Here is a 57,671-nt window from a genome sequence, read left to right as displayed (position 1 = left end):
CCATGCCCTTGTTGACCTGGTAGTCGTTTCTGGAACGACCAGAAAGCCAATCGGTAGACCGTGGCTAACTGTAGCAATCGATGTCTATACCCGCTGCATTCTAGGCTACTACCTTAGTTTCGATACTCCGAATCAGACGTCGGTAGCGCATGCATTGGAGCATGCGTCCTTCCCGAAGCAGGCCTGGTTGAAGCGACTCGGACTTGACGTTGCTTACCCAATGTTTGGCAAGATGGAATGCATTCATTGGGACAACGCAAAGACCTTTCAGGCGAAGGAAGTCAAAGCGCAGTGCGAGCGGTATGGAATTCGAATCCAAGAACGGCCTGTTAGGAGTCCTCATTACGGTGCATATGTTGAACGCGTGATAGGAACCATGATGGGGGCCGTCCATCTTCTTCCGGGAACTACTTTCTCTAATGTAAAGGCGAGGGGGAACTATCAATCTGAGAAACATGCGACGATGTCTTTACACGATCTGGACCGCTGGCTCGCCGAAGAAATTGCCGGGAAGTATCATAATAGGCCGCACGCGGGTCTTGGAGGAACCACTCCAGCTGCTGCATGGGATGCTGCCTGGCGAGACGCCAGCGGCCGTCCGATCATTCCTGCAATCATTGCTGATGCGCGCTCCTTCGTTGCGGGATTCTTGCCTTCTGTTTCTCGGAAAATTCGTCGGACAGGAATCACGATTCACGGCCTAAACTATTGGGACCCGTGCCTCACTCCCCTGATCAACGATCAAAAGGATCATCAAATTCACTTCAGTCAAAGAGACCTTACAAAGGTGTATCTGCGACAAGCAGATCGTTTCATTGATGTGCCATTGCTTGACAGATCACAGGGCGAATTCTCCTTATGGGAGCTGCGGGAGGCTAGGGCTGAACTGAGAGCGAAAGGGAAGCTGGCGTCCGAAGAGAGTGAGATGTTTGAGGCCATTCGGAGGCAAAGAAGCATTCAGCTCGAAGCGGAATCGTCATCTAAATTGGCTAGGCGAAAGGTTGCGAGGACACCGAATTCGAAGCCGGAGCCTTCAAGTCCAGCAGTTGACTATACCCAAGAGGTTACCGCATTCAACTGGACTGACGGGGTGGTCGGATGATCGCCCGGAGCGAAAATGAGAGTGGCCCTCCTTCCGAGAGGGCATACACGGGAAAGCAGAGAAGTCTTGAGCATTCGTTCCGCTTCATACCTCATCCAGCAGCCGTCAAGTATCTAAAATTATTAAGCCACCTAAGAACGGTAGAGGCTGGGCGCGATCGTCCGAAATGCGTTCATCTCGCCGCGGGGCCAGGCTGCGGGAAGACGCGTTTGCAGATGCACTATCTGGATCAGGTTGCGCCACCATCGAACGAGCCTGCGGCTAGGCGAAAAGAAGTCATTTACGTGGAAGCGCCGTTTGATGGATACCATAGCAAGCTAGCACGTTCAATAGTGGATGCGTGTCTTCCTGGTGCACAGATGGCTGGAAAGCCCTCGGCAATGTGTGAAAAAGCGCTAGATCTACTGTCTTCTTCTGGAGTTAGGCAGCTGCTAATAGATGAAGCAGGGAATTTTCTGAATGCAGGAAGATCAACGCAACAGCAAACTTTAGCATTCATCAAAGCGATTTCAAATCGAGGGGTGACGATCTCTATCGCTTCCACCATGAATCTGGTGAACGTTTTATCGGCCGATGAGCAACTTCAGTCAAGATTTACGCGAATTGAAATTCCGATGTGGGAGGAGTCGCAAGAATTCAGGTCTTTTCTGGTTAGCGTTGACAAAGAGTTAGGCCTTCCGCAGTCGTCTGGATTGGATGATAAAGCTACCGTTAGATGGCTTATAGCGCACGGTTGCTGCTCAACGGCTAAAATTCTTGAGGTCATTTCCGGGGCCAATAGGATTGCCATCGCCAGGGGGCTTACTCGCATTGACATTGAGTTGCTCGAGATCGCATTGAGTTATGGCCATGTTGGCGAAGGAGGGCGCAATGGAAATTCTTGAAATTCCCGTATTTTCGTCCGTCCATCCTGGCGAAAGCGTGCGCTCATGGCTTGACGCTACTCGAATACTTCTGGGTATCAGTGAGGCTGATTGGTGGGCTTGGTGCGTTTGTGACCCTGCTGAGCCTGAGCGACCCTTGTACAAAAGAGAGTGGACCGATTTGCCCTCAGGGTTGGGGCGTGCGCTTGATGTGCCAGTCGATTTTAGGATCGCCCCAGAATGGCGGGACATATGCTGTCCGCTTTGCGTGGAAAAAACGAAATCTGGTGTACTAAGGCATCCGGTACTCGCTGCTTGGCTTGACGTAAGAACTATCTGCTGCGAAGAACACGATCTTCTTCTCTACCATCGAGCGCTTTCGATAAAAGTGGATATTTCTGAAGATCCAGAACTTTTGCGATGGTGTGGATGGCTAAAGGAGTGGCGAACTGATGAAAAACTAGATCTCTTGGACCTCCGCCTTCGGCGAGACTTGGCGTTAGCGGCCGCACGAAATTGGGGATGTATCTCGGGTCCAATCGCTAGTGTTGGCTCTAGCTGGGTTCTCGCGGAGAAAGGTTGGGTTCGAACCGGCCGGGGCCGTCTTTACCCACCTGGTCGCCCTAGTCGGATTGGAATGCTGGCCCCGATAGATCGCTTATCGGCCCTGTACGCCGCGTGGCGGGCCTGGCTTGCCTTGCGGACGGAGACGGGAGTCAAAATTCCAGATTGGCCCATTGAAGCATGGGTTTGGCTAGAAAGACGTTGGCGGTCGCGCAGATGCGAAAATCTTTCCGCGAAAATGACTAATATCGCTTGCGTATCTTCACGCAAGCACTTTGAAGTGCGCGCCGCGCCGTTACAACCATTCGATTGAAAAATCGAATGAGGCTTATGAAATCCAGATGCAATTGGCGAAGCGTTAGTAGCTTCGATTTCACGGCAGAGTGGACTAAGCGGCTTGGTCCACTCTGCCCGACACTGCTAATATTCTGCGGGGATGGTTGCCGAAACGGCAATGGCGCGGGCTTCCTTGCTCTATTCGTCAGCGGATTGCCGATCTGAATCCCAAGCGGAAGTGTTTAAACTCTGTAGGCTTAGTACTTCGCGCCAGTAGGCCCTGCCGAGCGGGGCGATATGCTTCAAGAATACCTGAGAGAGCAGAGATTGCCGAGCGGTCGGCGAAGGTGGGAAGCAATATTGTGCTGGCCCGACTGTATGTTGATGGAATTGATGTGCCAGCCACCGGCTACGTCTGCGCAGTTCCCCCAGAAGTGTCAGAGCAGTCATCTGGTCATCTCCGTCCGTGCGTAGAAAAGCGGCTGCAGCTCCACGCACGGCATACCAGCCTAGATAGCGACGTCTGCATAGGCTGTGGTCTTGCCAGTGGGGATGTACATGCGTGATGAGCGCGCGTAGCGCGCCCAGTTGATGGCGCGCCAACAAGTCGGCCATGTGGGCCTCGGACTCAGCATCGATGAGTTGCCGCCACAACCATAGGCGAGCCGCGTTAGCGGCGGGCTGCGTTGCAATACTATTGATGATGACAAGTAAGTGGGCAGACAAGTCCGATGTGTCGCCAACCCTGTCCGCGTAGTGCCAGCCCCAGGGATCGAGCACGCTTGGCGCAGAAGCAGTGGGCTTTAGGACTCCGGCGCGCGCCAGTTCCTCTAGCAGCAAGCGAGAGAGTGTGGGTGTAGGACTTATCGGCGCCGATTCCTGCGCGGCGCGCACGAATGCATACCAAGCAGTCGCACGTACCAATTGCAGGGCAGGCATGCCCATGCCATGCAGCACGTCGACATATTCGCTGCCCGTCTGACTCATCTGACCTCCTGGTGAGGCTTAGCCAAAGGCTAGCAATCATCTCCAGATCAGTCTACATGATTTTCATGTATTCGGTGAGTGCCTCATAGATTTCAGGCCGCGTTTCTCTCCCCGCGGCTATGAGTTCAAAGACCATCTATCGTGCGGACTACCGAGCACTCGTACTCGGCTTGCGGCAGCAGCGTGAGGCTTTAGGCCTGTCGCAGACCGATGTGGCGCGGGCATTAGGTTGGCCACAACAACGCCTGTCTGCTGTGGAGGCCGGGGCACGACGACTGGACGTCGTGGAGTTTGTTGATTTGGTCGGAGCGCTGGGCATGACGCCAACCGCCGCGCTGCGATTGCTGACTGTCAAAGTATCCGCGCAATAGTGGCTTTAGTTGAGCTGACCTGAAGTAGCGACATGGCTAAGCCTGTATAAAACAACCGGTAATGCGCTGAGCCGAGTCCGTATTGGTCCGACTAGGATCCCATCACTAGATTGGGGATCAATCGAATCGCAGTTCTGGCAACCAAGTCTAAAATCGCTATTGCTCTGTATCTTTAATTCAAGAATTTGAGTCACTCTTTTCCTTCAATTTCGTGATTCTTTTGAGGGATTGCCGCCGCTTATGAGCATAGCAGGTTTAAGCATGGGGCACATTAGTATACCTTTGGTGCATTCTATGATCTTGGATAAATTGTCATTGCCTCCAGATGTGGAAAGTGCTCGCTAGGATGCCCATTAACAGGGCGAAGCACATAATGGCTAATGCACTAGAGCGTTGGCTTGATGGCTTCGTTTGGGTTAGGCTGATTAGCATCTGTTCGACTCAACATCATCAGCTAAGCAGTGATAACGAAAATTTGTTGCAACCAATGTTTAAGGCGGTTAGGCTTGGCATGGAAAAATCTCTATCTTCTTGATCAAGAATGAATAAGTTATCTCTTACAGCCATCTCTAGCGCAAAATCTAAGATCCAAGATGAAATCCGGAAGCTTGAAGAGCAGGAAGTTGCTCTCCGCCAAGAACAGGCCGCATCGGCTTTAACAGAAATCATCGGCTTGCTGTCACAGTACAATAAGCACTTCACCCCGAAACAGAGGGCCGAGTTAGCTGTTGCCATTGGAGCCAGCAACCCGGGCCGTCCCCGCAACGCTGCTCCCGCCCAGGCAAAAAAGGAAGTTGCGCCTAAGTATTGGCTGCCCCATACCCAGGAGACCTGGTCGGGCCGCGGACGCACTCCCTTGGCGTTCAAGGCGTGGGAAGGCACCGCGGCCTACAAGCAGTGGAAGGCAAGCCACCCGGACGAGAAGTTCCCCAAGTATCCGGGCTGAGCGGCAACGGAGATGGATGTGGGTTGTCCGAGTAAGTTGGGAGCCTCGGACTTGTCCTGAGCTACCCAGCGACGGGCCAAGGAGCGCCGAGTAGGTCGAAGGACGACCGTTTGCCGCTTGGTCGTCAGGTGGGAATCTCGCAGGCTAAGAAATCCAACGTCTGTCTCAGAATTTGCAACAAGGACCGGTAAGATGGCGCCGCCAAGAAGCTGCTCGTTGCGGCTGCGGGCCCCACAACTCAATCTATGCTCAAGGACGAAGCTATGCCGAACCCCCACGTGCGTGCCGCCCGCCGTTTCGGCGGTGCGTGCCTGTTGCTGCTTACCGGCGCGCTGGCGGCCTTCCCCAGTGTGGCGGTCACCCCGAAGCGACAATATGGGCCGCCGTATGTCGGGGATTCCAGCAATGGTTCGCAATCGTTTGCGACCGTGAACGAGGCGGTGCAGTTCGTCATCGATGGCGCCATGCGGGTGTGTCAATCCAATGGCTGCGAAAAAACGCCCGTCTTTACTGTGACCTACAGCGATGGCTTTGCGGCTGCGACCGTGTATCAAAACGGGCAGTGGTGGGGCTATGTCTACGCCAACGACAAGATCGTGGGCGAAGGCCAGCCGGTCAAGAACACGGGTAGTTGCAACACCGGGTGCACCGGAGGGCTGGGCCAGGCTGGCGACAACACCGGCCCCCATGGCAGCAGCGGCAACGCCGCGCTGAAGCAAGGCGGGGTGCATCGGGGAACTGCCTTCGAAGGCGACCCGATCAACACGTCCACGGGCAACATGTTCCGCCAGGACACCGACTACGATTCGCCGACCTGGCTGACCCTGCGCCGGTTCTACAACAGCAAGACCTTCGTGACCGCGGTGACGCTGGGCAAGCAGTGGCGCCACTCCTTCGAGCGCCGACTGGATCTGATGCTGTCGGGCGTCGCCAATGGTGGCAGCTTTATCGATGTCCAGCGGCCTGACGGTGTGGTTGAACGGTTTCGTCCCAGCAACGGCGCGTGGGTGCCGGACCCGGACATCGCCGATGCCTTGACCGAGCGCCGCGACAGCGCCGGCGTGTTGCTAGGCTACTCCCTGGCGGTGGCGGCGACCCAGCAGACCGAGCTCTACGACACCGCCGGCCTGCTGCGCTCGGTGTTCGATCGCATGGGCCAGACGGTGTTGACCTTGCAATACAGCGACCTGCCGCCGGTCGCCGGCACCAAGCCCCCGCCGAACCTGCTGCAGCGGGTCACCGATGTGGGCGGCCGCTCGCTGAGCTTCGCCTACGACAGCAACAACCGCCTGAGCACCGTCACCTTGCCTGACGGCGGCACGCTGACCTACGGCTACGACAGCATCGGCAACCTGACCTCCGTGCAGTATCCGGACGGCAAGACGCGCCAATACGTCTACAACGAGGCCTCGCTCACCTCCAACAAGAGTCAGCCGACGGCGCTGACTGGCGTCATCGACGAGAAGGGCGTGCGCTTTGAAACCACGCGCTATGCCAGCAGTGGCGATGCGATTGCGTCGAGCTTCGCCGGCAACGTCGATGCCATCTCGGTCGAGTATTCGGCCTCCACCTCCAACTGGGCCACCCCGGCCGCGGTGACCTCTCCGCTGGGATTCAGGACCTTTCTGACCTACACGGACACCGGCTACGGCTCGCTCAAGCCGACCGGTGCCAGCGTGCCGTGCGGTGAACAATGCAATCAGCCCTGGAAGGCGCTGACCTACGACGACAACGGGTATCCGGCGTCGAGGACCGACTTCAAGGGCACGGTCACCAAGACGACCTATGCCGCCGGTGGCCTGTTGACCCAGCAGATCGATGCGTCGGGGACTGCGCAGCAGCGCACGACGAACATCACCTGGAACACCAGCCTGCGCGTGCCACTGACCCGCACGGTGCTGGATGCGGCCGGCGCCACGACCGCCAAGACGATGTGGGCCTACAACGCCCGCGGTCAGCAGACGGCACGTTGTGACCTCGATCCGAGCGTGTCCGCTGCTGCCAGCTACACCTGCGGTAGCACGCTCAACGCCCCGACTGGTGTGCGTCAGTGGCTGACCAGCTACTGCGATAGCGTGGACGGCACACAGTGCCCACAGATCGGTTTGGTGCTGAGCCAGGACGGCCCGCGCACCGATGTGGCGGACACCACGACCTACCGCTACTACCTGACCGCCGATGAATCCGGCTGCGCCACTGTCGGTGGCGCCTGCCACCGCGCGGGGGATCTGTATCAGGTCATCGACGCGCTGGGCCGGGCCACCACCTATGTGGCCTACGACCGTAACGGGCGCCCGACGCGCACCCAGGACGCCAATGGCCTGATCCGGGACCTCACCTACACGCCACGCGGCTGGACGGACTCAAGCACGCTGCGCGCGAACGCGGATGGCACACCGTCCGACCAGGATCAGACGACGGTCGTGGCCTACGATGAGGTAGGGAATGTCAAAAAGGTGACCGATCCCGACGGCACGTTCGTCACCTATGGTTACGACGCCGCGCATCGCTTGACCGACGTGACCGATGGCGCCGGCAACACCATCCATTACACGCTGGATCCGTCGGGCAACCGGGCCAAGGAAGACACCAAGGACGCGTCGGGCACCCTCACGCACACGCTGTCGCGGATCTACAACCGAATTGGCCAGTTGGCGACGCAGGCCACGGCCGAAGCCGATCCGACCGACTTCAGCTACGACGACAACGGCAACGTGCAACTGGTCACCGACGCGCTCAAGCACAAGACCCAGGCCGACTACGATCCGCTCAACCGGGTCAAGCAGACCACGCAGGACGTGGGTGGCATCGCGGCCAAGACCCAGTTCGATTACGACGCGCTGGACCGCATCGCGAAAGTCACCGATCCCAAGGGCCTGGCCACGGTCTACCAATACAACGGCCTGGGCGACCTGCTGAAGCTGACCAGCCCCGACACGGGCGTGACCAGCTACACCTACAACAGTGCCGGCAACATGGTCACGCAGACCGACGCGCGTGGGACCAAGACCAGCTACCTCTACGATGCGCTGGGGCGATTGGCCAAGGCCACTTACGCCGACAAGGCGCTGATCGCAACCTACACCTACGATGCCAGCCAGAACGTGTGCGCGGCCGGGGAAACCTTCGCGCTGGGCCGCTTGAGCAGGCTGCAGGACGGCAGCGGCACGACCCAATATTGCTATGACCGGTTCGGGCGCGTGGTGCGCAAGGTGCAGACCACCAATGGCAAGGCGTTCGCGCTGCGCTACGCCTACACCAAGGGCGACCGCCTCAGCCGGGTGACCTATCCGGACGGCGCGGTGGTGGATTACGTGCGCAATGCGCTGGGACAGACAACGGAAGTGGGCGTCACGCCCGCCGGCGGCGCGCGCCAAAAACTGCTGAGCGGCGCGACTTACTACCCGTTCGGCCCCAGCGCTGGCTGGGCCTATGGCAACGGCCGGCCGTTGCAGCGCGTGCTGGACAAGAACTACCGCCCACTGGCGATCCAGGACGGCCGCAAGGATGGCCTCAACATCGGGTTCGGCTTCGACCCGGCGGGCAACCTCAATGCGCTGACCGCGCCCGGCAACACCGCACCCGTGGTGAAATTGGGCTATGACAACCTGAATCGGCTGACCGCCTTCAAGGACGGCGCGACCGGCACGGTGATCGACGGCTACAGCTACGACGCCACCGGCAATCGCCTCAGCGCCCAGGTCAACGGCGCCAGCCAGACCTACACCTATCCAACCGACAGCCACCGCCTGGCAAGCGTGGCCGGCGCAGCGCGCAGCTACGATGCCGCAGGCAACACCACGGCCATCGATGGCACGGCCCGCACCTTCGCCTACGATGCGACGGGACGCCTGAGCCAAGCCACGCGCAGCGGCACGTTGGCGATGGAGTATCGCTACAACGACCGGGGCGAGCAGGTGCGCCGGTTCCTCGGCACCACCAACACCTACACCGTCTACGACGAAGCCGGCCACTGGATGGGCGACTACGACACCAACGGCAAGGCCCTCCAGCAGGCGATCTGGCTCGATGACCTGCCGGTGGGCGTGCTGGCAGGGACCGCGCTGAACTATGTGCAGCCAGACCATCTGGGAGCGCCACGGGCGGTAATCGACTCGGTGCGCGACGTTGCCATCTGGGCCTGGGACATCAAGGGCGAGGCCTTCGGCACTACGCCGCCGAACCAAAACCCAGACAACGACGGCACCGCATTCGTGTTCAACCTGCGGTTCCCTGGACAGCGCTACGACAGCGCCACGGGGCTCAACCAGAACTATTTCCGGGACTACGATGCTGGCACCGGGCGGTATGCACAAAGTGATTTGATTGGGTTGGAAGGAGGGAGCGCTACATATGCGTATGTTGATGGTGGCCCTTTAGCTTATATTGATCCACTTGGTCTGAGGAAAGTGGTGCTGGTTGGTCCGCAGAACAAGGAGGATGCCATTGTCTATAAAGGAGCCTTGGCCGACGTAGATATGGTCGGCTACTGCGTTGTCTACGCTCATGGCGCTTGGACACACGTGTCTGATACTCGAGCTGGAACAGCAAACAAGGTTAGATATTATGGTAATAATGCTCGCTCAATGGCTAAGTTTAACGACATCTTGAAGCAGCAGGGATGCAAAGACTATGAGCCTGTCATTCTGAAGGCGTGTAACACTGGTGCTGACCCTGAAGAGCCCGGCATGGTCAATGTGATGACTGGGCTGTCCAGAGTTAGGGGAACCGAGGTCGATGCGCCAACGCGATCCGTTTGGTATACCCCTAGAGGTCCGATGGCGATTCCCTACGGGCACAAAGGTGATATTCACGGCCCTATGGATTTGAGTAACCCCGGCGAGTATAGGAGTGTGAGGCCATGATGCTTAGGGTCTGGTTTTTGGGATGTCTGGTGCTTTTGGTTTCTTGTGGGGAAAACGATCGTGAAGTTGATGCAACTCCCGTTTCAGGTGACGGAAGTTGCAGGACTTTTGATGTTGCGTCCAATCGTGCGAAGGCCGAGAGTGGAGAACTCTCGGCAATCAGAGGGATGCGCGACTATTACTTGGATTGCGTTTTGCACCACAATGGCCCAGATGCTCTACACTGGGGACAGCTGGCTGCTGAGAAGGGCGATAGTCGAGATAGGGAAACTTACGAAAACCTCAAGATGACATTCATACCCAAAAAGTAGTTCGGTTAGGCTCTCCTTGAGTCGAGGTGCATTTGTCCTGATGCGGGATTTTCTGACATAAGAATTGGGATTCGTCTGATTACTGTGGAATGCTACCAGAGCTAGACTCTCGTCATCGTCCAGGCCAATTCACCCACCATTGCTGGGGACGGAGGCTAGAACCTCCACCTAAGCGCCGACGATCAAAGGCCCCGCATGCGGGGCCTTTGCTTTTCGCCCGGCTGGATTGGGGGCCTGAGATCGATCAGGTGGGGAGGGCGGCGTGACGGCGTATGATCCCCAGATAATTGTTAACAGGGAGCCGATCATGTCTAACACTGTCAAACTTGCTACTGCCCGTGAATTGGCCGCTGCCGGCAGCGTTCGCGATACTGTCTTGGTAGGTCAGGAGGGTGGCTATGTAGTGCTGTTCAAGGTAGGCATGCAGGAACGTACGTTGACCACCAAGGACGGCGCCCCTCGTTTGTTCTCCGGCCTCGATGCGGCGGTTCGCGTTCTCCGAGGACAACTTGGCATTGCCCATTACCAGGTCGATGCCAGTGGCTTTGCCATCGGCGAAGCCACCCGGCGCCGAAGGCCCGATCGCGTGGCGGCGCTTAAGCGAACGTATGCCGATGCGGCCTACCTGAGTCACCTGCAGGAGCGAGCCGACGCTGGCCGACGTGATTCAGTTCGTTTCACCAATGATCAGGCACGCGAGAAGGTGAGATCGCTGCGGGAAGGACTCGGCAGCTAATGGCGGTCAACTGGACAGGGCGAGCAGCAGAAGTCCGGTCGGCTTGAACGCATGACATGGAGGTTCATGCGGGTTATAGAAGGCAGCTTCCGAACAAAAGTGGAGTCCGATTTTTCTGGTGCAGTCTCGTGGATCCTGCTATCCGTCAGCTTGTTAAATGAACTCGGGATACCTACCCTCGACTCAAGTCAAGGTGCTGCCATGCGGTCTGCTGTGGATGGTTGTATAACCTGAGCTAGGGCACCAACGATGAAGAACGTTGCAACTTCCATGAATATTGTAAATAAAGAATTGCATTCTAAGTGCGAGAACTTATATAGAAATCTCGATCAGGTCGCCAAGGTTGCAATTGGAAGCGCATACGTACAGCACCTCATACCGCTTGTCGACTTCAGCGGCTACCTTAGGCTAAGCGACGATTTTCCTGACGGCTATACGACGATGATAAGCGCTGATGATCTCAACACGTATCTCAGAGGCGGCGAATACGGCGATATGGTTCGAAGGCAATGTTTGGTAAGCATATGCGCCAGTATGGAGGCCTTCGTGAGCACATTGTTCCCGCTCATTGAATTACAGGAATCTGATGGTGAAAAGTATGGTGAGTTCGCAAAGGATTTCGATCTCGGAATGCAAAACGGAAATAAGGTGCTGAGGAAGATATATTACATATATAGACACCTCAAGTTGGCGCTAAAGTTTAAAACATCTAACTGGGAAAACGCGCAGTGCCCGCAAATGCTGGATGAGATGTTTACGATTCGTCATGTTATAGTTCATTTTGGTGGAATGGTGGAAAAGCAAGTTCATCGTGAACGCATCGGCAGATCCTTTAAAGCGGAAAATGGTGAGATAACGCTTCCGTCGAACTCAATTGATGATTTTGTTCATCGCGTGACGATTAATCTGCATAGCCTTATAAAGTACATTGATTTATACATGGATTATTCTGGGAAAAATGTATGATTGCGTGATAATCTGGTATAAGTATGTCGTGCAATTCGGCTAGTTGTCGCGCACTTCACATGGGTTGCGACGGCTCCCTATATGTTATAAACGGACCATCGGTTCCTACTGGCACTCACTCTGGAATTATCTATGAATCTTCCTACTGTCTACCAACTCGATAGAAACGTAGTGATTGAAATTGAGAAATCGATGGACTTAGGGTGCACGCCATTCATTAATCAAATTAGAGCAATAGATCAGCCTGGAAATATTGTTAGTGCGCTTCTGTCCATGACTGAGGGTCATGTAAAAGAACGTCGTGATGAGCACAGCTTTGCACTTTCATTCGAGCGAGAAACCAAAGCGTTTGATGCGTTCTTTAAGTATGCAAAAACCGACACTTTATCGCTGAAAGAAGTTTTCAACCTTGCCTCTTATTTTATTAACGAGGTTACTTCAAGCCAGGATGTTGATCTAGAATTTATAAAGAAAATACAGAAGGAATTTGCACTCGAGACCTCTCGCGATCTCGCTAAATCGGAATATGAGAAGGCGAGGTCTATAATAATCAAAAACAATCGAAAAATAACCGATAAAATTTCGCTAATGTGTATAGCGGCTGCACTAGGATCGAAGCAAGCAAGAGGTGTTCTCAAGCCAAAGAATAATCCTACTGATTCAGAGGCGTTTAATGCGCTTGCAGATATAGAGAAAATATCACTAGTGAGCTATATGCGCGTCCTATCAATCACCATGGGAACGACAAACAGGATCGAGATTTTCAGTTTCGACCAAGACTTGATCGACTACTACGCACTTGTGAAACCCGAATCTGCGATTATCAATAGCCTTGACTCTCCTCTTGAGGTGAGCTACAGCGTTCCGATCAAGGCACTTCTCGACTCGATGCTTCATCTAAATGGTAAGGCCAAATTACGGGACAAGATAAAAACGGATCTGGAGCAGGCGTGAGCACGAGCAGTTCATTCAAGCAGGCTTCTTCACGACTATGTCTCGACGCACCCTGATGATCCAGAATTACGGGAACACTTCCGTAGATTCATTGTCGAGCCCAGTGGTAACCTGGGCACTGTCTTGCTTTTTGCGCAAACGATGGTATGGCTTGCTGATCATCGGCTGGGCCAAGAACGTACCATTGAGCACTGCATGACACGGTCCTCGGTGCGGACGACCCGGCCGCGCTGCTAGAGGCAATATCGGCGCAGTCGACCACCTGGTCGAGATGTTGGAGCCTGACAACGCTGGTCAATGTAGAAAGCAAGGCTTTTCTGGATGTGATGCTCGCCAGGAAGGCCCGACAAACTCAGCGACATGTACATGCTCCGGTTGAGCGCCAGCCGGCGGGCGACGGGCGACGGGCGGCAAGGTGCAGCGAAACCGCGACTTGGTTGAGCAATTCTTAAGCTCGCCGACACGGCTCGGCTGGCGTGGGGCGCATATGTAGACCTACTTCAGCGCTCCCGGCATCTGGTGGATGCTTTGATAGGTGTCTCGCCTGCGTTCGCGATCAATGTGCCGGTCGATGCACCCACTCTGCGGTGGGAAACCTACACCCTTTCCGCAGCGTGCGCGACCTTGACATGTTCCCGTTCGCGGACGATCTACTGGAGCCTCTCAAGCGCCTGCAGAAAATGGTTGCCGGCAATCCGGTCGGACGCGCCCGTATGCAATCGCTTAAGCTACGAATACGGTTGATGGAGGGTCGTTCGCAGCGCGAGGTTTCGGCCAGAATAATCAGCTGGTATGGCGCGGGAGCTTGTAACGCCGTATGGCACAGGCTTTGCTGCGCCTGTCCGGCCTCACTGCCGTGTGTGCGGCCAAATTGCCGATCAGTTGCTCGCATCGGTTTTGACCGTTCGGCCAACTCGGTAACGGCAGCCTGACCTCCGACCTGTCTTTACTTGCCACTCTAAGATCGACTCAAGAAGAGCTCGACTTGCGCAGACCGGGCTTTGGGAGCACTATGGACTCGAGGGCTTCGTCGGCCTGAGCTTCGAGCGGCTCCAACCTGACGGCATCAACTGTAAGTGCGTTACTCACTTTAGCCATCACCCGATATCCCTGGGCGTCGGCCAAGTAATCGCTCGATTGGTCCGGCACATCACCATGGAGAAATCGCGTGAACATTGGCCTTTCCGACATCACCCACTCCTTTCGCTCGCTCAGCGGGTCTTCCGGCCTATCCATCAAACATGGACATGCGCAGCAGCTTTTGGCCGCAGCGCTCGGCTACAAGACGCTTGCCTCCTACCAGGCTGCCAGGGCTTGTGGAGGAGAACCTGAATACTTCGAACAGATTCGTCACTTTGTGCTTGATCGAGCCTGCGCAACTCAACGCGCCACTGAGCTGGGTATCGAATACGGCACCGATCAGTTGTCGCACCTGCTGACCAAGGCATTCACAGACCGGCTGGCTGGAGTAGTACTCCATAGCTCCTACAGCGATCTCGATGCCTACATCCGGAAGCAGATCGAGCATTTGGTAGAGAACAACGGCCGTGTCATTGGCCAGATGGACGAGCTCAATCACGACGGCATTGCAGAAGTCTACTTCGATCCGGAAGTTGACTTTGAACAGATCCAGATTGGCACGTCGCTCTCCGCCGACATCCCCGGCCATATGAACCTCAATCAGGATCCTGAGCGTCCCTACACCGGCACGAAGATCGACTTCCGTTTATTCCTCTCCGTTGAGAGACTGGGAATGCGCTGTTACAGCAGTGTTGAGTATGAGGTGACGGACGTATTCTTGAGGGTGCCCTGGCTCGACGACCATGATGACGATGGTGAGCCTCCAGTTCGCACCAGGGCCGAAGTTTTCGCCGAGCTTCTCGGCTGGGACGCTGACGAAGTCGACGATCTTCAGGACGTGGATGAGCTGCCGCTTGATGGCAATAGTGGTGAAATGATCTACGGCTATTTGATCGATTTCACAGACTACGCCAGCCCTGCCGTTGCAGCCCGGATCGTGCGGGAACACGGAACTCTGCAGTTCCGGGTTGGTCCGGACTTCTTCGACGGTGTGCGCTACGACGGATGGCCGCACTAACTGAGTAGCTATCGTTAGCCGGGCAGTAAACCAAAGAAAGATGATCTATGCGGACGATCCAGATCCCAAACTGTGCCTCGCGCGCAGTTTGGGGCATCTGCCCGGCTAGTGAGCTGTTGAAGGCGAGCGGATCCAAGTCAGCATCGATTGAAGAACCCGAGTCATTGGGCAACTCTCCTGCGTTACAGCACCGCGCACCAATCATGGAACGAACTGACTTCTCCTGGCGCTCGAACGGGATGGTCAGTTGGCATGGCTGCCTTCCGGCGCGATGAGCTAACCCTATGCGCGCAACACGCTCCGCATCGCTCGCTGCCAGCGCCGGCTGATGCATTCTTACGCCCTGATCGCGTCCCGTGATGCAGGCGCCTCGCGTCCTAAGGGAGTTCGATTAGGGACCGGGACACCGGCACTGGCCGAACTGCGCCCCAAACTGATCCAAATCGCCGACGAATGTGCCTTCCAGCGCCGGAATGGATGCGAACTGCATCGGCACGATGCCGGCCACGAGCAGGCACGACCTGATCTTCGGCGCCGCGATGCCGGTGAAGCGAGTGACAGCGGGCAGGTGAGAGGCAGCGCATTCCACCCGCATTAAGTGGCGCTTGAGCTTGTCGGGCTTGCCATTCTTGAAGCCGCCTTGGTAATCCGACAAGAGCGCTGCAATTTCAGAATAGTTCCGACGAAACGACAGGTCCTTGCACTCGATGATGAAGACATCTTCACCGCCGGGGCACCAGGCGAGGACGTCCACATCACCGTAGTCACGGTCGAGCTTGGCATTGAGAACGGCCGTCAGCTCGATCCCGGCACGGACCTCCCAGCCCGCCGCGCGAAGCTGATCGGCGACTAGGGTATTGAAGGTATGTCCCTCGTTGGCTTTTCCCCACCACGCGTCGCGCATCGCGGGGGTCTGGAAGAAGCTCTGGTCCAGGGTGCCATGAAGTGCGCCGCGAAGAAGATAGAAAAAGCCGCTTCTGACCATGCGGGGGGCGAGCATATACAGGGCATCATCGTCGTCGTTCATCTGCACGATCGGGCGAGTTACGATCGAGAGGCGGCGCCCGAAGCGCCAAGGAAGAATTTCGCGCGACTTGAAGCCTTTGGGTGGCTGCGCCCAGCGAGGGCGTCGAGCTAAGAGGAGCTGATCGATGAATCTCTCCGCGGTCGCAGCGTCGCTTCGGCTTGCCAGAAGCGAAACGAGCTCGCCGCGCCTGATTTGCAAGGTCGCGGCGCGACGCTTGATCGCGTAGTCCTCGATCACGTCGAGAAAGTTGCGTGCTTCATCAACGCCGAAGCCCATTTCCCCCTGCCAGGCTTCCAGAAACTCAGGGTCCAGGAGGTGTTCCGTGCGGTCGACGCCCTCTTGGGGTCCGTAGTGGCGACGGAAGCCGCCGGCAGAGTCGACGTAGTTGCTGCCCACGGCCCGGCTGAGCATAGGGACCACGACTTCGCGCCCGAACTCATCTCGAAGGAGGATGTCGCCCAGCGCGGACACGCGCAGATGTGGCCGCAATACGCCGTAGTGGATTCCGTCCGACAGTCCGCCCAACCGGGTCACGAGCTCGACCTGTGCCAGAAGCGCCTGAATTTGCAAGTCATCCGGCAGGCGCCCACCGGTGGGCGGTGCCTCGCAGGCGGCGATTTCAACAAGAACGCGGCTGGTGATCGCGGCCCCGGCCAACTTGGAAAGCTGCTCGACCACGACATCGCGCACCTCCTGCGAATCGCCGTGCAGGCCAAGGACCGCCGCCGCCGTCCGTTGCCACTGCAGCTCCCGGACATGGGCGGCTTCGTGGTTGAGCAGAAGCCGTTCAACCAACGCGGTTCGATCGAGCTCACCAAGGCGGCTTGTCAGCTTGCCCACCTGCGCGTCGACCAGCCGATTCAGCAGTCCGACGCAGGCTTCCGCGCCCTCGACGTTGTTGTCGCCATCATGGGCTGACCAGCCTAGCCCGAGGCGCTGCGTCGCGCTCTCGATCTCGTCGATTCCTAAGACCTCGCCAGGCAGCGCATCCCGGACGAAATCGGTGAAATCATTCGCGTGGAGAACGTGGAAGTGCCGACCCGTCTCGTTGGGCAGAAGCGACGCCACGAGCACGTCGACTTCCGCGTCAGAGTATTCGACGTAGTGGATCCGAAAAACCGCCTGGAGGATCGCGGTCACCAGAGCGCGCTCGCCGGCGTTGGTCGGTTCCCTCCATGCATGGAGGAACCCGCGTGCTGCGTGCACAGTGACGGCTTCCGCACCGACCACTTCAACCCGCAGGAGCTTGAGCGGATCGGTAGGAACCTGAGCGTCGACAGCGTCCAATTCTGACTGGACATCCTTGAATGCGATGGTGATCTCCACCGCGCCTTCGATGTCGGTGTCGTCCTCGAGCGCTGCCGCGATCGATGCACCCCAACGGCCGACCATGTCCCAGAGCCGGAACTCGGTATCGCGCGAGGACACGCCCGGTGAATCGACACGGAGCCAAAGCGTCGTGCGCCCCTCGCAGGCGGCCAACAACGTGCCAGATCGGAGACACTCGGTGCATGCGTAAAGGCGCTCGGCCGCGGGATGGGAGAACAGCGAGCCGCGGTCGACCCGATGCAGGTGATGGGGCTCCCTCCTTGGATCGAGCCCGACGTGAGCGTCGACGTTCCGATCGGCCTCTGCCCTGAGATCCCGGAGCAGGTTCAGAGGCAGGGACACCATCAGCCGCTGCTCCGGGGAGATGCGCCCATCGTCGAGGTCGCCGTGGGGGACCAGGTGCCCGTCGTTCTTCTGCGTCCAGGCGAAGAGGTTGAGCACGCCATTTACGTTCATCAACTCGACGCCGGCATCAACCAGCGCCTTCTCAGCTGAGAGCAGGCGCCACAGACGCTGGATCGACATGTCTTCCATGCTACTGGCGCGGACGAGGTCAGCTACCGAGATCGCATCGCCACGCCAACGCGCGTCGTCAGGGCGCGTCACCGGGATGACCATGCCCTGGCCCCATCCGCACATGACGACGATATGCATCCCACCCCGGAAGTCATCCTGATTCTCAAGTTGCCGGGTATTGGACGCGATCGAGTAGTTGAGGGCCTTCTGCAGCGTCGGATGGACGTCGATGGGACGCTTGAACCAGCCCAGCTCATGCGATGCCACGGACGGCAGCACAAAGTGGAGTACGACGAAATGGCCTCGGTCGAAGGGAACAACGACTCCGGCGAGCGCGCCGCCCTCGGTTGGGTGCCAGAGCACCGGGCAGCCTGACTTCCACCCCAGCAACTTCGTTTCCGCGATAGCGTTCGACAGTGCCCGCGCGTAGTGACCGTCGAAGTGCCAGGCCTGACGGGTGCCCAGCACGAGGTCGATGACCCGTTGGCGGATCGCAACGCTGACCGCTGTAGGGAGCGCCAGAACCACGCCATCGGGCACGCTGATCAGCGGCCGACGTTCGAGTTCGCTGACTCCGGGCTCTTGGTCCATGAGCTCTACGACGTGCTGGGGATGCAGCAAAAACGGCGCGAGGTTCTCGAGTGCGACGTCGCGTTCTTGTAGTGCCGCGTGTGTAATCGTGGCGCGGGCGCGCAGGTCGCCGGCCGTTGGGAGGGAGGACATGTCGAGTGCATCAGGCCGCTCATCGGAGCCAGTCTGATACCTCTCCAACCCGGCTCGCATGCACACGATTTCTGCGACACTGAGTAGTGCGCGTACGCTATCGCGTGCGCTTCGATAGATGCCCGTGTCCGGCATGCCGGACAGGACGTCGAGTACGCGCTGCGTGTAGAAACCGGCGGACTCCCACAAGCCCTCCAAAATTCTGAATTGCTCGCTTGAGGTGGTGACCAAGGTCACCATGACGTCTTCGGCCGCGTCCTCGCCTGCGGCGGCGCCTGACGCGCCAAGCATCGCGAACCATCGTGCAAGGTCATCGAGCATCGCCCGGCGCTTGCCGCGTGCATGCAGCACCACGAGGCCGGCGAGCAGCTCGATCCTCAAGCCGGATGACTGGTACGCAGGTGCTGTGAGCAGACCTGCCACGAGGGCAGAGCTGGTGTCCCGGTCGAAGGCGGCTATATCAGACACTAGCTGCGGAACCTTGTCGCTCAGGGCGCGAAATGGCAACTGCATATTGGCCTCGCGCATTTGCTCCTGCATGAACGCCTCGAAGGCGTGCATATCAAAGGGTACGTCTTCGGGTTCGGTCACAGGCAAGGGCTCGCTTTGCTAGGTGCATTATGCCGAAGGGAGCTGCGATCGGATCGCAGTCTGAGGTTTCCCCAATTTTCATGTTACGAACCGCACGTTCTGGCTGGTCTCAGATGACAGCTAACGTAGGATCCAGTCGCTTCAGCGGCGCATGATACGTTCGACTCCCAGCCAGCTTCGGGCCAGATCGATCAGCACCAGGCGGAGACCCACCAACAGCAATGTTTGCTGGCTTAGTGCATGCATCGGCGACAGTGCCGACTTCAGGCATCTTTGCAATACTTGTCTCGCGCGCATGTCTGCGATCCTCATTGTTATGGTAACCGCGAAGATCGCGCCATGCGCGCTCTTGTAACCAAAGCCGCTGAAAAATCTTGAATGCCAAGAACTAAAGTGGGGAAACCTCATGGTTGGAATGATTTCCGATGGAAGAGAGCGGACATCGGGAGGAGCGGGGTCTATATAGGTTTATCTCGAGTAGGAGGGAGCAACTTCAAGTCCAGAACAAATTCGCATAAATTTTCGGCTGACTGCGGAGGTGATTTATATTATGAAGCTCTCGTCTAGACTTTAAAAATCATTAGCTATTTGCTCGGCGCTCAAAATGCGACTGGCTAGGCGTTGGACATCCACAGTATCGTATTTTGGCTCTTTTGATTCTTTAATGTGCCGAATGATTTCGTCCCGTTCGCTCTCGGACTCTACGATGATGTAGTTGATGTCGTTAGGATCAAAGTGCAAAGGAATACTTCCGCATTCTCCGTTTAGATAAGCCCTCTTGCCAGGGTCCTCCATTGCCTGCGCCGCCGCGAGCGGCCAGACAGTGTTCCACGGCGGAACGAATCGCCATTCGCGCTCATCAGCAAAGCGGTAGTTCTCGTTCTTAAGCTCTCCTTGCCTATACAGTGGAGCTTCGTAATTCTTCATGTAACGATGCAGTTCCATTAGCTTGGAGTGCGTGCCGTCAATGTCGAACTGATCAGGCCAGGTAGTTGCTGCCTGTTGGTTCTCTTGTAAAAAAGGGGAATCAGCAGCCCTAGGGTGCAAGTGCTCTCGCAACCTCCAAATTTCCCGTACGGCTGCAATATAATCACCAGTCAGACTAGCTTGTGAGCTGATGTAATACACAGGATTAACGCCATTACGCGCAGCCCACTCCTTTTTCATGCCAAGGCCGTAGCGTCCGTAATTCGTCATGTGACTTCGCAATTCCGACAGGCGAAGGTCACAGAAGGACACCATGGGGGCTGCAAATTCGATCTGCCCCCCTCTATGTATTATTCGCTCGCGCGAGTATGCGACGCGGAAATTCGATTGGAGGATTCCGCGCAGTGCTTGCTTGTTGGTAAAATGGAAAAGCGTCTGCGGTGCAAGTCCCGGAGTCTGACAATTCTGGCAGATGGCGGGTGCTGCTGCCGCCTGTTGGATGTCTCTAGTCATCGATTTCTCCATGATTGCTTATTCGGCAACCGAATTATATCTGGATGATTGCTTTCCGGAAGAGATTGTTTGGCGCATTCGATTAAGTATGCGGTACCAGGCGCTGCCGGATGGTCCGATGCCGTAGCAGGTAGTAAATTTTACAAGTTTTATGCAACTACTACCTGATCCCGACGATTCCCGGCTTGAGTCATATGCAATTCGGCAAATTATCGGGGTAGGGGAGGCCATTATGGCCGTGCGCTGCCAGCCTGCACGCGCATGGAGGCAGAACGCATGAGATAGGAACGTCATTCGGGCGTACGCATTCCAATAGTCACAGCCAATTGAGGCCATCGGTCGCTTTTTCGCTTTTTTGGGGTCCGCTAAGAGGTGCGGGCGGAGACAGTGAAGGAACAGGCATAGCGTAGCGGTCAGGGAAGGGCATCCCCTATGGTAGTCACCTGCGCTCCGTCGCCCCGATGGTCACCATCTGCAGACTGTCTCGGCACAGGAGGGAAATGCACATCTGGCCAAGCATGCTGCTGAGCGTCACACGGAAAGCTGTAGTCGCAGTGATTCCCCCGATAACCTATGAGGATGAAGACCAGACGATAAAATAGGTCCAAGCACACATGGAAACGGTCGATGTGTTCCTGCAATGCAAGTTCATCATTGGACAAGACGCCGCCATGCGCAGATGCGTGACGCATTCCAGACCATGCGTCTAGATGCCGCTGTGACAAGACGCCTTGCTCGATAAGACGTCGTAGGACATCACCTACCCTCGGCCGCCTGGCGTTGCCAATGCTTGATAGCACACACGCCCGGGCACGTTCTTCCAGATCAGCGTCCTTAAGGATGGGCTTTGCACGGTCCAATTGTTGGATGAAGACATCATCCACATCGTGCTCGTTGGCGAACGCCTCATTGAGAAGTCCTTCAACTGCCACCGATAGCACGAGGGCACTGTTCTCGATGTCGCTTTCCCTGGCGCGCAATATTCGGTGCCAGTGTCTGAAAATCAGCTCACTGTATCCTTCCCGAGGGCGATTGGATTCTTTAGTGGAGCCAGTGGCATGCAACAAGAACGCGTGCAAAAACGCGTGAGTGTCATCGGCGCTTGGCCGCAGATTCCGAATGGGTGGCATGAGCCGATGCGTCATGAGTTCCTTTCGCCGCGTCGCCAATCGTAGCGTCTCCCGGTCGCCTTCCACGATGGAATACTCGGGCGGTTCGACGGGGTGGCCCAAGACAATGCACAAGGCTCTCCAAAAATGCGTGAAAGCAGGTTCGGCTGATTCGCCTTTGATAAAGAAGTGGAGCATTACCCCGCCTTCTTCTTTCTTTGCGCGCCAGTAAAATGGCTCTGACTCGTACTCAAATCTATCCAGGGCGCCTCCCAGTTCGCCTTTTGATGTCCAGACGTGCCAAGGGAGATCCACGCCACCGGGAATGAAGATGGCGACCATGGCGCTCTCCGTGCGCTGCTGGCGTTGCCAATTGGTCTCGATCCGCCAAAGTTTCACGCGCGCATGAGTACCGTTGGTACCGTGGTCCATATCAGCAGACACGCGTTCGGCGCGCCATTCGTCGCCAGCCAAAGTCCACGCTTTAAGATCGTAGTAGGCCGTTTCTGGGATGAGTCGTCCCGCGACCCAAGGCCGATTGAAATCCAATGTCATGGCCGTGGCGAAGTCGCGTACTTCATGAGCGACCACGTGCAGAAGCAACTCGCCATTGCTGTTCTGGGACAAGAAGCCCCCGCCCGAGATAACGCGAGGCGTGTCAGTCCCCCGCTGACGCAATTCGCAGCAAGCGAATGCCTGCTCGAATCGCCCTTCGGTCAACGCAGCCAGTCGCTTTCTGTCCATTCCTTCTCCGTAAATTGGTCGATCTCAGCATGAGTAAAAGCGTTGAACGAGGTGATGCTCGCTGATTGGATATCCTAAAATTCAGTCAGTAGACGAAGAACCGCTATTTTTTTAAAGAATCCTCTAGGGGCCGAGAATCGCGAAAATTTATCGGGGGTAGTTGAGACCGATTCTTGCCATGCGAACGCAGCTTTAGCCCGTCAATTGGCTGGCTTGTGCGCAGGCTAATAACTAGAGCGACTCACGACGTGGTGTTCTTCAGGTGTTCAGACGAATGTCACGAAATCCCTCCCCCAGTTGCAGGGCGGCGCTGCGACGGTCGCCCATGTCGATCAGGTGGTCGAGTATTCGAAGGAAGGCCTGCGCCAAAGGAGCGCTCATAGGTGCGTCCCGATGGGACAAGTACTGAATGAGGCCGGCGATTCGTGCGTAGAACAATGTGCCGCGCCAGCCAGGCAGCGCCTCGGGGCTAGGTGCAAGGATTGCCAGCACCTGATCCGCGAAGGCAGCGGAGGGGTAATGCGCTCGTGATCGTTCGCAGAGCGTAAGGTACGAATTCATGATGGGAACTGCCCAACCCGCTGCACGCACGTACCGATCCACCAGCGGCATGATCCTTCCAATCTCTGACCAGTCGCCATTGACGTAACGGCTGGCAAGCTCAGCACGCTCAATCGACACGAACATCAAAGTCTCGACGAGCTTGGGCAAATCGAATCCGGACAACTCGCCCGCACGATAGCTGTCCCGCTTGAACGTCCGGTCCGCTAGAAGGCGTGTCAGGCAGAGATCGAGCACAGCGACTGCGTCAGCCGGCACCGCTTGCGCATCATAGATGTAGCTACAGATATACGCGCTAGCAAACGGACTCAGCATGGCCCAGCAGTTCTCGTCTTCCAGTTGCAGCACTGGTTCGAGGAAGCGCGGCTGGAAATCCGAGAGGGGAACGCAGCCGGCTACATTACCGAGCTGAGATCCGAGGGCGTGCGTCCATTCGAAGATGCGCGTGGCCGCTCGGTCGCGTCGCCCTCTCTCCACCCAGGGTGGCGCGTTCTTTTGGATAGTCCAAGCTAGGACGTCGGCGAGGAAATCGAGCAACGAGTTGCGTGTGTCGCTTTGCAATATCCCGCTTATGGGCACCCGTGCGAGTACTTTGGCGGCGTATGCGGAGTGCCACTGACTGGCAGGTTCGATCCAGCGTTCCTCAGGATTCGACGCATCGCCAACTTCGTAATCTTCATACGATTCCTGTCCGCGCCGCACCCTGGGCACTGATTTCACCCATGCCGGCGGTGGACGTGGAATGTCGGAAAAATCGGCTCCACGGTCGTAATGCAAGCGGGCCATGCGCAGCGCTTCCACCGCCTGTGGGGACAGCTCGATTACGCCGGGGTGCTGACGACTGCGGAGGCGGGTAGGCAGCACGTGACACCGCGAGAACGCGAGGAACAAGGCCGCCAGCGTCAGCTTCGGATCGACGGCCCACAAGTTGCACGCCTCTTCAACGGCGGCCAAAGAAACTGCTTCGAGTGGATGTACCACCAAGGCCAACAGGTCGCCGGCAGCGGTGAACGCTGCAGTTTTTGAGCGCAGATCTGCGGCGAGGCCGTGGGCAGCGAAGATGCCGTGATGCCATGGGATCACCGATCTGGGCGACCACCAGTAATGGACCTCCTCCTTCAGTAGGGCCGCACGCCGCAGGACGGCGCGCGCCCACTTCAACTGGTCGCCAGTGGCCCCCTCACGAAAGGTCAGGGTGACCGCGGCCGTTGAGGCCACTGCGCCACGATGCATGGCGATGGAATCACCGCGATCGCCCCTCGATCCTCTGAACAAGTCTGGCGCGTCGAGCTCTCTAGCGGCCGCTACGGCATCACTTAGGCCGAGCCGGCCGTCGAGCGCGCGTTTCTCAAAGGACGTGGATGCCCACGTCCACAGATTGGCGATCGACAAGTACTGCGTCGCTTGCTCGAGTTTGGCGACGTTCTCCGGCTTGGCGGCGGACGGGCTGACGTGCACCAAAGTGATCTGCTCGTTGTCGGTCCGGTAAGCCTGGTAGGTGGATTGGTCGGCCAGCTCGGCGTACTTCGTCGCCTGCTCGGCGAGTTCACGCTGCACCTCGGGATCCTCGCGATCCTCCTCGTGCTGATAAGGCAGCTGTTCTGAGAATGCCTCGATGGCACTGCGCGCCTGCGATCCCAACGGTTCTGCGGCGAATACGAACCGCGGCACCATTCCCCGAAGTTCAAGCTTGCGGACCGGGCGTGCATTTGCGGTCCGCAATGCGTCTTGGTGAGGCTGGTCCGATGCGTGAGTGAATCCCATCAGATTGCTGGGCGATAGGTCGTCCGCGAAGCGCTGGCGGTCGGCCGCCAGGAGACGCTGCGACGTGAAGATCGGCAACGTCGCAGCGGACACCGTTTCAGTTTGCAGGGCGAGCATGGCCGCGGCACCGAGGACGGCGATGCAATCGTTTCCCGCCACGATCTGCTGGATGAGGTCATCGACGGGGGTGCCGCGTTCGACCTCGCCAAGACACCACTCTTCCAAGGCGAGGAAGCCGCACCCAATCGCTTTCGGGGCCCATGTCGAGCGGCACCACAGGTACTCGCGTTCGCCGCCCCAGAACGTCTGCTGCCCCCATGGGAACGAAAGCTCCAGAGGCAGCGGCGTGCGGCGCGACTCGTTGTCGATACGATGCAACTGCCGCCATGCCGCGATGGCGTGGTTGCACAGCTCACGCAGCAAGTCCAAGGCGTGCTGCGGTGCCTGGCGAAACAGCGATGCGAAGGGCTCACGCAGCGGCGAAGGCGGCCAGAAGCTGCGATGATCGTCGTAGATCGCTAGCTGTTCCCAGTCCGAGGAACTGAACTCACCGACACTGCGGAAGTGGACCGCGGACCAGCGCGCGCTTTCGACGCGGTTCAGCGTTCTCGACTGGTCGCTCAACAGGGCTTGTCGAGCCGCGATCGTGCTCTCCTGCTCGGCCTTTTCACGCGCAACGCGGTGTTCCGGTAGTTCTTCGCGCAGGTGCGCCAATGCCAGTTCGACCAAGCGCTGCGGAAGCGATTGGGCCAAGCGTGGTGAGAACTCGACGATGCCTTCAAACGCGTCGCGACGAATGCGAGGCGAGGCAACCGCGCGTAGCAGTAGGGCATCCGCGATGCTCGGCTCGGCGAGCGACGAGCGCAGGATGAGCTGGATCAGCGCCGTTCGGAACTCACCGAGGTCTTGCACCTTCTGCCAAAAGGCCGAGTTCTCATCGGGGCCGCTGGCGTTGCTGATCGCATCTAAAGCGGCGAGCCATTGATCGCACTGTTCGAGAAGCCGCCGAGAGATCACGTTCGGGTAGCCATCGAAAACGTTCTGCCAGAGCTCGAATACGGCAAGCACGGTCGGGTACAGCGCTTGCGGAATCGCCTGTATCCGCACCAACAGAAACACGAGCAGGCGGCGCGCTGACGCGAGGTCGGAGGGCCAGCCTAGCAAATCGGCGATGCGCTCGCGCCGCTCGTCCGGAAGCGTGCCGGCGAGCACGGTGGAATTCGGCGTCGTCTTCTCGGCTTGGAACCAGACGAGCGCCTTGCGCAGCAAATCGAAGTCGTCCCGGCCAACCACCGCCCAGTAGGGAGCAGGATCCGCTTCGAAGGCGACGGTGCCCAATGGCGCCAGTAGCCAGGCCCGGGTCCACTGGGCCCGCAGATCCGAGGCCCGCGTCTGCGCCAGGTAAGCGGCCCAGGCGTCGCCATAGCTGTACTCCCATTGCGAAGCTAGCTCGACGACACGTGCAACCGCAGGCGGTTCGCCGGCTACGCGGATCGCGTCGATCCAGTCAGGCCCCAGGTCTGCCAGCACGTGGAAGAACGCCCATTCGAAGAAGATGTCATGGGCAAACTGGACGCTGATGCCGTGCCGCGCATGTTGGAGGATGCCGTCGGCGCGGAGCTCCTCGATGCAGTCGGTAGACGGGAGGTCACCCAGCCGGATCGGCCGACTGAGCTCCTTGGCCCGCGCGCGCGCCAGGCCGAGTAAGGCCCGCTGGCGCGCAAACGCGTTTTGCCCCGCTGCGTTGTATCCGCCGCGCGTCCACCAGTGCTCGATCAAGTCGATCTCCGCCCGTGGGACGAACTCGGGGCCGTCGGGTGTAGCGACAAAGCTCTGGTCGAGCACCTTGGCAAAGAAAGGGCGACGGACGATCTCACGCACGGCCTCCGCCCCAAACAGCAGCGGCCGTAGATGCGGCTTGGCCTCGGCGAGCGCGTCGGCCTCCGCCTCGCTAAGCGCGCCGACAGTGAGCGTTCCGACCGAGAGGCTGGCCAAGGCCCCGCCGAGCCAATTGCGCAGCACCTCGATGCCAGTGTCACGCAAGGAGGCGACGATGCGCCAATGCGTCAATTTCGGCGATGTTGCGATGGTCTGGATAACCTGCAGGAAGACCGGTTGCTGCGCAGTGGCGACCCGGTCGATCGCGTCAACGAACAGCGTCGGGGTGCCGACCGCGGCGACCTCCACCAGCAGCGTCTCCAAACTCGTCGCTGAGAGTCCCTGCGAGATCGCGTAGCCGTTCCAGCTGACGGCGTCGACCTGTTCCGCCTTGAGGAAGAGCACCGGCCCTTGTACGAGCGCCCGCCGTACCGCCTGTTTCACCACCGCCGATTTGCCGCTACCCGGCAAGCCGCGCACCTGCACGAACCGAGCGTCGACGAACTTCTCGTCGAGTGCTTGCAGGTATTGGCTCCGATCGATCCAGGCGCCGCCGATGTCGTCGACGATCAGGTTCGCCTGACTGTGGGCCAGCTCGGTGAGCCGGCCGAGATCAGCTTGCAGGGACGGCGCGGCGCGCAGCTGAGTCAGCGGAGCGAGCTCGCGAAGCAGGCGCGCGCGATCGAACTGGCCGGAAGTACCGGCCGCGGCACGGGCCAGTTCGACCAAACGCGCCCACACCATAGGTGCGTCTCCGGCCGACTTGGGTGCCAGGCAGCTGCGGATGAGGTTGATGGCGTGCGACGGATCTACCGAACCCTCACGTAGGAAGTCGAACTGGATCAGGACGAAATGGGCCAAGAACCGATGCAGTTCCTCGCGAGTGCAGGCGGTTGTTTTCGCCGCAGCAAGCAACTGTTCGATGGTGGTCCTGACCTTCCAATGGTCCTCGCTCGCGCTTCCCTCTGGCGCAAAGCGGGCGTCGAAGTGGTCGGCCGTTAGGCTATCGCGCGCCCACTCGCAAATAGTCTTCAAAGCGCGGCCCGGCACAAGGGCGACTTCGCCGACGGCGGCGCCATAGCGATCGATGTCGTCGCGGAAGTCGGGCTTGTGCAGGGTCGCCCAAGCGTCGCGAACAATGTCGCGAAAGTACGCATTGGTGGCGGCCGCGCTAATGGTCAACGCGCGCTTTACCTGCAGGCTGAGGCGTGCGATCCGCCCAACCGTATCGGCAAAGTCCACGATCACATCATCCAGCGGTTCACCGAAATCGCGTTGCTGGACGGAGAGGAGCACTACGATGCGATCATCGACGCCAGGGGCGTACGCTTCGGCCAACAACGCCGCCAAATAGTACGCAGCCGCGTCGCCCTCGTACGTGAACCCTTCACCGCCGGCAAGTTCTGGAGATTGCGGCATACCAACAGATCCTTTGTTGTTTTATTTCGATTGCGTCAGAAGCGCCAAACTAGTTTTTCCGACGGCGTCAGGCCGCACACATTGCGCCTATGCGATTCCTCTACATGCAAGAAGGGTATAGCTAAACTCGGATAAGGGCATTCCAACACATGCTGCCCTCTCTACTTCAACAGCCGTGCAGCCGGATTGTCCTCGGCTGCCCCAGCTTGAAAGTACCCGATCACACTGGCCACCGAGCGATGCTCAGTCATCGCCATCACAGCTGGCAGCGGAACGCCTTGTTTCCCCGCCTCGGTAACGAACCCCGAACGCAAGCTGTGCGCTCCAAAGTCTCCCTCCAACCCAGCTAGCCGCGCCCGGCGTTTCACGATGGTAGCAACCGAGCCCGGAAGCAGGGCAGGGCCGACCTGTTCCTTCCAAAGACGGCGAAAGATTGCACCCTCTTGGATCCCTGCCGCTTCAATCCACGCCGCTAAGGCTTCAGCGCTGCGTCCGAGGATGGGCTTGTCCGGCGTCGAATCTGCTTTCACCCCGGCCTGCTGGGTCTTGGAGTACTCGAGCCGGTAGATGTAGCCATCCTCGCCGACCTTACGCAGGTCCCGCAGATCCGCTGCCGCGATCTCGCTGCGCCGGCGCCCGCCGCTGGCAAAGCCGAAGCAGAGCAGGGCACGGTCACGCAGACCTTCCAAGCTCTCGTCGCAGGTCGCGAGCATGGCCTCGAGCTCGGGGCGGGTTATCGCGGTCTTCTTGGTGGCGCGCTCACCGCGTTTAACCGCGGCACGCCGCGCCCTGCTAAGCAGGGTGCGGACGCTGGGCAGCTCACATGGGTTAATTAGGCGCTTGAGCTTGTGCGCCGTGGACAGCACGGCGACGCGCTGGACAACGGTCGACAGCTTCAGTGGCCCGACCCTGGCCTTAAGGCCAGCGGCGACCAGCGCCTGATCGATCGCTGGCGGCAGCTCACTGGCGAGGCCGACCTTGCTCTTGCGCTGGATGTGGTCAACGAGGAATTGGATCACCACGGCTTCGCTGGCCGGCAAGGCCAGTTCGATGCCATAGCGGGCCTGGTGCCAGCCTGCCCAGTAGCGCAAGGCGGTGGCGTAGCTGCGGGTGGTGTTGGCCGCTGCCGCTTCGGCGAGCAACTCACGCACCGCTTCGGCGGCCCGCTGGGCTAGCTGATCGGGAAGCACCAAGTTCATGGCCGTAGCCGACGTGGCTAGCAGTGTACTATTTCGCTTCATATTATGTAATTTATGATATGAAATATGGAAATTAATAGCGATAACTATCAATTATCGCAAATATGTCAACTGCGGGGCAGGGCGCCAATCCGGAGTCGCTTCAATGGCCAGAGGCATCACAGAATCAGACGTCCACGTCGCTGCCGACGCAATCGTAGCGCTTGGCGAACGTCCCACAGTAGAACGTATCCGGGCTCATTTGGGCACCGGATCTCCAAATACGGTCGTGCGTTGGCTAGATACCTGGTGGCAAGGATTAGGCTCACGCTTGACACAGCACGACCGAATGCAGGTGCTCACCGCTAACGTTCCCGATCCCGTAGCCGTCCTGGCAGCGCAATGGTGGACTTTGGCGCTTGATCAAGCACGTAGTCACGCCCAAAAGACGCTTTCCCATGAACGCGCTGCTCTAGCGGACGCGCAAGACGTCTTGGAGCGGAATCGTCGCGACATGGAGGACGAGCTTAACGACCTGCGTAAGCAGGCGGATGCCTCACGTCAGGCCGAACGTCTCGCTTTCACCCGCGCTACAGAACTGGAACGTCTTGTCGAACAACTTCAGCACCAGGGGAACGAACTCGTCCAGCGGCGAAATGTATCCACAACGCGTATTGCCGAGGTCGAGCGTGCTTACGAAATTCTGCAGCGCCAAGTTCAGCAGATGCAGGAGGCGGCGCGCATTGAGCGCGACACGTCCACCCACCATGTGCGAGCGATCGAAGATCGAGCCCATGCCGAAGTCGACCGAGCCCGCCAAGACGCGAAGGACGCGCGACAGCAGCTAAGAGCTCTTCAGAGAGAGGCTGAAGCCAATGCGCGCAAACAGGCCACAGCTCTAGAACAAGCAGCTTCAGTAGTCACGGATCTGCGCCAGCAGCTGGCAGCCCAACAAGCGCGAGCGGAGGCGCTTGAGACTCAATTGGGACATCTGCGGGATCTGCCAGCTGCATTTGAGGCGGCATGGCGCAAGCGTGAGCAGAAAACAAAGCCGGAAACGCCCGCCAAGACGGCCCGGGTGCGCAGCACCGCAAAGAGAGCTGACTAGGTTCCGGTCCAGCGAAGGCGCTCGAAACGATGAGAACTAGTGACACGAATTAGGTACAGATTCGCGACGATTCTGTTCCTAATTGTTGTCACTGCGCGGTCCTGAGCCTTCCAAAATTTCCTTAAAAATCAAGAAGGGGCGCGATCTAGGAACAAAGGACATCAATTAGGAACGCTGACACCTGGCCCTGGTCGCGTGAACAGTCCGCGCAGCCTGGCGAACCAGCGTCCGAACATAAGATACATTATGCGAAATTCTGCGCTGCTGGTGGTTGTTGGCGTTGCCGTCAGCCTGGCTGTGCGCCACTACCTGGCCCTTCGGAGAACCAGGACGCCAGCATGACGCCAGTTGATCCCTTCGAACGCACCGAACTGACCGGCCCTTGGGCCGGTTTTGGTTTCCAGCAAGGCCACATGTGGACACCCGAGGGCTACAGCCTCTACCCCGAGGACATGGTGTGGTGGTCGCTGACGTGCAACATCGCGCATGAGTGGCGGCGGATGATGGCCGATGAGCGTCGAGCTCGAGCGCTCGAGCTCGAGGGGTCTGGAAACCTTTGCGGCACAAGGGTTTCAGAAATCGATTTGCTGCAGCAACCGAAAATCATCTACCTGCGGGACGTACTCCGTAGACGGCAGCAAGAGCGGTTGGCAGGAGGTGGTCAGTCGAGGTGCGAGCCTGGTCAGGTGGGCCGACCAGGTCGTGGGCGCCGGCGTACCTGGCGCGGGTGAGGCGTCTACGCAGGGGCAAGCCCCTGCACCCCAAAATGGCGATCAGACACACAGGGGGCAGCATGGAGAGCACACAGGAACACCACCAATCCGAAGAAGCACGGGAACGGCCGGAATACCTACCTGAAACGAAGCGCGAAGGATCGGGGTTGGGATGGACGCTAGCGGTAGGGATATGCCTGGCAGCGGCGATCGCAGGAGGTGCCGCAATATACGTGCGGACGGTAGCGGACTGGCATCGAGCCAAAGAGGAAAAAGCTGCAAGAACCGCGACGCAACGGGAGGCCGGAACAGCCGCGCTAGCAATGCAACAGGAGCGGTACAGGCAGCTTCGGATTGCAGAAATTGAAGCTCAACGGGAGCAGGCACAGCAAGAATGGAAGGCGCTGGAAAGAGGCGAACTGCGCTGCATCAACGGCACAGTATTGCGTCGAATCGACGGTGGATGGGAAAACCTACCGGGGCGCTCCTGCAAGCATCCGTAGGGGCGCTGCCCCTACACCCCGCCCCCTTGCGACTGCGCCCCCATTCGGGTGGGGGCTGTCGCTCAAAGGATCCGGAAAAGACCAGGTGCGGGACGACCTGGTAGGAAGTCAGCGACCAGGCCAAGGATCGAGAACACGATGACCTCGGCGAGCAGGATGGTCCGGAACCAGTCGATGTTAGCCATTTCCATGACGCGTCACGCATTCGGGTAGCGGGTGGCCAACTCGGCAACGAGGCGGGAAATCGTGCGAGGCGCAGAACCGTTGTCGATGCTCTTGCGGATCAGATCGAGCAGCAGGCTGTCAGAGAGCTGAGCGGGACGGGCGTGCCCTACCCTCAGCCGCTTGACCTTGCGCTGGCGATACGCGGCCGCTCGCTCGGCATCGGTCTTGGCAGCGATGCCGTCCGCAGGCGGTCGACCAGGTCGACCACGCAGGGGCATTTCGATGGTTCCGGGATCTCTGTCGTCGCGCATGGTCACATGTCCAGGCTGGTGGGCGGGGTGTACGTCTCGACCTTGCCCTGTGGGTTCTCCGGGAAGGTGCCAAGCGCGCGGGGAGCCTTGGCGATCACACCACCCTGCAGGGCCGCCGGAGCGTGGGCCTGGGGCGCGTCCTGACCCTGGGGCGGTACGTAGGGTGCCGGCGGGGCGCTGGGCTGCTTGTACGGGTTGTAGGGCGCTCCGTTGAGCGCGACCGTACGACACTGGGGCTGAGGCAGATCGTACCTGGTGCCCTGCTCTGTCACGCACGTGCAGCTCGGCTCAGTGGCATGACCGAGACCATCGCGACCGCCCAGGCTGGACATGCAGAACAGCTGAGGCTGCACAGCCGGTTGGGCGCCGTCGTAGATCGGAGCGGTCCACGGCATAGTGGCGAACCTGGGCAGATGCGCCTTGGCGTACTCGTCGGCGGTCATCACGTGGGCGGGCGCGGGCGCCCCGGACGCGCTCGCCGCTGACGCTGGCGGCACGACCGTGTCGCCCGCTTGCAGCGTGGTTCGCTGCTCTTCGTACTGGTGCATCTTCTCGCTGTAACGATGCTTCAGCCAGAGCATGACAGCGAGGACGAAAACAACACCAACGATGACCCAGCGCATCCACATGGGCATGCTGCGCTTGGTGGTCACCAGCGTGGTGCTGGTGTAGTAGTCGAACACGTATTTCGGCCGAACCCAGTCGATCACGTCAGCGCAAGGGCCGTTAACGTTGCCCTGGTACTGAGTCCAGCGCTTCAGCTTGGTCTTGGATTTGACAAGCGAGGTCTGACGAACATGCGTGTGCTCGTCGTAGAGACCACGAAGAAAGGGATCAAGCTGCAAGCCCTGCTGAGCTACGAGGATAAAGTCGTAGCCGAAATGACGATGACGCGCCATTGCCTCGACGTGCGGAGGAACCTTGGAACCTGGGTTGCGATTCGGGAAGACGGTGTAGCACTCATCGAGGAAGATCACAGAACCGTGAGGTACGACCTCCATCCACTTGGTCGGGTCTTCGAGATAGTGCCAACCAGCCCTCTCATAGTCGAAATCTTTGATGCCATGAGCATAGATCGCGCGCTTCTCTTTCTGGAAGCCGAAAGCGCGATCGATGCCGTAAGCGGTCTTGCCGTGACCGGGCTGGCCGGTGATGAGATACATCATGTCAGCTACTCGACTTGAGCTTGGAGAGGACGGCGCGCTGCGTGACCACCGCGGCGTAGGCCGAGAGGATGATGGTCACAGCGGCACCAGTGCCGCTGGCATCCCAGTAGGCGACGCCGACAGCGCCGAGGGATGGCAACTGCGAAGCGATGTACGACTTCAACGCCGGCATGGCGATTTCGTTGGTCACCAAGCCAATGCCGAACGCAAGCAAGATGCGGCCGATGATGCCGGGCAGGTACTGACGAAGCGCCTGCATCAACATGGTGACGAGTGCGCCGATGATCATGGGCATGTTAGGTGGCTCCGCGAGCGAGGATGAAAGCCGCGACACACGACGCGACGACGATTAGACCGGCCTTGAGCTTGGCCATGTAGTCGCACCAGATCGGCGGCGGCGTGGCGAACGTGGAACCGATGGCCTTGGAAAGTGCGCCGGATCCACCGCCGCCAAAGCCGACACAGGAACCGCCACCGAAGCCGGATTGATCGAGGCTGTCGGTGCTGATCTTGTTGACGGTGAGGACCTTGGTGTCATCGGGACTGGAACCAGCACCAGGATCCTGGCTCATGCCGGCAACCTTGGTCCACGCGGGTTGATCGCCAGAGTTGTCGGTGCCCTTCCCTCCTGCGAGCTTCTCAACCGCGCAGGCAGTGCGCCACTGCACGAGAAGGGAGGCGTACTCCATCGCATCGCACTTGTCGCCGGTGCAGATGGGAGGCGTGCTACAGGCGCCGCCTGAGATGTTGCGGTTGCGGCGGGTGTTGCAGTCAATGCGCCACTGGATACGAGCCTGGCCGCACATGATCGGATCGCCGCTGCAGGAGGGTGGAGAGTCGCAGGAATCGCCGCCGGAGAAGGACGATTTGTCGTCCTTGCCATCGTCGTCGCTGTCCTCATCATCGGGCTTGCCATCGCCATCTTTATCAGGCTTGCAGGTGCCGTCGGCGCCCATGGCTTGGCCGGCGGAACAGGCATCCGGCTTCTTGACGCAACTGCCGTCAGGACCTTTGGTCTGGCCCTGCGGACACTCGTTTTCCTTCGCCTTACAGGTGCCGTCCTGCTGCTGCACCATGCCATCGGGGCAAGGCTCAGGAGCGCACTTGCCAACGGAGTTGGGAACTTGGCCTTGCGGACACTCTTCCTTGGTTGGCTCGCAAACGTTGAGGTAGCCGTTCCAGTAGAAACCTGGGCCGCACTTGTTGGGAAAGTCGGTGGTGTTGCAGGTGGTGCCGATGTATTGCGCGGTGCTAGTGCCATCCGGATTGGCAAACCATGCTTGCTCGCAACCGTCATTGCAGGAGATAGAGCCACTCTTAGGCTTGAAAGTCGACGTAAGCGAGGGAAGCGCGCTGCACAGGGTCGCGAAATACTCGGTGTCGCCGACAAGCGTTGTGCGGCTGCCGCCTGCCGGCCTGCCGTCGATGACAGGATCGTACTGACCGCCAGCAGCGCCACCGGACATACGGCAGGACGCCTCAATGTACGTCCAATCGGGATGAGCACCCTTGAAGTCAGCGATCTGTGCATCGCAGGACGCACTTGCGTGGCCCTGGTTGCACTTAGCAGACACGGGACAGGATGCAGCGCCCCAGCCGCCGGCGAAGGCGGCGAAAGGGCTGCAAAGCAGCAACAGCAGGATCAGCTGTCCATAGCGAGCCATACAGCCCCCAGGATGCCGATGATGACGAAATAGCCGACGTAAGCCATGTATCCCCCTTGCGTGACGTGTCACAAAAAGCAAGGGCGGGGATGCCCCGCCCTGCCCTGCTACAGATGGAACGGGATCAACGCGCGACCTTGCGGCCCATGTTGACCATCGCGACCACGGCACAGGCGCCGAGGATGATGGCGCCACCGGCGGCCAGGTCGGTCTTGTCGATGCCGGCGGTAAGCGCGGTGGTGACGGTGCCATCGGCCGCGGCGGCGATGCCGGACATGATGGCGGTGGCACCAGCAACGATGCCGGCGACGATCTTGGAGGGCTTGCGGAACTTGGACATGGTGAAACTCCTGGTGGTTGATTGATGAACTACGACTGCGAGATACGACGACCCTGCCTGACCATGAAACCGATGGCCCAAGCACCGACGATCACCGCCGAGATGCCAAGACCCTCGCCCGCGTCCAGCGGCGGGGGGAAACTGGACGCGACGCTGTAGAACGGGTGCGCGCACTGACCGGTGGAGGCGTCGAAATCCGAGACCTTGCAGTTGAGCACTAGCACTTGTTCGTCCACAGCGATTCCTTATGCAGCGACGCGAGCAGACGTCTTGCTGCGGAGCTTGGTGAACTTGCTGAGGCTCAGAACGCCCTTGTTGACCTGGCCCATCGATTCGATGTCCAGTTCGTACTTGCCGACGGCATAGGGCTGCTGGCCGTCTTCCAGGCGCACGTCGAACGGGTAGACGAAGCCACCCATTTCGATCTTGGCCTTCTGCTTGCGGGTGGTGTAGGAACGATCCTTGCCGCTGTCGTCCTGGAAGGTGCCGCCGCGCTCGATGACTTCGGCGTCCATTACGGTGACTTCGATGCTCATGGTGTACTCCGTCTGATACCCGCGATGTCGGGTCAATTGGCTGCTTCACCCGTTGCCCACGCCGGCAGCTGTGCGGCGTGCAGGTATTTCGTGACGTGTCACGTAGCTAATTCGGGGAACAACTCATCGAGTTGGTTGGCGAGGCGAATCTCTAATTCCGTCTGAGACAGATGCTTGAATCGGCCAGGAACGCCGTCGTGCGAGAGATAGGACTCAATCGCAGCAATTGCGTAGTCGCGGTCGCGGGTCATGCAGGCATTCCAAAGCACACGAAGAGCGGTGCCGGCTTGCGTGTCGATGAAATCGATCATGGCCTTGGCAGAAGGATTGACCATGCGTTCCTTCAACTGGAGACGGTCAAGCTCGCCGATGACCAGGTCAGCCAGGATCGCGTAGGCGCCGCGGTAGTACTTGCCTGGGTTGGTCAGAACATCCAGGGGGAGATCGATGCGCTTGGCGTATAGGCGCAACTCGCAGCGCACCCAGGGGCTTTCCGGGTCGCCAAGCTGCTTGCCTTTCTCGTACACACACAGCTCCTTGTGGCCTTTCTGGCCGACGTAGAGCGTGCAGCCCTTGCCACTGCCCTCATCGCTCTGGTGGCGCGCCTGAGGCGGTCGACCGTTGGAGGTAAACGCACCCTGGTGGTACGCCTGGCGGAAGTACTCGACGTCGAAGGTGAGGCCGGAGTGGTCGTCGACGGCGATATCAGCGCGGGTCAGGTGGGCGCCCAGGTCATCGGCGATACGCTCGACGTAGGGCCAACTCGGAACGTGGGTACACCCCTGCCCTGTCAGGCTGATGCAGACCTCGCCGGTGTCGGAAACGCCAATCTTTCCGCAGACGGATGATGTCTCATCGATCAGGGTAGCGCTGCGCTCATAGCGGAAGTTCCACAGGCGCTCGAGCAAGGGGCCGGCGACGATGCTGCCGGAGGTGCCAAAGACGTAAGCCACCATGTCCTGAGCGCTCATGCGCTTGAGCAGCTTCACCGCCTTGTCGGTGTCGAAGACAAGGGTGCAGAAGTCAATCAGCGGCTTCGACAGGCCGTCCGGGGTCTGAGACTTTTGGCCCGTGTTACTGCTCGGGCCAACCGGCTCCGATCCGGCCGGATTGCAGGCGTCCGCCGGTGAAAAGGGTAGGCAGAGGGCGAGCAGAGGGGTCACAGAGCGGCCTCGGAGGCAGCACGGCGGGCGGCCTGGCGCTTGGCTTCCTCGACCAGGCAGTAGGCACGGAACTCGGCTTCGAGCTGCTGGGCGAAACGACGGTCGGACCAGGCGAAGTAAGCGAACAGGCCGCGAACCAGGAACAGGACGGCGAACGCGGAGGCGATCAGCAGCCCGAAGGAGAGTATTTCGTGACTCATCACCGAATAGCCCCAAGGCGGAACAGGTCGTAGCGGCGCTCGATGGCGGTGTTTACCTGGTCGACCAGGTCGAAGCGGCTGCGGCGGCGGAAGACGGCACGCGCGCGGAAGAGCTTGCACAGCGGCATAGCTGCGAGGCGTTCGATGTCCATTCGTGGATCCCCTGCCCCCTACCCTGGTGCCCGCTCGCCCGGCGGGGGTACACCGGGGGCGGGGCGCTTAGCCAGGCTAAACGCAGGGCTTGTATAGTTCAGCGAAACAGGAATGTAAAGGTCAGCTAAACATGAGCGCCGAAAACGAACTGCTCGACCTGGTGCGAGGCTCGGGAAACTTCAATTCGGACAATGCCTTAGCGCAACGGCTAGGCGTAACGAGGGCGATGGTGAGCTCGTGGCGATCAGGGCGGTACGCGATGCCGGACGAGCGAATTGCGCAGCTGTGCGCGCTGGCAAAGGTGGATGGCGGAACATGGATGGCGAAGATCCATGCAGAGCGAGCAGCATCACCTGCTGAGAAAGCACTGTGGCGATCGGTACTGGACAGGCTAAGCGCGGCGGCCGCGGTCGTCGCGCTGCTGGTGATCGCGGTCAAGGCCGGGGGTCATCAGGGGCTTGAAGCCACCCTGCCCGCGCTGTTCGTAATCGACCCAGGATACATTATGCGAAATTGGCCGTGTCCCCGGACGGGGGCGTGGCCGGCCATCCCCGTTGCAGATCCGCCACCACGCTGAGCAGTTCCGCACCGCCCGCATCACCCTCGGCCTGAGCGTCCCCGACTGCGCGAAGCTTCCGCGCGTCAGTGTCCGGACCGTCTCCAACTGGGAGTCCGCTCGAGCGCGCATCCCCTATACTGCCTACAAGCTCATGCGCGTCCTTAGGGGCGGCAAGCTGCTCGGTCCCGACTGGACCGGCTTCCAGGTGCGCGGCAACGTCCTGGCCACGCCTGAGCGCCGGGAGCTTCGCTCCAGCGACTTGGTCTGGTGGTCGCTCCTGATCCTGCAGGCGCAGGAGTTCCGCAACATCATGGCCAAGCGTCGCGGTGTGTTGCCCACCCATGTGGCCACTGCTATGGTCAGTCACTGCCGCGCGCCGGCGTGGGTCTTCAAGACTTCCGAGTCTACGCATTATCGCCCTTGGGGCTTACAGGCAATAGAGCGAGCCACTCCTTTTAATTTTCACCTCAAGGTAAGCTTAAAAGAGGTGCTCCGGCAAGCAATCGGAGATTAGCTATGGATACATTTGCCCCGCCTCTTGCTGGCCAATGCTGCCTATGCGGGTCTACCGGGGCGCTTTCAGGCGAGCATAAGGTCAAGGCGGCCGCGCTTCGTAGTGAGTTTGGGGCGCAGCCGATGGTTATCGGGCGCCCAGGCGAACGCTATCGCCACGCACAGAGCCCAAGCTCGAAGCAGTTTCACTTTTCCGCTCGCATATGCGGAACCTGTAATAACGCGAGAACTCAGCCGGCCGATTTGGCATTTGATGCATTTAGAGGATTGGCCTTGGAACTCTTGAAAGCGGGGGGGGATCCCGCAAAGGTGTATGAAGACCCCCGCTTCAATGCCAATGGCGGAACACTTTATTTGGATGTTTTCAGGTATTTCGCGAAGCTTATGTGTTGTCACTTAGCAGAGGTGGGCGCAACCTTCTACCAACCGATTGCAGATTTCGCCATAGGCATAAGTGATAAAAACTATGTTTTGCTTTGCGTAGATGCCGACGTCGCCTACCGCCGTCTACAAGAGAATGGTGCAATCCATAGCTACGCCGCCCATGGCGGCCTGATCGTCACAGGCAATCCGCAATCTCTCGCGCCCGAAGCTTTCCATTCCACGCTTACTATTGGCCCGGTTCGATACTGCTACAGGATCCATCTCAACGAAGTAGGACAGGCGCAACTGCAGTATGAGCATCCCGACTTTTACGAGTGGTGCCAACGCAGAATTCGTCATGCTATTGACAATCCAATGAGCGACGACGATAGAGAGTTGCTTGGGTTGAACGGCCTTAGCCCCCTGGCGCCAGTTTGATGTCTGCTTTGGGTCGGAACCCCGATGGCCAGAAGCGGCTGCACAGTTCGCTTAGCCTGTGAATAGCTCTCGTCATGCGAGAAAATTAGGCTTTACCAATTCAACTTATTGATAGATTGCGGGACTGACGTCGCAAGGAACTCCCTGGTATCCTGGACTAGACCATGCAATGCAGCGGTCCGCCAAACAACGCCGATATCCGACTCATTGTTGATACGCCCGCTGTAAATTCCAAGGAGGCGTGTCACTGGCCCTTCAAAGATAGCTGCAACCCCGTTCTCCATGCTCACCATTCCGCCTGACCGATAAGCAACTACTGCAGATCCAGATTGCCCTTGCCTGCTTCGGCAATCAATATAAAAAACTGGGAGATCACTGTTGTTTATGCTCACCTGCGGCTCACTGGCAATGAATCCTGTTGCCCATATCGGAAGAAGTCCGCCCGTAGACATTCCGAATGGAAATCCAACAACACTTATAATGTCTCCAGGGGCGATCGCAATTCTTGGTTCTTCTGTCAGTTCGTAGGGATATAGGTCGACTCCTTCGATGTTGGTGAGCGGCAACGCCACCACATCTGCACGCGCACCATGCAGTGGATGTTCTTTCCAGCGTTTTTGTCCTTGTTCGGTGAAGAGCGCTTCAACCCTGCCCTCCCAAGCGCCAAGACGCCCTGAAAGATGGTGATAAACGAGGACATTATCTGGGATTCCGCCCGTTTTCGAGAGCAGTTCGCCGGAATCATTCCGACGCCCAGTTAAATTATGACGATTTGTCAGAAGGAACGCAGAAGACCCGTTTTTCACTACGAAGCCTGTGCCTGTAGATATTGGTTGATCTCCGTACCTCATTTGAAGAAAGAGCGACTTGACGCTTGGCGGCTGCACTGATGGCATTGGCTTGTTCAAGGCTGTCATGATGTTGTTGTTGGTTTAGATCCGAATTATCTATCATTTCAGAGTCTGTTCTTGGTATAGACCCATTCCCCACCCCCGTAAGCCTAGCCGGGAAGCCGGGTTGACTAGGCCCTCATTCTACATTTCTTCACCTAAGGCGGATGTACATAAGACAGGCCCTGTCTCCGAAAGGCGACAATTTGCTGATAGTTCGCTCGCGCTTGTGTAACGCTGAGATTGCCATTCGGGCCACCTAGTACCTCATCAGCATCAGCATCATCGTCATCTTGGCCATCATCCTCCCTGAAACACACGGTGCAAATCTCAAATGCCACTCCCTCGACAAGCGTTTTGTAGCCACAACAGGGGCAGCGCAGTGGAAGATCTTTGATCAGCATGACCTAGCAACCCAATGAAATGGAGGCCCGGATTTGGTGGAAATGCTTCCAGCAGCGCAGATGCCACGCGACACTCGGATCAAGACTATCTTTTACAGGCGATACAGACTGCCAGCGCCGCTCGCCGGCGTACCGTCTATGCAGTCCGCCATCGGCAACCCCTGCGACCATCCTGCCGCCATGGCCTGGGCATCACGCAATGGATCGGACGCCTTGGCGCGCTCGTTGCGAAGACGGCAGGTTTCAGGGTCTTGGGCGAACAGGCCGCGCGCGAACAGCCTGCCCTGCTCTACCAGCTTGGTGGTCTTGGGTCCGCGGATTGCGGCAAAGCGTGGCAATGCTTGATCCAGCGCGCCGTCTGCCTCTTCGAGGCACCGCGCCAGATGCCAGGCGTCTTCCAGGGCCTGACAGGCGCCCTGACCCGAGGTCGGCAGTGGCGCGTGCGCCGCATCGCCGACGAGCAGCACATTTGCTCGGCTCCAGGTGTGCAGCGGCTCCACGTCGTGCACGGCGATCAGTTGGATGGAGTGCGCCGGCGTGGCTTCGATGAGGCGGGCGACAGGCTCGGGCCATCCTGCAAACAGATCCATCACTTCCTTGCGCATCTCCGCTGCTGGCGTCGCCTCGGGCAATGGCCGCGCCTGCGCGGCGGCCCAGTACACCAGATCCGTCCGAATCGGCACGCAACCGAAACGATCGCCAGACCCCCAGTAATCGTGAATCGCCATGTCGCTCAGCAACGGACCATTGCCCTGTGCAACGCCGATCCAGTTTACGAACCCCTGGTAGATGGGCGTGTTGTCCCCTGCGACGAACTTGCGCGCCACCGAGCCCATGCGGCCATCCGCGCCAATGAGCAGATCTGGACGGATGCTCTTCCCGTTCTCGAACCGCGCCACGGCCTTGCCGCCGGCATCCAGGTCGATCGCGACGGCCCGATGCCCGAACTCCACCTGGATACCAGCGCGTGCCACGTGGTCCAGCAGTACCGCCTGCAAGTCGCGGCGCAGGATCGTATGGGTCGGGTAGCCCATGAGTCGGTCCAGCAGCGTGATGTCCAGGCCTCCCAGCGCGTTACCCGCTGCGTCTTTGCGGTGTACCGACAATGGCCGACCGCCCACCGCCCCGACATCCTCCAACAACCCGAGTTCCTGCAGCACAAAGCACGCGTTGGGCCAAAGCGTCACGCCAGCGCCCATGGTGGCCGGCCCGTTCCGACGTTCATAGACGCGGACGGTGTGCCCCTGCTTGTGCAACGCGAGGGCCACGCTCAAGCCTGCGATGCCGCCACCCAGTATTCCGATTTCCATGCCGATGCATCCCGATTCGATTGGTCCAGGCGTGCCATTGCAGGGCAGCCGTTGGACGGGAGTGCATCTTGGACCTCACCAATTCCGCCAACTAGCATGCGAAAATGGCGGGGTTTCATACCCCAGTTGGGATAATGGTGCGCACCAACCTCGATCTGAATGCAGTCCGCGTCTATGTGGCCGTCGTCGACGCACAGAGCTTTTCCGGGGCTGGGCGCCTGCTTGCCTTGCCGTCGTCCAACGTCAGCCGTCATGTCGCGGCGCTGGAGCGCAGGCTGGGCGTGCGCTTGCTGGAACGCAGCACGCGCCATCTGCGCATGACGGAAGCCGGAAAGCTGGTGTACGCGCGCGCCAAGCCGGTCCTCGATGCCTTGCTGGCCACGGAGGACGAGCTTGGCTTAGTCCAGCGCGAATTGAAGGGGCCCCTCAAGATGTGCATGCCCAACGAAGCGCCCAGGTTGCTCGCGCCGATCCTCGCAGAATTCTGCAGTCTTCATCCTGGCATCGAGTTGGAATGCGACACGCGCCTGACCGGCCTGGAGGTGTTGCGCGAGGACCTGGATCTCTCCCTCGTCTTCCACCGCGGGCATCAGGACGACAGCGCGTTCATCACCCGCGAACTGGCGACCTTGCCCAGCATCGTGGTCGCCTCCCCCACGCTACTGGCCCAGACCGGAATGCCGCGCCATGTGCGCGAACTCAAGTCCCTGCCGTGCATCACCACCGTGAGCGCACTGAAGGGGCAGCCCTGGCAGTTCCTGGATCCTGCGGGCGAGATCGTGAAAGTGCCCGTGCGCAGCCGCTATCGCGTCAACAGCGGGGAACTCGCGGTGGCCGGCGCGCGCCAGGGCCTTGGCTTTGCGATCGTTGCGGCCTACCCGTGCCAGGAAGATCTTGCCGCAGGCAGGTTGCAGGAAGTGCCGCTGGATCTACGCCCTGCACCGCTGCAATTGCTTGGCGCCTACAGTCACCGTCATTCGGTCACTGCGCGGGTTCGGGCGTTGCTGGAGTTCATCCAGGTGCGGTTGCAGGTGTTCGGGGGCACGTCAACGTAAGGCACAACGCAACAACGTGGCCTGGAAACCTCCCTAATCAGCTACTCCGCAAACTTCTGTCTTGGCCAACTCCTGCCGTTGGCAGCCGTTAGCTTCCGCCGTGCAAAAGCACGCGCGCGCACTCAGCGACAGGATTCCGGCAACTTCTCCAGCAAACCCGCCACCACCGGCGTCAGCCGGTTCGCGACCTCCGGCGGAATCGCCTCACCAGCCCCCTGCCCGCCTTCGCTGCGGGCTTGTTCGCAAGCCTTGACGATCCGCGGGCGCATGCCGGACCACAGCGCCCTGCACTGCCAGCCGTCCCGGCCCAGCGGCAGCACCGCGTAGCCGATCGATTGGCATTCCTGCGCGGCGCGGGTGACCAGCGGCTGGCCGGCATACTCGTGCGGCACGGTATCCAGCGTCGGTTGGTAGTAGCTGTCGGGGAACGTTGCTGCGTAGCGTTCCGGGTCCAACTGCAGCGACAGGCCGGTCGCCGTGAGATCGAGTGCGCGGCCGCAGGGCGCAGCGGCGGCAATGCGCTGGATCGCCTGATAGATCGGCTGGTCCAGGTCGGGTTCGCGTGCCGTCACCTCAGACGTTGCGACCAGCACCGGCAGGCGTGCGCGGTTGGCCATCTTCGCCAATTCGCCAGAATGGGCCGGTGCGCAGCGTTCGCGGACGCTGGCCGCGATCAGGAATGTGGCGTCGCGCGCGAATGCGGCGTCGCTTTGCAGCAGTGTGGTAATGCGCTTGTCGGCTGCATCTTCGGACAATGGCGCGACATGAAATGCGTGCACAGTTGGCGGGTGGATCGCCGTGGTCGTAGCAGCACGCGGCGTCGATGCCACGTGCCCGTGCTTGCGCAATGCCAACAGCACGCCGCCGGCAACGACGACCCCACAGGCGGCGATCGCGATCGACAAACGCATCGGCGATTTCAGGCACACGAACCGCGCCCTCAGCCCTGCACCGGGGTGAGCGTGGCGTCCTCCGCCTCGTAGGTGGCATTGGCGATATCGGCCTTGAAGTCGGCCAGATGCAGCCGCCCCTGCAGGTGGAACGGGTCCCACAGCTCCGGTACGTCGATGGGGATGCGCAGCACCACATGCAGGATCTGGTTCGGTGGCGGCGGTGGTACGTGGATGCAGGCGCCATAGAACGGCACGAACAGCAGTTCGCTGACCTTGCCCTGGTCGTCGCTTTCCAGCGGCACCACGTAGCCGTCCAGGGCGAAGCGTTTGCCTTCCAGGCCCTTCACCACTTGCGACGAACCGAACTGGGCGGCGCGCTGGGTGCCGGAATGGTCGATCGGCATGCCATTGACCACGGACGGGCCATCGTCGACGGGCGCCGGCTGATCCATCACCGCGGCGTCGCCGCGCCAGGCCGCGTTGATCCGCGGCGGTGGTCGCTGGTAGATGTCGTTTGCCGGTGCCAGTTGTTCCCAGCTTTCGACGGTGTCCGGGGCAGCGTCGGCTGCTGCGGTCGTGTGCTTTGCTGCCGGTGATGGTGTCGGCGTGGCGTCCGGCTGCTTCCCGCCATCACCGTGGCAGCCCGCCAGCAGGCACAGCATTCCAGCCAGCAGGAGATGGCGATCAGCCTTTTTCATAGGGATGCAGCTGGGCCTGCTCCATCGTGTAGGCGGTGCCGGCGAGTTCGCCGTGCAGGATTTCCGCGCGCAGTTGGCCGCTCAGGTAGAACGGGCTGTACATGTCGGGCGGGTCGATCGGGGTATCCAGGCGCACATGCACGATCTGGTTCGGCGGCGGCGGTGGCACGTGGATGCAGGCGCCGTAGTACGGCACGAACAGGAACTCGCGCACACGGCCGGCGTCGTCGCTGTCCAGCGGCACCACGTAGCCCGGCAGGCGCACCTTGCGCGCCAGCACGGCGGCCACGGTGTTGTAGGTGCCGGTCTGCGGCATCGCACGCTTGCCGGTGTGGTTGACCGGCGCTTCGTCGCTGTTTTCCAGCGCCTTCAGTTCGGCGGGCGGCAGCATCGCGCTCCAGTCCAGTTCGCGATAGCCGTCGGCGTCTGGATCGCCCAGCGGCGGGTTGATTGCCGCGTCGTTGGCTGGTGCTGGCTGCGCCGGCGCTGTCGCCTGCGCTTTTTCCGGGGTGTCGGGTTGCTGCTTGCGGCCGCAGCCGCACAGTAGTGCAAGCGCCAGCAAGGAAAGGATCCAGCGCGTCATGTTCACAAGTCCGGCGAGAGGCCATCGGCCAGGGTGCGGCGATAGGCCAGCAGGGCCGGCACGATGCCGGCGAGCACCCCGGCCAGCAACACGCAGCCGAGCCAGCCCCATTCCGCCGCGCTGGGCGCGATGCGGTTGATCGCCAGGCCGAAATGATCGAGCACCCAGCCGCGCGCCAGCCAGCTGGCCGCCGTTACCACCGACAACGCCAGCGCGCACGACACCACGGTGACCAGGCCGGCCTCGAACAGCAGCAGCCAGGCGATGTCGCGCGGTCGTGCGCCGACCGCGCGCAGGATCGCCATCTCGCGCCGGCGCTCCTGCAGCGTGGCCACCAGCAGCGCGACCATCGACACCAGGCCGAGCAGCACCACCAGCGAGGCGATCATGCGCAAGGCGCCTTCGGCCGTGCCCAGCGTGCCCCACAGCTGTTGGAGGGTGACGCCTGGCATGATTGCCAGCATCGCTTCCTCCGGGTACTCGTTGATCCGCCGCTGCACCGAGAAGGTGGCGATGCGGGTCTTCAGGCCGAGCATGAAGGCAGTGATGGTGTCCGGGGTCAGGTCCATCGCCCGCGCCTGCGCGGCGCTGACGTGCTGGCCCGGCAGGCGCACACCGAAGTGCCAGTCGATATGGATCGCCTCGATCGCCTGCAGCGAGACCAGCACGCTCGAGTCCACCGGCGTGCCGGTGCGACGCAGGATGCCGACGATCCGGAACGGTTTGTCGGCATGGGTGGCCAGGCTGATCCGACCGGTGCCATGGGTCAGCACGATCTCGTCGCCGAGGTGGCGGTCGAGCGCGGCAGCGACGTCGGCGCCGATCACCGCATCGTAGAGGTCGTCGAACGCCCTGCCTTGCGCGAACGCCAGCGGATGCTTGGCACCGTAGTGGTAGTGCTCGAAGAATCCGGTGCTGGTGCCGACCACGCGGTAGCCCCGGTAGGAATCGCCCAGCGACAGCGGCACCGCCCACTTCACCTCGGGCATCGCGCTCAGGTCCTGGTAACTCTGCCACGAGACGTTGTTGGTGGCGTCGCCGATGTGGAACACCGAATACAGCAGCAGGTTCACCGGACCCGAGCGCGCGCCGACGATCAGGTCGGTGCCCGACACGGTGCTGGCGAAGCCTTCATGCGCCTGTGTGCGGATGCGCTCCACGCCCAGCAGCAGCGTCACGCTCAGGGTGATCACCAGTATCGTCAATGCCACGCCCAGGCGCCGGCTGCGCAGGCTGGCCAGCGCCAGCGTCAACAGCGTCATCGCGCACCTCCGGCGTTGGCGCGGTTGAGTGTGGCCAGGTCGGCCTGGGCGTCGAACAGCGGTGCGATCGACGGATCGTGGCTGACCACGATCGAACTGGTGCCGCCCTGCCGGCACTCGGCGAACAGCAATTGCAGGAAGGCCTGTGCCGCGACCGGGTCGAGCGCGGAGGTGGGTTCGTCGGCGAGCAGCAAGGGCGGCCGCGCGATCAACGCACGCGCCGCGGCCACGCGTTGCTGCTGGCCGACGCTGAGGCGCGCGGCCGGGCGCGACCACAGCGCCGCCACGTCCAGGCCCAGCGCGACCATCAGCCGCTCGATCTCCGTGTCCAGCGCCTGCGTGCCCGCCGCCAATCGACCGCGGCGTGCGGAGAACTGCAGGCCCAGCGCGATGTTGTCGCGGGTGCTCAGGAACGGCAGCAGGTTGAATTGCTGGAACACCACGCCGCAGTGGTCGGCACGGAAGCGGTCGCGCGCGGCCTTGCGCAAGGCCGCCAGGTCCTGCCCGGCCACGCGCACGCAGCCGGCCGTGGGCTGCAGCACGCCGGCGATCAACGCCAGCAAGGTGCTCTTGCCCGATCCGCTGGCGCCGCGCAGCAGCAACTGCTGCCCGCGCGGGAGCGCGAACGCCGCGATGTCCAGGACCGGCGCAGTGGCGCCGGGATATCCGAAGCGGACCTCGCTCAGTTCGACCACATGCGGCTGGCTCATTGCGGCAGCGTCACCCGGGCCTGCCCGGCCACCACCTCGGTGCGGCCCTGGCCGGCGGCGGTGGCGACGTCCACTACCGCTGTGTGCAGCCCCGGGAAACGCTGCGGCAGCAATACCTGCAGGTGATCGAGCCGCGCCGGCCGCGCGCAGTCGAAGGTGTAGTGGGCGTGGAATTCGGCATGGCTGTGGCCCGGTTCGTCCGGATCGGCCATCGCCACGTCGTAGCCCTCGGTGGTGACCTGCGCACGGCGCAGCGAACACGCCGCCGCGACCGGGAACTGCAACCAGCCGGCAGCGCGCAAGGTGGCGACCGCAGCTTGCAGCCGCTGACGCTCGTTGGCGTCGCGTGCGGGATGTTCGAAGTCGAGGATGCCGATGCCGGGCGCACTGAGTTGCACGTCCACGGCGGTGCCGTCGACGGCGACCTCCAGGTTGGCCTGGCCGTGCACGTGCGGGCCATGGTGGCGGATCGCAGCGGCAGATGGCGAACTGGCGGAGAGGAGCAACAGGATCAGGGGAATGCCAGGTCGCATATGCAGCGCATCGGTTGAGTTACACTATAACATTATTGAGCAATCGAACGTCGGCGCAAGCCTGTTGCTACCGTCAGTCAGCCGCGGTTCGCATCCGGCCATCGCCGCCTCGCTTCGGAGGCCGGGCCTGCGATGCACGGCGCCGAACTTCAAGGAACCTCCATGTCGTCTTCCATCGTTCCCGACAGCTACACCGCCTGGCGCCACTGCATCGAGGTCGACTGCGGCCTGCGACTGGAGCCTGCCTACATCGCGCAACGCATTGCCGCCCTCAACGACCCCAGCGACCACCACACTCAGCAGTTCGTGCGCTGCTGGGGCGAGCTGCATCGCCAGCAGGTGCTGCAGTGGTTCGCGCAGGCACAGGCCGCATCCGCCGACGGTCGCGCATGAACCCTCTCGCGCGGCAGGACGCAGTCGCTGGTGCCGCTGGACGGCGATGCATTCCTTCTGCGAACGCCGCACGGCCGGACGTGCTGAACGCGGCGCGGCGCGGCATGACGATGCGCTGATCCCAATGAGGGCAGTGATTCGTCAAGCGATCGAGGTCGGCGGCGGCCGGCGCACACATCGGCTGCGCGCTCTACTCTGATGCGCTGACGCCCCTGGGCGGGAACGCCAACTTCGCCGGAACCATCTCACTGACACGTGCGTTGCAAAGCAGGCTGCCAAGCTACGACGGCTGCCGGTAGCATGCACGCGCATCGCCGCCGGCATCCACTTCCCACGCTCCCGCAAGGACACCCAACGTGCCTCTCGCTTCCATCGCCAGCGCGCATCCCGCGCGCCGCTTCCTGTCCGTCGCCCTGACCTGCCTGCTGCTGTCGGCAGCCACCGGCGCCGAGGCCCGGCCGCAGCCCTCACAGTTCCAGATCGTCGAGAGCGTGCCCGAGGCCAGCGTCTACGGCGAGCCCGGGGTGCCGCGCACCCAGCAGACCTGGCTGGCGATGATCAACGGTGCCAGGCGGCGCATCGACATCGCCGCGTTCTATATCTCCGAGAAGCCCGGCACCGGACTGACCCCAGTGCTGGACGCGCTGGCCGCCCGCGCCCGCGCCGGCGTGGCGGTGCACCTGCTGGTCGACCATACCTTCCTGGCCAAGAACCCGGACAGCGTCGCCTGGTTGGGCAAGGTGCCGGGCATCACCGTGCGGGTGCTGCCGGTCGACACGCTGACCGCCGGCGTGCTGCACGCCAAGTACATGATCGTCGACGATGCCAGCGTGTTCGTCGGCAGCCAGAACTGGGACTGGCGGGCGCTGGAGCAGATCCACGAGATCGGCGCGCGCATCGACGACGCGCGCTTCGCCAAGACCTTCGCCGCCAGTTTCGACTACAGCTGGCGCCTGGCCGAAGAAGGCAATCTGGCCAAGGCGCAGGCGCGCGGCGTGCAGCCGCCGGACTTCGCACCGGTCACCGCCACCGACCCGGTGCTGCTGGATGCTCATAGCGACGCGCCGCTGATCGCCTTCCCCGCCTTCAGCCCGCCGGCGCTGCAGCCGGCCTGGGTCACTGCCGAAGAGCCGGCGCTGGTCGAGATGATCCGCGCCAGCCAGCATGCGCTACGCATCCAGGTGATGACGCTCTCGGCGATCCGCAGCTTCGGGCCCAAGGGCTGGTGGGCGCCGGTCGACGGCGCCATCCGCGACGCCGCCGCGCGCGGCGTACAGGTGCACATCATCGTCGCCGACTGGGCGCTGCGCGAACCGATGCAGGCGTACCTGAAGAGCCTGGCTGCGCTGCCCAATATCACGGTGAAGTTCAGCCGCCTGCCGCCGGCGCCGCAGGGCTTCATTCCGTACGCGCGGGTCGAGCATGCCAAGTACGCGGTGGCCGACGACCGCAGCAGCGTCATCGGCACCGGCAACTGGGAATGGAGCTACTTCAACACGGCGGTGGACGCCTCGGTATTCGTCAAGGGCAAGGACCCGGCCGAGACGTTGACGCGCATCTTCGACCGCGACTGGAACGGCCCCTACGTCACCGCGCTGCAGCCTGGGCAGAACTACGAGGCGCCGCGTACCGAGTAGTCGCTGAGTCGTCCTGCGCGGCGTGTGCGTCCGTGGGCGGGCCGGCGCGTGTCAAAGCATGCGCTCGGCCCGAAGACACAGCGCCGCGTCAATGCGCTGCGTTGACCTTTCGGATGCTGCTGCGACGGTCTTGCGCGCCGATCCCTACGAAGTCTTAACCAGCGCTCCCTATCCTAGCCCCGCGCTGGAAGGCGCCCGCTGCGCCAGGCATTGCCGCATGCGCCGCGACGCACGCCTCCAATTGCGTACGGACACCCACACACAAGGAGACGCCATGAAGAAGCTGCACGCACTCGTGTTCGCAGGAAGCTTGCTGGGCCTCGCCGCGCCCGCCTTCGCCGAGGTCGCCAATCTCACCAACAGCGCCGACGGTGCCAACCGCGACGCCGGCATCGCCGCGGTCAAGAAGAAGTTGCAGGATGCCTGCACCGAACGCAAGGGCAAGCCGGACCCCAACTCGTTCGAGGTGGTGTTCGAGAAGACCAGCCAGAATCCGGACGTGCCGAAGCCTTACTACGTGGACGGAAAGATGAAGTGCGATCTTCCGCAGGGTTGAACGCGGTTCGTCGTGCCTTCGCTTGACAACAAAACCCCGCTTGCGGGGTTTTGTTTTTCTGTGGCAAGCAAACCCGCGATTGACTGTCGCGAAGAGATGGAGCGTTGTAGCGGGCTGAAAGAAGGATGGCGCCGCGACAAAAGCGATCTCAACGGAGTGCGGTCGGCTCAGGAAGCCCGGTCTGCCAGCAGCAACGGAGCGAACGCGGCGCGTTGCACCATCACGCACTGGTCGGCGATGGCAGACAGGCCGAGCCGATGCGAAACCGCCACCAGCGCCGTCTGCGGCAGGCGGCGCCGCAACGTGCTCAGAACCTGCTGTTCGGCGACGGCGTCGAGCGCGCTGGTGGCTTCGTCGAGCAAGGCCACGCGCGGTTGCCGCAGCAGCACCTGGGCCAGCAGCAACCGCTGCAGTTCGCCGCCGGACAGGCGCGCGCCGGCGCCGTGTGCGGCGGTGTCCAGGCCGGCGCCGCCCTGCAGGCGTGCGGCTAGGCCGACGTCGCGCAGCGCTTCCCACATTGCCGCCTCGCTCGCGGCTGGCGCCGCCCAGGCCAGGCAGTGCCGCACGCTGTGCTGCCAGGGCCGCACGCCCTGGGCGACATAGGCCAAGGGCTGCAGCGCGGCGCGATAGCCGGCGAAGTCGAGCGCGCGGCCGTCGCAGTGGGCCGCGAACTGCGGAGGCGCGACCATGCCTGCCAGCGCGTCCATCAGGCTGCTCTTGCCGACCCCGGACGCGCCGCTGATCAGGGTCAGGGTCCCTGGTGCCAGAACCAAATCGTTCAAGGCGACCGCGGCCAGCGGCGGTGCCAGGCCGATGCGCTCGATCTGGATCGGTGCTGGCGACGTCGCGTCGTCCGCTGCAGCGGACGGCGCTGCCACCGCGGTCTGCATCGCGGGCGATGGCGCGCCGAGCGCCACGTAGCGCTGCCATAGGTCCAGCGCCGGTGCGGCCGAGCGCAGTTGCTGCACGCTCTGTCGGGTCGAGACCAGGTACGGCAGCAGCCGCCCCAGCAGCAGGCCGACGGTGATCAGCGCGCCGCGGTCGATGCCATGCCACACCCCGGCCAGCAGCATGATCGCGGCGATGGCGGCCACAGCCGCCAGTTCCAGCACCAAGCGACCGGAGGCCACCAGCGCCTGCTGCCGCGCATAGCCATGCGCCAGCCGGCCGGCGATCGCCTCGTAGGCTTCCTGCTCGCGCGCCTCGCGTGCGAACGAGCGCACGTGGCGCAGGCGCCGCGGGAAGTCCTCGCTGAGCCAGAACAGGCGGGTCATGTCGGCGACGTACTCGCGGCTGACCCGGGCCTGTTCGTGGCCGGCGATGCGGAAGGCGAGCAGGCCCAGCGCCAGCAGCGGCGGCAGCGCCAGCACCAGCATGGGCGAGACCAGGAACGCGGCGGCCAGGCTCACCGCCGCGGTGATCGCCGCCACCAGCAACTGCAACAGCGCGCTGAAGCCCTGCACCACGATCTCGACGTTGTAGGTGAGCAGGTTGGCGATTTCCGCCGAGCTGGCGTCGGCCAGCGCCGGCAGCGGCGCCTGCAGCAGGCGCGCATGCACCTGGCGGCGCAGGTCCAGCGCGTGACGGCTGGCCAGGTCCGCGGCCAGGCGCGTGCCCCACCAGCGCAGCAGGGCGAAGCCGCTGCTGGCGGCGACGAACAGCAGGGTCTGTGCGAGGAAGCCGTTCGGCAACGGCAAGGCGTGCCCAGCCAGGGTCAGCACATGCCCCGGTTGCACCAACGGCACCAGCGCGACCGCGGCGAGCGCACCGGCGAGCGCACCGAGCAGCGACAGCAGCACGTACCAGGCGATGCGCAGGCGCTCGCCACGGCCGAGCACGGCGACGAAGGCGCGCAGCAAGTGCGAGGCCGGATCCGGGCGCGCGCTCATCGGCACGCGCCAGCGGTGCGCATCGCTGCCTTCGTCGCGCGGCGCGGATCGTCAGGCCAGCAGCGTCTGCAGCGCATCGACCGAGGCCTCCGGATGTGGGCCGCGCTGTAGTTCGTACACGCCCAGCCGCTGCAACTGGCGGGCGAACAAGGGCCAGTGCGGCTGGCCCGCGGCGTAGGGTTGGTCCGCAGCCAGGCGCGCCGCCACGTCGGCGTCGGGCACAGGCTGCAGCAGTCGCTGCGGATCGGTCGCGATGGTGGCCGACACGAAGACGGCCGCGACCAGCCGCAACGGCGCCGGTGCCAGGCGTCCCTCGCCGTGACGGATGTCCACCTCGTGCTTGAGCGCACCGCTGCGGCGGCGAATCATCGGCGCCGCGGCGATCCAGACGCGGGTCTGCGGGTCGAGCAGGCGCAGCAGTTCCGGCCGCAGATGCAGGAAATTGCCGATGCCGGTGGCGAGCAGGGATTGCGGGGCGACGAACAGGGCGTCCTCGGCGAGGAACTCCAGCCCGCGCAGCAGGCTGTGCAGGGCCAGGGTGGATTTGCCGGCGCCGCTGCCGCCGAGCAGCAGCACGCCGCGGCCGTCGCGGCCAACGCAGGCGCCGTGCAGCGGCACCAGCTGCATGCCGCGCGCGGCGAGCACGAACACGGCGAATTCGATCAGTTCGTAACGCACGTGGTAAGCGTGGGCGAGCATGTCCTCGGACACCACCAGCAGCGCCCTGCCCTGCTCGGGCACCAGCACCACGTAGTTGTGCGCATCGATCACCCCACTCAGGACGCCGGCGCCGGAATGGGTCTGCACCGGCGGCGGCTCCATCGCCAGTGCGTACGGGGCCTCGCCGCGGTCCACCAGGGTCAGCTCGATACGGAACGCAGCGCTCTCCGGCAGGCGGTGCGCCGGCACCGCGCCGAAGGCGGCCTCTACCAGCGCCAGCAGGGCCGGGCTGTTGCTCTCGAAGTGGAAGCGGCCGCCGAGCAGTTGCTTGCTGAGCGTGTGCGGGCGGCGCAGCTGGGTGTGGAACGGATCGCACGGGCCGCCAGCGGCGACGACAGGTGCGGCGTGGTCGCCTGGTTCCACGTCCAGAACACGCGCGGTCGATCGCTGCATCGGAGAAGAGTCGCTTGGGTGGATGCAGCGTGAGTGCGCCTGCCGTGGCCGAAGGTTGCGCGGGCGAACGCCGGTCTTTCGCGCAACCAAACGGCACAGCCCCGGCACCTACCGCCACGGCCACCTGCGCGCGGCCATCGCTGCATGCGCCCTCCCCCCGCGGCGCCGAACGAGACCTTTCGCCGATGCTCAAGATCCAGGTCAGCCACGCCTACTTCCTGCGCTACGACCCCAAGCAGTGGGAGCGTGGCAAGCCCTATCCGCCGCTGGCCACGCTGCAGGTGGCGGCGCTGCTGCGACAGCACGGCCACGCGGTGACGCTGTTCGACGCGATGCTGGCCGAGGGCGTGGAGGACTACGACCAGGCCGTCCGCACGCAGCGGCCGGACCTGGTGGTGTTCTACGAGGACAACTTCAACTTCCTCACCAAGATGTGCCTGAGCCGGATGCGCGAGGCCGCGTGCCGGATGATCGCCAAAGCGCGCGCCAGCGGCAGCCGGGTGATCGTCGCCGGCTCCGATGCGTCGGATCACCCGGACGCGTTTCTTGCCGCCGGTGCCGACGCGGTGCTGATCGGCGAAGGCATCGCGGCCTTGCTGGAACTGGTGGCGCGCCTGCAGGCGGAACCGGACATCGCGCCGGCGCGCTGGGTGGCCGGCATCGCCGAGGTGGCCAGCGCCGTGGCGCCGCAACTCCGGCGCGCGCAGATCGGCGCGCGGCCGCCGGATCCGCGGCTGTCGGTCACCGCCGCCTGGGACCTGCTCGACATCGCGCGCTATCGTGTGTTCTGGCAGCAGCGGCACGGCCATTTCAGCCTGAACATGGCCGCCTCGCGCGGTTGCCCGTTTCGCTGCAACTGGTGCGCCAAGCCGATCTGGGGCAACCACTACAAGCGGCGAGAGGCACAGGACGTGGCCGCGGAAATGATCCAGCTCAAGCGCAGCTTCGCGCCCGACCACGTGTGGATGGCCGACGACATCTTCGGCTTCCACGTCGACTGGGTGGAGGACTTCGCCGACGCACTGGCCGCCGCCGATGGTGCCGTGCCTTTCACGATCCAGACCCGCGCCGACCTGTGCAGCGAGCGCATGGCCGCGGCCCTAGCACGGGCCGGCTGCCGCGAGGCCTGGATCGGCGCGGAGAGCGGCAGCCAGCGCATCCTCGACAAGATGACCAAGGGCACCGATGTGGAGGGCGTGATTGCCGCGCGCCAGCGGCTGGGCGCGCAGGGCATCCGCGTCGGCTTCTTCCTGCAGTTGGGCTACCTGGACGAGCAACTGGACGACATCCTCGCCACGCGCCGGCTGGTGGCGCAGGCGCGCCCGGACGACATCGGCGTCAGCGTGTCCTACCCCCTGCCCGGCACCGTGTTCTACCAGCAGGTGAAGGACCAGCTCGGGCGCAAGACGCATTGGCAGGACAGCGACGACCTGGCGATGATGTTCCGCGGCGCCTACGACTCGGCGTTCTACCGCCAGGTGCGCGACCTGCTGCACCGGCAGGTGGACCTGCAATGTCGCGAGGATGCGTCTCCGGCACCGCTGCACGCGCAGGACCGGGCGACGCTGGAAGCGGACTGGGATGCGCTGATCGCGCGCGAGGCGCAGCATCGGACCGAAGCACTGCCCGCGCCGGCAGCCAAGGCAGTCGCCGCCGCCGGCAGCCGGCGCATCCCGTTGGTGCAACGCGCATGAACGACCTGGCGACGCCGGCGTCCCCGGCCGTGGCGGCCGATCTGCCGGCAACGGCATCCGCGGCAACGCCGGCGCACCTGCCGCTGCGGCGCATCGGTCGTGGCCTGCGCCGGGCGACCGAGACCCTGGCGCACGAGTTGGCGCGCCCGGGCGCGCCGATGCCGGACTGGCGTGGCCTGCATTGGCAACTGGCGGCGGCGGCAGCGGTCGCGCACGGCGTGGCGCCACTGCTGAGCCAGCGCACGCAGTGGCCGGACCGGGCCTGGCGCACGTTCCTCGACGGACAGCGCGAGCACGTGGCGCAGCGCTACCAGCGCATCGCCGCCCTGCTGCAGCGGATCGACGCCCTGGCGCAGACCGCCGGCCTGGCGATCGTGCCGCTGAAGGGGGCGGCGCTGCATGCGCTGGGCCTGTATCGGCCCGGCGATCGGCCGATGGCGGACATCGACCTGCTGGTGCGTCCCGAGGACGCCGAGCGCGCTGCGACGCTGCTGGGCGCGCTGGGCTACGTGGCCGAGTTCGCGCAGTGGAAGCACCAGACCTTCCGACCGGCACAGGCACAGGCGGTTGGCGGCCTGGGCGAGCACCGCGACACGCCGATCAACATCGAACTGCACGTGCGCATCCAGGAACGCCTGCCATTGCGCACTGTCGATCTCGGCACCGAGCTGCTGCCGCGCGACGGCACGCCCGGCCTGAACGCTTACCCGAGCAACGGCGCGCTGATGCGCCACCTGCTGCTGCACGCGGCCGGCGGACTGTGCAGCCGCAGCCTGCGGTTGATGCACCTGCACGACCTTGCCCTGCTGGCGCCGCACATGCGCGCCAGCGACTGGCAGGTGCTGATCGGCTCCGATGCCTGGTGGGCGTGGCCACCGCTGCGGTTGATGCTGCGCTACTACCGCACTGCGATTCCATCGGCGGTCCTGCAGCAACTGCGCGCGCAGTGCCCGCCGCTGCTGCGGCTGCGCGTGCGAGGATTGGACCTGACCGCGGCGTCCTGCTCGCAGCTGTGGCTGCCGGCACTGCCGGGCATCGAATGGGCGCGCTCGGGCCGCGAGGTGCTCGACTATCTGCGCCAGCGCTTGCAGCCCTCGGCGGAAAGCCGGCAGGAACGCGCCGAGATGATCCGCACGCAATTGTGGTTGCAGGGCCAGGACTGGGTGCGCCTGCCGCAGCGGCGCCGGATACTGCAACGGCTGCTGCATCCGGTACCGCGAATGGACACGCTGTATGCGGTGCGGACGGCGCTGCAGGGTTACGCGGTTTCGTCGGACTGACGCACGCCGTCACTGGACAGCGCGGTGAACGGCCGTTGTAGGAGCGGCTTCAGCCGCGACACGCGTCACCGCGAATGGCTGTCGCGGCTGAAGCCGCTCCTACAAGACGAGCCGATACAACGCGATTGTCGCGAAAGCGTGTTGTCCCAATGCCGCACTGCGCGTCAGCCATCCTGCGCCACGCGCCGGCCATCGGCGCTGCGCGGTGCACACAGGCGCTGGTACAGCGCGGTGAAGCCGCGCACGCTGCAGTCTGCGTCCTCCCGCACGGCGCGGCATTGCGCCGCCCAGGCCAGCCGCAGGCGCAGTTCGTCGTCACCGAGCACCTGACGCAGCGCATCGGCCAGCCCGGCCCAGTCGCCCACCGGTACCGCCAGCGCCGCCGATGGCGCCCACTCCTGCAGATGCCCGACCGCGGTGCCTACCGTCGGTACCCCGGCCACCGCCGCTTCCAGCAAGACCAGCGGCCCGGCTTCGTGCAGCGACGACAGCACCAGCAGATCCGCCGCCTCCACCAGCGGCCGCAGGTCGCGCTGAGTCTTGAAGCCGAGGAAGCGCACGCGCTCGCTCAGCCCCAGTGTGGCCACCAAACGCTGCATCGCGCCGTCGAGCGTGTCCACCCCGACCAGGTCGATGCGGAAGTCGACCCCGGCGCGGGCCAGCGCCGCGAGGGCGCGCAGCAGGGTCGTCTGGTCCTTGACCGGATTGAGGCTGGCCACGTGCAGCAGCCGCGCCGGCCCGTCGCCGCGCGCACGCGGCGCGCGTGGCGGCCAGGCGCGCAGGTCAACGCCCAACGGCACGCGTTCGGCGGCGATGCCCAGCGCCCGCAGGCTGTCGAGAATAGGCGCACTGGCCGCGGTCACTGCACTCGCCAGGCGCAACACCAGCGCCTCGCGCAGCCGCCCCTGCCATTTGCGCCGGCCGCCGTAATCGATCGCGTGCAGGGCGACGAGTTCGCCGCCGGCGATGTGCACCAGGCTCGGGCGCCGCAGCCAGCGCGCCGCCGCCACCGCGATCAGGCTGCAGTGGCCGGAGAACAGCGACTGCACCAGGTCGAACGGCGCGCGGCGGTGTTCGGCGCGGATCGCCGCGATCGCGCGCCAGCGCGTGCGCACCGCGCCGATGTTGTGAATGCGCGCCCCCAGCAGATCCCATTGCGCCGGCAACGGCTCCTGATGCAGCACGAACACATGCAGCTCGTGCGCGCGCGCCAGCCGCTCGATCAGGCTCAGGAACGCCGGGATCACCCGGTATTCGCCGCTGCGATCGACGCCGCCCGGCACCACCAGCGCCAGCTTCATAACGCGCTCCGCGGCGCGGCGTCGAGCAGGTGCGCATAGGCACGCGCCCAACGCCGGCCGACCGCCGCGAACGACAGCTGCGCATCGAAATGCGCGCGCACCAACGCCCGCGACGGCCCGCCGCGCGACGCCTGCACCAGCGCGGCCGCCAGGCGCTCGGCATCGCCGCACGGCCACAGCATGCCGACCCGGCCGCCATCGCTGAGCGCACGGAACGCCGGGATGTCGGTCAGCACCGGCACCGCGCCGCAGGCATA

Annotated in this window: 47 protein-coding genes and 1 pseudogene (2 of these 48 only partly in view); 19 read left to right on the top strand and 29 right to left on the bottom strand. The window is 61.9% G+C overall.

What is annotated here, in order from left to right; genetic code table 11:
* The 9 genes from RAB71_RS11375 to RAB71_RS11335 form a co-directional block, all read left to right on the top strand.
* Positions 1–1,102, top strand: partial view of a Mu transposase C-terminal domain-containing protein gene (locus tag RAB71_RS11375; protein WP_158255549.1) — the 3' portion only. 731 nt of this gene lie to the left of the window's left edge; only the last 1,102 of its 1,833 coding nucleotides appear in the window; its start codon lies beyond the left edge, outside the window; it ends in the stop codon at positions 1,100–1,102.
* Positions 1,099–1,986, top strand: coding sequence for a TniB family NTP-binding protein (locus RAB71_RS11370; protein ID WP_081481882.1), 888 nt, complete (start codon positions 1,099–1,101; stop codon positions 1,984–1,986). Before RAB71_RS11375 ends, RAB71_RS11370 begins: the two co-directional genes overlap by 4 nt.
* A gap of 1,925 nt (positions 1,987–3,911) precedes the next feature.
* On the top strand, positions 3,912–4,163 hold the full coding sequence (locus RAB71_RS11365) for a helix-turn-helix transcriptional regulator (protein WP_010340403.1): 252 nt from the start codon (positions 3,912–3,914) through the stop codon (positions 4,161–4,163).
* 541 nt (positions 4,164–4,704) lie between these two features.
* Positions 4,705–5,109 (top strand): H-NS family nucleoid-associated regulatory protein, encoded by a 405-nt coding sequence (locus tag RAB71_RS11360; protein WP_040900571.1) that lies wholly within the window; start codon positions 4,705–4,707, stop codon positions 5,107–5,109.
* Between the two features lie 245 nt (positions 5,110–5,354).
* Positions 5,355–9,974 (top strand): RHS repeat-associated core domain-containing protein, encoded by a 4,620-nt coding sequence (locus RAB71_RS11355; protein WP_100223984.1) that lies wholly within the window; start codon positions 5,355–5,357, stop codon positions 9,972–9,974.
* Positions 9,975–10,592: 618 nt separating this feature from the next.
* Positions 10,593–11,021, top strand: a complete 429-nt coding sequence (locus RAB71_RS11350) for a hypothetical protein (RefSeq protein ID WP_175300572.1) — start codon at positions 10,593–10,595, stop codon at positions 11,019–11,021.
* Positions 11,022–11,270: 249 nt separating this feature from the next.
* The gene (locus RAB71_RS11345) at positions 11,271–11,987 is read left to right on the top strand and encodes a hypothetical protein (protein WP_138985707.1); all 717 of its coding nucleotides are present in this window, start codon (positions 11,271–11,273) and stop codon (positions 11,985–11,987) included.
* 132 nt (positions 11,988–12,119) lie between these two features.
* A complete protein-coding gene (locus tag RAB71_RS11340) occupies positions 12,120–12,941 on the top strand; it encodes a hypothetical protein (RefSeq protein ID WP_138985706.1) in 822 nt (273 codons plus the stop codon).
* 1,168 nt (positions 12,942–14,109) lie between these two features.
* Positions 14,110–15,039, top strand: coding sequence for a hypothetical protein (locus RAB71_RS11335; protein ID WP_010340399.1), 930 nt, complete (start codon positions 14,110–14,112; stop codon positions 15,037–15,039).
* A gap of 391 nt (positions 15,040–15,430) precedes the next feature.
* Here the strand turns inward: RAB71_RS11335 and upx are convergent, their stop codons facing one another.
* The 6 genes and pseudogenes from upx to RAB71_RS11305 all read right to left on the bottom strand — a co-directional run bounded on the left by upx (position 15,431) and on the right by RAB71_RS11305 (position 29,339).
* The gene (upx, locus tag RAB71_RS11330) at positions 15,431–19,225 is read right to left on the bottom strand and encodes an anti-phage protein Upx (RefSeq protein WP_234006492.1); all 3,795 of its coding nucleotides are present in this window, start codon (positions 19,223–19,225) and stop codon (positions 15,431–15,433) included.
* Between the two features lie 139 nt (positions 19,226–19,364).
* Positions 19,365–19,522: pseudogene (locus RAB71_RS11325) on the bottom strand (IS4 family transposase); the annotation flags it as partial.
* 273 nt (positions 19,523–19,795) lie between these two features.
* On the bottom strand, positions 19,796–20,665 hold the full coding sequence (locus RAB71_RS11320) for an abortive infection system antitoxin AbiGi family protein (protein ID WP_010340397.1): 870 nt from the start codon (positions 20,663–20,665) through the stop codon (positions 19,796–19,798).
* 413 nt (positions 20,666–21,078) lie between these two features.
* Complete coding sequence (locus tag RAB71_RS11315) at positions 21,079–22,518, bottom strand: hypothetical protein (protein WP_138985704.1); 1,440 nt, start codon at positions 22,516–22,518, stop codon at positions 21,079–21,081.
* 258 nt (positions 22,519–22,776) lie between these two features.
* The gene (locus tag RAB71_RS11310) at positions 22,777–28,140 is read right to left on the bottom strand and encodes a hypothetical protein (protein ID WP_010340396.1); all 5,364 of its coding nucleotides are present in this window, start codon (positions 28,138–28,140) and stop codon (positions 22,777–22,779) included.
* Positions 28,141–28,301: 161 nt separating this feature from the next.
* On the bottom strand, positions 28,302–29,339 hold the full coding sequence (locus tag RAB71_RS11305; protein ID WP_010340395.1) for a site-specific integrase: 1,038 nt from the start codon (positions 29,337–29,339) through the stop codon (positions 28,302–28,304).
* A 145-nt stretch (positions 29,340–29,484) separates the two neighbouring features.
* Between RAB71_RS11305 and RAB71_RS11300 the strand changes: the two genes are divergently transcribed.
* Positions 29,485–30,426, top strand: coding sequence for a DNA-binding protein (locus tag RAB71_RS11300; RefSeq protein ID WP_010340394.1), 942 nt, complete (start codon positions 29,485–29,487; stop codon positions 30,424–30,426).
* 1,413 nt (positions 30,427–31,839) lie between these two features.
* On the opposite strand, the gene RAB71_RS11295 is transcribed toward RAB71_RS11300, so the two are convergent.
* The 10 genes from RAB71_RS11295 to RAB71_RS11250 all read right to left on the bottom strand — a co-directional run bounded on the left by RAB71_RS11295 (position 31,840) and on the right by RAB71_RS11250 (position 37,339).
* Entirely contained in the window at positions 31,840–32,118 is a 279-nt protein-coding gene (locus tag RAB71_RS11295; protein ID WP_081481880.1) for a hypothetical protein, read from the bottom strand.
* 2 nt (positions 32,119–32,120) lie between these two features.
* Positions 32,121–33,284 carry a zonular occludens toxin domain-containing protein gene (locus RAB71_RS11290; protein ID WP_010340392.1) on the bottom strand — a complete coding sequence of 388 codons (1,164 nt, stop codon included), beginning with the start codon at positions 33,282–33,284 and terminating at the stop codon, positions 32,121–32,123.
* A gap of 1 nt (position 33,285) precedes the next feature.
* Positions 33,286–33,579 (bottom strand): DUF2523 family protein, encoded by a 294-nt coding sequence (locus RAB71_RS11285; protein WP_010340391.1) that lies wholly within the window; start codon positions 33,577–33,579, stop codon positions 33,286–33,288.
* A gap of 1 nt (position 33,580) precedes the next feature.
* Positions 33,581–34,948, bottom strand: coding sequence for a hypothetical protein (locus tag RAB71_RS11280; RefSeq protein WP_138985703.1), 1,368 nt, complete (start codon positions 34,946–34,948; stop codon positions 33,581–33,583).
* Between the two features lie 124 nt (positions 34,949–35,072).
* A complete protein-coding gene (locus tag RAB71_RS11275) occupies positions 35,073–35,288 on the bottom strand; it encodes a hypothetical protein (protein WP_010340389.1) in 216 nt (71 codons plus the stop codon).
* A 29-nt stretch (positions 35,289–35,317) separates the two neighbouring features.
* Entirely contained in the window at positions 35,318–35,524 is a 207-nt protein-coding gene (locus tag RAB71_RS11270; RefSeq protein WP_010340388.1) for a hypothetical protein, read from the bottom strand.
* Between the two features lie 9 nt (positions 35,525–35,533).
* Positions 35,534–35,824 carry a single-stranded DNA-binding protein gene (locus RAB71_RS11265; protein WP_010340387.1) on the bottom strand — a complete coding sequence of 97 codons (291 nt, stop codon included), beginning with the start codon at positions 35,822–35,824 and terminating at the stop codon, positions 35,534–35,536.
* A 98-nt stretch (positions 35,825–35,922) separates the two neighbouring features.
* Positions 35,923–36,987, bottom strand: a complete 1,065-nt coding sequence (locus tag RAB71_RS11260; protein ID WP_010340386.1) for a replication initiation factor domain-containing protein — start codon at positions 36,985–36,987, stop codon at positions 35,923–35,925.
* Positions 36,984–37,187: a hypothetical protein gene (locus RAB71_RS11255; protein WP_010340385.1), complete on the bottom strand. Its 204-nt coding sequence runs from the start codon at positions 37,185–37,187 to the stop codon at positions 36,984–36,986. Before RAB71_RS11255 ends, RAB71_RS11260 begins: the two co-directional genes overlap by 4 nt.
* Positions 37,187–37,339 carry a hypothetical protein gene (locus RAB71_RS11250; RefSeq protein WP_156148499.1) on the bottom strand — a complete coding sequence of 51 codons (153 nt, stop codon included), beginning with the start codon at positions 37,337–37,339 and terminating at the stop codon, positions 37,187–37,189. Before RAB71_RS11250 ends, RAB71_RS11255 begins: the two co-directional genes overlap by 1 nt.
* Before the next feature lie 131 nt (positions 37,340–37,470).
* On the opposite strand from RAB71_RS11250, the gene RAB71_RS11245 reads away from it, so the two are divergent.
* The 3 genes from RAB71_RS11245 to RAB71_RS11235 are packed head-to-tail and all read left to right on the top strand — an operon-like array spanning position 37,471 to position 39,213.
* The gene (locus RAB71_RS11245; protein ID WP_010340384.1) at positions 37,471–37,917 is read left to right on the top strand and encodes a DUF3693 domain-containing protein; all 447 of its coding nucleotides are present in this window, start codon (positions 37,471–37,473) and stop codon (positions 37,915–37,917) included.
* Positions 37,895–38,413 (top strand): VC1465 family Xer recombination activation factor, encoded by a 519-nt coding sequence (locus RAB71_RS11240; RefSeq protein WP_010340383.1) that lies wholly within the window; start codon positions 37,895–37,897, stop codon positions 38,411–38,413. Before RAB71_RS11245 ends, RAB71_RS11240 begins: the two co-directional genes overlap by 23 nt.
* Before the next feature lie 2 nt (positions 38,414–38,415).
* A complete protein-coding gene (locus RAB71_RS11235; RefSeq protein ID WP_081481879.1) occupies positions 38,416–39,213 on the top strand; it encodes a hypothetical protein in 798 nt (265 codons plus the stop codon).
* Between the two features lie 92 nt (positions 39,214–39,305).
* Here the strand turns inward: RAB71_RS11235 and RAB71_RS11230 are convergent, their stop codons facing one another.
* From RAB71_RS11230 to RAB71_RS11220, 3 genes are all read right to left on the bottom strand, one after another.
* A complete protein-coding gene (locus RAB71_RS11230; protein WP_081481878.1) occupies positions 39,306–40,130 on the bottom strand; it encodes a trypsin-like peptidase domain-containing protein in 825 nt (274 codons plus the stop codon).
* 131 nt (positions 40,131–40,261) lie between these two features.
* Complete coding sequence (locus RAB71_RS11225) at positions 40,262–40,507, bottom strand: CPCC family cysteine-rich protein (RefSeq protein WP_081481877.1); 246 nt, start codon at positions 40,505–40,507, stop codon at positions 40,262–40,264.
* 92 nt (positions 40,508–40,599) lie between these two features.
* Positions 40,600–41,817 carry an FAD-dependent oxidoreductase gene (locus RAB71_RS11220; protein WP_010340382.1) on the bottom strand — a complete coding sequence of 406 codons (1,218 nt, stop codon included), beginning with the start codon at positions 41,815–41,817 and terminating at the stop codon, positions 40,600–40,602.
* Positions 41,818–41,951: 134 nt separating this feature from the next.
* Between RAB71_RS11220 and RAB71_RS11215 the strand changes: the two genes are divergently transcribed.
* On the top strand, positions 41,952–42,872 hold the full coding sequence (locus RAB71_RS11215) for a LysR family transcriptional regulator (RefSeq protein ID WP_010340381.1): 921 nt from the start codon (positions 41,952–41,954) through the stop codon (positions 42,870–42,872).
* 122 nt (positions 42,873–42,994) lie between these two features.
* Here the strand turns inward: RAB71_RS11215 and RAB71_RS11210 are convergent, their stop codons facing one another.
* The 6 genes from RAB71_RS11210 to RAB71_RS11185 are packed head-to-tail and all read right to left on the bottom strand — an operon-like array spanning position 42,995 to position 47,524.
* Complete coding sequence (locus RAB71_RS11210; RefSeq protein WP_234006493.1) at positions 42,995–43,783, bottom strand: hypothetical protein; 789 nt, start codon at positions 43,781–43,783, stop codon at positions 42,995–42,997.
* Positions 43,784–43,812: 29 nt separating this feature from the next.
* The gene (locus RAB71_RS11205) at positions 43,813–44,463 is read right to left on the bottom strand and encodes a DUF3299 domain-containing protein (RefSeq protein ID WP_029561737.1); all 651 of its coding nucleotides are present in this window, start codon (positions 44,461–44,463) and stop codon (positions 43,813–43,815) included.
* On the bottom strand, positions 44,450–45,046 hold the full coding sequence (locus RAB71_RS11200; protein WP_010340378.1) for a DUF3299 domain-containing protein: 597 nt from the start codon (positions 45,044–45,046) through the stop codon (positions 44,450–44,452). Before RAB71_RS11200 ends, RAB71_RS11205 begins: the two co-directional genes overlap by 14 nt.
* Positions 45,047–45,048: 2 nt before the next feature.
* Complete coding sequence (locus RAB71_RS11195) at positions 45,049–46,302, bottom strand: FtsX-like permease family protein (protein WP_199774604.1); 1,254 nt, start codon at positions 46,300–46,302, stop codon at positions 45,049–45,051.
* Positions 46,303–46,304: 2 nt separating this feature from the next.
* Positions 46,305–47,018: an ATP-binding cassette domain-containing protein gene (locus RAB71_RS11190; RefSeq protein ID WP_010340376.1), complete on the bottom strand. Its 714-nt coding sequence runs from the start codon at positions 47,016–47,018 to the stop codon at positions 46,305–46,307.
* The gene (locus RAB71_RS11185; RefSeq protein WP_050946516.1) at positions 47,015–47,524 is read right to left on the bottom strand and encodes a DUF2796 domain-containing protein; all 510 of its coding nucleotides are present in this window, start codon (positions 47,522–47,524) and stop codon (positions 47,015–47,017) included. Before RAB71_RS11185 ends, RAB71_RS11190 begins: the two co-directional genes overlap by 4 nt.
* 189 nt (positions 47,525–47,713) lie before the next feature.
* Here RAB71_RS11185 and RAB71_RS11180 point away from each other — a divergent pair, with 189 nt between their 5' ends.
* The 3 genes from RAB71_RS11180 (at position 47,714) to RAB71_RS11170 (ending at position 50,137) form a co-directional block, all read left to right on the top strand.
* The gene (locus RAB71_RS11180; protein WP_010340374.1) at positions 47,714–47,944 is read left to right on the top strand and encodes a hypothetical protein; all 231 of its coding nucleotides are present in this window, start codon (positions 47,714–47,716) and stop codon (positions 47,942–47,944) included.
* A gap of 356 nt (positions 47,945–48,300) precedes the next feature.
* Positions 48,301–49,581, top strand: coding sequence for a phospholipase D-like domain-containing protein (locus tag RAB71_RS11175; RefSeq protein WP_010340373.1), 1,281 nt, complete (start codon positions 48,301–48,303; stop codon positions 49,579–49,581).
* A gap of 274 nt (positions 49,582–49,855) precedes the next feature.
* A complete protein-coding gene (locus tag RAB71_RS11170; protein WP_010340372.1) occupies positions 49,856–50,137 on the top strand; it encodes a hypothetical protein in 282 nt (93 codons plus the stop codon).
* A gap of 167 nt (positions 50,138–50,304) precedes the next feature.
* Here the strand turns inward: RAB71_RS11170 and RAB71_RS11165 are convergent, their stop codons facing one another.
* On the bottom strand, positions 50,305–52,026 hold the full coding sequence (locus RAB71_RS11165; RefSeq protein ID WP_010340371.1) for an ABC transporter ATP-binding protein: 1,722 nt from the start codon (positions 52,024–52,026) through the stop codon (positions 50,305–50,307).
* 51 nt (positions 52,027–52,077) lie between these two features.
* Positions 52,078–53,139: a hypothetical protein gene (locus tag RAB71_RS11160; RefSeq protein ID WP_010340370.1), complete on the bottom strand. Its 1,062-nt coding sequence runs from the start codon at positions 53,137–53,139 to the stop codon at positions 52,078–52,080.
* A 185-nt stretch (positions 53,140–53,324) separates the two neighbouring features.
* Here RAB71_RS11160 and RAB71_RS11155 point away from each other — a divergent pair, with 185 nt between their 5' ends.
* Both RAB71_RS11155 and RAB71_RS11150 read left to right on the top strand, forming a co-directional pair.
* Entirely contained in the window at positions 53,325–54,833 is a 1,509-nt protein-coding gene (locus RAB71_RS11155) for a B12-binding domain-containing radical SAM protein (RefSeq protein ID WP_010340369.1), read from the top strand.
* Positions 54,830–56,113: a nucleotidyltransferase family protein gene (locus tag RAB71_RS11150; RefSeq protein WP_010340368.1), complete on the top strand. Its 1,284-nt coding sequence runs from the start codon at positions 54,830–54,832 to the stop codon at positions 56,111–56,113. Before RAB71_RS11155 ends, RAB71_RS11150 begins: the two co-directional genes overlap by 4 nt.
* Positions 56,114–56,277: 164 nt before the next feature.
* Here RAB71_RS11150 and RAB71_RS11145 read toward each other — a convergent pair whose 3' ends face one another.
* Together RAB71_RS11145 and RAB71_RS11140 are read right to left on the bottom strand one after the other, a co-directional pair.
* The gene (locus RAB71_RS11145; protein WP_010341678.1) at positions 56,278–57,414 is read right to left on the bottom strand and encodes a glycosyltransferase family 4 protein; all 1,137 of its coding nucleotides are present in this window, start codon (positions 57,412–57,414) and stop codon (positions 56,278–56,280) included.
* A protein-coding gene (locus RAB71_RS11140) for a glycosyltransferase family 4 protein (RefSeq protein WP_010341679.1) crosses the window boundary here: on the bottom strand, positions 57,411–57,671 show its 3' end. Its footprint extends 888 nt past the window's final position; only the last 261 of its 1,149 coding nucleotides appear in the window; its start codon lies beyond the right edge, outside the window; its stop codon occupies positions 57,411–57,413. The genes RAB71_RS11145 and RAB71_RS11140 overlap by 4 nt, the downstream gene beginning before the upstream one ends.

Origin of the sequence: Xanthomonas sacchari (assembly GCF_040529065.1) — a bacterium.
Classification (GTDB): Bacteria; Pseudomonadota; Gammaproteobacteria; order Xanthomonadales; family Xanthomonadaceae; genus Xanthomonas_A; species Xanthomonas_A sacchari.
Note: the sequence above shows the minus strand (reverse complement) of the source record. Positions and strands in the feature narration are given on the sequence as shown.

What these genes read in the sequence shown, in the direction of transcription:
- RAB71_RS11370 (WP_081481882.1), top strand. Translation starts at nt 1,099, where the DNA reads ATGATCGCCCGGAGCGAAAATGAGAGTGGCCCTCCTTCCGAGAGGGCA.
- RAB71_RS11365 (WP_010340403.1), top strand. Translation starts at nt 3,912, where the DNA reads ATGAGTTCAAAGACCATCTATCGTGCGGACTACCGAGCACTCGTACTC.
- RAB71_RS11360 (WP_040900571.1), top strand. Translation starts at nt 4,705, where the DNA reads ATGAATAAGTTATCTCTTACAGCCATCTCTAGCGCAAAATCTAAGATC.
- RAB71_RS11355 (WP_100223984.1), top strand. Translation starts at nt 5,355, where the DNA reads ATGCTCAAGGACGAAGCTATGCCGAACCCCCACGTGCGTGCCGCCCGC.
- RAB71_RS11350 (WP_175300572.1), top strand. Translation starts at nt 10,593, where the DNA reads ATGTCTAACACTGTCAAACTTGCTACTGCCCGTGAATTGGCCGCTGCC.
- RAB71_RS11345 (WP_138985707.1), top strand. Translation starts at nt 11,271, where the DNA reads ATGAAGAACGTTGCAACTTCCATGAATATTGTAAATAAAGAATTGCAT.
- RAB71_RS11340 (WP_138985706.1), top strand. Translation starts at nt 12,120, where the DNA reads ATGAATCTTCCTACTGTCTACCAACTCGATAGAAACGTAGTGATTGAA.
- RAB71_RS11320 (WP_010340397.1), bottom strand. Translation starts at nt 20,665, where the DNA reads ATGACTAGAGACATCCAACAGGCGGCAGCAGCACCCGCCATCTGCCAG.
- RAB71_RS11315 (WP_138985704.1), bottom strand. Translation starts at nt 22,518, where the DNA reads ATGGACAGAAAGCGACTGGCTGCGTTGACCGAAGGGCGATTCGAGCAG.
- RAB71_RS11310 (WP_010340396.1), bottom strand. Translation starts at nt 28,140, where the DNA reads ATGCCGCAATCTCCAGAACTTGCCGGCGGTGAAGGGTTCACGTACGAG.
- RAB71_RS11305 (WP_010340395.1), bottom strand. Translation starts at nt 29,339, where the DNA reads ATGAACTTGGTGCTTCCCGATCAGCTAGCCCAGCGGGCCGCCGAAGCG.
- RAB71_RS11300 (WP_010340394.1), top strand. Translation starts at nt 29,485, where the DNA reads ATGGCCAGAGGCATCACAGAATCAGACGTCCACGTCGCTGCCGACGCA.
- RAB71_RS11295 (WP_081481880.1), bottom strand. Translation starts at nt 32,118, where the DNA reads ATGCGCGACGACAGAGATCCCGGAACCATCGAAATGCCCCTGCGTGGT.
- RAB71_RS11290 (WP_010340392.1), bottom strand. Translation starts at nt 33,284, where the DNA reads ATGATGTATCTCATCACCGGCCAGCCCGGTCACGGCAAGACCGCTTAC.
- RAB71_RS11285 (WP_010340391.1), bottom strand. Translation starts at nt 33,579, where the DNA reads ATGCCCATGATCATCGGCGCACTCGTCACCATGTTGATGCAGGCGCTT.
- RAB71_RS11280 (WP_138985703.1), bottom strand. Translation starts at nt 34,948, where the DNA reads ATGGCTCGCTATGGACAGCTGATCCTGCTGTTGCTGCTTTGCAGCCCT.
- RAB71_RS11275 (WP_010340389.1), bottom strand. Translation starts at nt 35,288, where the DNA reads ATGTCCAAGTTCCGCAAGCCCTCCAAGATCGTCGCCGGCATCGTTGCT.
- RAB71_RS11265 (WP_010340387.1), bottom strand. Translation starts at nt 35,824, where the DNA reads ATGAGCATCGAAGTCACCGTAATGGACGCCGAAGTCATCGAGCGCGGC.
- RAB71_RS11255 (WP_010340385.1), bottom strand. Translation starts at nt 37,187, where the DNA reads ATGAGTCACGAAATACTCTCCTTCGGGCTGCTGATCGCCTCCGCGTTC.
- RAB71_RS11250 (WP_156148499.1), bottom strand. Translation starts at nt 37,339, where the DNA reads ATGGACATCGAACGCCTCGCAGCTATGCCGCTGTGCAAGCTCTTCCGC.
- RAB71_RS11245 (WP_010340384.1), top strand. Translation starts at nt 37,471, where the DNA reads ATGAGCGCCGAAAACGAACTGCTCGACCTGGTGCGAGGCTCGGGAAAC.
- RAB71_RS11235 (WP_081481879.1), top strand. Translation starts at nt 38,416, where the DNA reads ATGGATACATTTGCCCCGCCTCTTGCTGGCCAATGCTGCCTATGCGGG.
- RAB71_RS11230 (WP_081481878.1), bottom strand. Translation starts at nt 40,130, where the DNA reads ATGACAGCCTTGAACAAGCCAATGCCATCAGTGCAGCCGCCAAGCGTC.
- RAB71_RS11225 (WP_081481877.1), bottom strand. Translation starts at nt 40,507, where the DNA reads ATGCTGATCAAAGATCTTCCACTGCGCTGCCCCTGTTGTGGCTACAAA.
- RAB71_RS11220 (WP_010340382.1), bottom strand. Translation starts at nt 41,817, where the DNA reads ATGGAAATCGGAATACTGGGTGGCGGCATCGCAGGCTTGAGCGTGGCC.
- RAB71_RS11215 (WP_010340381.1), top strand. Translation starts at nt 41,952, where the DNA reads ATGGTGCGCACCAACCTCGATCTGAATGCAGTCCGCGTCTATGTGGCC.
- RAB71_RS11210 (WP_234006493.1), bottom strand. Translation starts at nt 43,783, where the DNA reads ATGCGTTTGTCGATCGCGATCGCCGCCTGTGGGGTCGTCGTTGCCGGC.
- RAB71_RS11205 (WP_029561737.1), bottom strand. Translation starts at nt 44,463, where the DNA reads ATGAAAAAGGCTGATCGCCATCTCCTGCTGGCTGGAATGCTGTGCCTG.
- RAB71_RS11200 (WP_010340378.1), bottom strand. Translation starts at nt 45,046, where the DNA reads ATGACGCGCTGGATCCTTTCCTTGCTGGCGCTTGCACTACTGTGCGGC.
- RAB71_RS11190 (WP_010340376.1), bottom strand. Translation starts at nt 47,018, where the DNA reads ATGAGCCAGCCGCATGTGGTCGAACTGAGCGAGGTCCGCTTCGGATAT.
- RAB71_RS11180 (WP_010340374.1), top strand. Translation starts at nt 47,714, where the DNA reads ATGTCGTCTTCCATCGTTCCCGACAGCTACACCGCCTGGCGCCACTGC.
- RAB71_RS11170 (WP_010340372.1), top strand. Translation starts at nt 49,856, where the DNA reads ATGAAGAAGCTGCACGCACTCGTGTTCGCAGGAAGCTTGCTGGGCCTC.
- RAB71_RS11165 (WP_010340371.1), bottom strand. Translation starts at nt 52,026, where the DNA reads ATGAGCGCGCGCCCGGATCCGGCCTCGCACTTGCTGCGCGCCTTCGTC.
- RAB71_RS11160 (WP_010340370.1), bottom strand. Translation starts at nt 53,139, where the DNA reads ATGCAGCGATCGACCGCGCGTGTTCTGGACGTGGAACCAGGCGACCAC.
- RAB71_RS11155 (WP_010340369.1), top strand. Translation starts at nt 53,325, where the DNA reads ATGCTCAAGATCCAGGTCAGCCACGCCTACTTCCTGCGCTACGACCCC.
- RAB71_RS11150 (WP_010340368.1), top strand. Translation starts at nt 54,830, where the DNA reads ATGAACGACCTGGCGACGCCGGCGTCCCCGGCCGTGGCGGCCGATCTG.
- RAB71_RS11145 (WP_010341678.1), bottom strand. Translation starts at nt 57,414, where the DNA reads ATGAAGCTGGCGCTGGTGGTGCCGGGCGGCGTCGATCGCAGCGGCGAA.